Source organism: Streptomyces sparsogenes subsp. cuspidosporus, from assembly GCF_039532705.1.
Classification (GTDB): Bacteria; Actinomycetota; Actinomycetes; order Streptomycetales; family Streptomycetaceae; genus Streptomyces; species Streptomyces sparsogenes.
Window position 1 is genome coordinate 55,920 of sequence record NZ_BAAASD010000035.1, and the last position, 48,408, is coordinate 104,327.

Consider the following 48,408-nt stretch of genomic DNA (forward strand, 5'->3'; position numbering starts at 1 on the left):
GGGGCCGTCAAGGGGCCCGGCCGGGGCTGTCAGACGGGTGCCCGGGGCCGTCAGGCGCGCGCCCGGGGCCGTGGAGGGGCCCGCCGCGGGCTCACCGACGCGCGCTCGGTGTGGTCAAAGGTGACAATGGGTCCCATGAAGCTCGAACAGGCACTGCACGCGGCACGGGCGCTCGTACTCGCGGACCTCGCGGCGGGCGAGGTCGCCCAGGCGGACATCGTCTCGCTCGTGGAGGACTCCATCGCGCACCGGCGATGGTGGGTCGAGCAGTGGCCGGAGGGCGCCGCGTACCTGGCCGGCCTGGTCGCCCAGGACGTCCAGGACGCCCTGCTCGAGCGGTACGGGCGGTGGCCGCTGTGCCCGGTGTGCACCGAGGGCGGCGATCTGCACGCGCTGGACGTGGAGCCGGAGTTGGGCCCGGATCCGCACTGGGTGTGCGGCAAGACGGCGGTCTCGGTGGCGCGGGTGGGGGCGCTCGGGACGGTGTGACGCTCTCAGGGGGCGAGGCTCTCAGGGGGGAGGCTCAAGGGGCGTGACGCTCTCAGGGTGTGACGCTCTCAGGGTGTGAGGTTCTCAGGGTGTGAGGTTCTCAGGGTGTGAGGTTCTCAGGGGGTGACGCTCTCAGGGCGTGAGGCTCTCAGGGTGAGGTTCTCAGGGCGTGACGCTCTCAGGGCCCGAAGCGGCGGCGGTACGCGGACGGGGTGAGGCCGGTCTCGCGCCGCATCAGCGCGCGCAGGTTGGCGGCGGTGCCGAGCCCGCTGTGGCGCGCGACCACCTCGAAGCGCGACTCGCCCCGCTCGATCAGCCGGCAGGCCAGCGCGAGCCGCTCCCCCGTGAGCCAGGCCAGCGGTGTCGTGCCCAGCTGCGTACGGAAGCGCCGGTGCAGCGTCGCCGGGCTGACCGCGGCGCGCGCCGCGAGGTCGGACACGGTGAGCGGGGCGTCGAGCCGCTCCTGGGCCCAGGCCAGGACGGGGGCCAGGGACTCGTCCGGGAGGTCGGGCACCGGGCGTTCGATGAACTGCTGCTGACCGCCGTCCCGGTGCGCCGCGAAGACCAGCCGGCGGCTGACCGAGTTGGCCACTTCTGCGCCGTGGTCACGGCGGACGATGTGCAGCCCGAGATCGAGCGCGGCCGCGCTCCCCGCGGCGGTGAGGATGTCGCCGTCGTCCACGAACAGCACGTCCTCTTCGAGCCGGACGGACGGGAAGCGGGCCCGGAAGGAGCCGGCCCACTGCCAGTGCGCGGTGGCCCGGCGGCCGTCGAGGACCCCGGCCTCGGCGAGCGTGAAGGCGCCGCTGCAGAAGCCCACCAGCCGCGCCCCGCGCCGGTGCGCCCGCCGCACCGCGGCCAGCACGGCGGGGCGGCGGGCCACCTCCACATCGGGCCGGTTGGGGACGATCAGGGTGTCCGCCGTGTCGGCCGCGTCCAGCTCGGCGACCCCGGTGAGCGTGAAGAAGCCGTCCCGCATCAGGGTGCGGGGTTCGGGCGAGCACAGCCGGAAGTCGTAGAGGTCGCGGCCGATCTCGGGCCTGCGCAGGCCGAAGACCTCGGTCGCGCAGCCGAGCTCGAAGGGGTTGGAGTTCTCGTCGACGATCACGACGACCCGGTGCGGGCCCGCTGTCCGATCCGGCTGCGAGGATCCTTGCGTCATATGCGATTCCTAGCACTTACGGGTGGCGTGCTCAACCGGCGAGGATCGCTCTCGTGAGCAACGCACCCGTGAGCAACGCACCCGTGAGCAACGCACTCGTGAGCAACGAACCCGTGAGCAACGAACCCATCGCCCTCAGCCAGGCCCTCGCCTCCTTCGACGCGCTGTGGAGCCCCCGCATCGTCACCCGCGTCAACGACTACGACGTGCGCGTCGCCAAGGTCGAGGGCGAGCACATCTGGCACGTACACGACGACACCGACGAGTTCTTCCTGGTGCTCGACGGCGAACTGCGCATCTCGCTGCGCGAGGCCGCGGGGGAGCGCACCGTCCGGCTCCCCAAGGGGGCGGTGTTCACCGTCCCCCGGGGCACGGAGCACAGGCCGTACGCCCCCGAGGGAGCGGCGATCCTCATGTTCGAGCCCACGGGGACGCTGTCGGTCGGCGACCGGCACGAGGGGATCCCCGGTCACGTCGACGCGACGACAGGGCACGCGCTCGACGTCCAGCCGTCCCCGTAGCCCGCCCGCCGACCCGCCCGCGCCGGCCCCCGCCCGCGCCTGTCCGGCGGGGGTGAGCCCCCGCCCGGCGCGTTTCAGCCCGCCTGCTCCAGCGCGTCGTGCCGTTCCTGCTGCTCGGGGGCGGCCGAGCCGGTGACCACCCGGGAGCCGCCCCGCGCGTGGTGCAGCCGGGAGGCGGCGGCCGTCATCCCGATGGCGGCCGCCGCGAGCGCCGCGCCCGTCCAGGCCACGGCCGGGTAGCCCCAGCCCGCGTCGATGACGAGCCCGCCGAGCCAGGGGCCGAGGGTGTTGCCGATGTTGAAGGCGGACGTGTTGGTGGCGCCGGCGAGCGTCGGGGCGGCGTTCGCGACGTTGAACATCCGGGCGTTGAGCGCGGGCGCGGTGAAGAAGGCCGTCACGCCGAGCAGCAGCGCCAGGGTCACGGCCGCGACCACGTGGTGCGCGGTCAGCGCGAGCGCGGTCAGTACGAGCGTCGAGGCGGTGATGCCGCCGTAGAGGGTGCCGAAGAGATGGGCGTCCGCGATCCGTCCGCCGACCGCCGTCCCCACGAGCGCCCCGACGCCGAACAGCGCCAGCACGGTCGGCACCCAGCCCTCGTCCATCCCGGCCACGTCCGTCAGCAGCGGCGCGAGGTAGGAGAAGAGGCAGAAGACGGCGCCGCCGCTGAGCGCGGTGGTGGCCAGCGCCAGCCACACCTGCCCGTCGCGGTAGATGGCCAGCTCCGTGCGCAGCCGCGGCCGGTCCTGCCCGGACCGCGCCTCCGTACGCGGTACGAACGCGACCACGCCCACCAGGCCGAGCGCCGACAGCCCCGCCACCGCCCAGAAGGCCGCCCGCCACCCGGCGTGCTGCCCCAGCAGGGCCCCGGCGGGCACCCCGACGACGTTCGCGATGCTCAGCCCGCCGATCATCATCGCCATCGCCCGCGCCCGCGCGTTCACCGGCACCAGCGACACGGCCACCGCCGCCCCCACCGCCCAGAACCCCGCACACGCGAGCGCGCTGACCACCCGCGAGGCGAACAGCACCTCGTACGAGGGCGCCACCGCCCCCGCGACCTGCCCCAGGCCGAACACCGCCAGCAGCGCGATCAGCGTCGTCCGCTGCGGCAGCCGCAGCGTGGCGGCGGCGAGCAGCGGCGCGCCGACCACCATTCCGATCGCGAAGGCGGAGATGAGCAGCCCGGCGGTCGGTATGGACACGTCCATGTCGCGGGCGATCGGTTGCAGCAGCCCGGAGAGCATGAACTCCGAGGTGCCGAGGGCGAAAACGGACAGGCCGAGGATGGAGACGGCGAGGGGCATGCGGGTGCGAGCGTGATCAACCGGGGGCATGCACGGAGTCAACGCCTGGCTGGATCTTGCTATTCCGCATCGGCCGCCGTCCTTCACCGGCCACCTGGTGGCCCCCGTCCGGCCAGGGGAGACGTTCCCTAGGTGGCGGTCGGGCGGTAGGTGGTGACGGTCCCACCGTGGCTGAAGGTGAGCGTCTCCACGGGGGAGAAGGGGCGCGGGCCGAACCCTTCGGCGAAGGCCGGCACGCCGCCCCCGGCGACCACCCCGGCCTGCCCGGCGACGCGAGCATGGTCGTCCTGCTCTATCTGGGCCTCAACTGGCTGATCCTCGAACGCCTCACCCTCCCCGACCTCTTCTCCGAGGAGCAGCGCCACGACCTGGTCGCCACGCTGGTCGACCGGCTCCTGGCCGGGGAGGCGGGCGGCCGGTGACATGTGCGGTGCACAGCGGCCGGTGACTTTGCGGTGGAAATGGGACAGCGACACGCCGTGGCGTCGGCGTGTCGCTGTCCCGTACTCACCGCGCCATCAGACCCCGAAGGGCGCCGCGTAACGGACGGTGCCGCTCGGCAGCGGGCGGTCCTCGTCCAGGGCAAGGGCCATCATCGCCTCGTCCGGGACATCGAGGGTCACGCCGATGCCGTGGGCGGAGGCGCGGGTGAAGCCGAAGCGCGGGTAGTACGCCGGGTGTCCGAGGACGGTGACGTAGGACTCGCCCAGCCCCCTGGCCGCACTCAGCGCGGCGCGGATGGCCGCCGAGCCGGCGCCGCTCTTCTGGTGTGCGGGAAGCACGGACACCGGGGCCAGACACAGCGCCGGGGTGTCGCCGATGTGGCAGCGCGTCAGCAGCGCGTGGCCGACGGGCCTGCCGTCCTCGTCGGTGCTGACGACGGACAGGCCCTCGATCCACGAGGCGTCGGCGCGCAGGGCGTCGACGAGATCGGCCTCGTACGGGGTGTCGAAGGCGGCGAGCACGATCTCGCGGATGGCGGGGATGTCGGCCTCGGTCTCGGCGCGGGTGAGCCACTGGTGGTGGTTAGGCATGACGGGATGAGGATCCGTTTCATGGTGAGGTTCGTGTACAGGACTGCCTCGCGAGCTCACGCTCCCGGCGAGGCGGGCGACTGGGTCAGGCCGTCGCCCGGGACGTGAGGACGGTCCGGGCGCTGCGCGGCGCAGTGGCCTTCGGCGCGGCCATCAACTCGCCCTCCCTCTCGTCCCCGGCCTGTAACAACACGGCCTGTGTCAACACGAACCGCTGGAGTGTACCAAATCCCTTGACCGGCCGGTGGTTTCGACGCTGCCGGGCAGCTCATGGCCGCCGTGCCGGCACGGTTTCCGCCGCTCCCCGCCGCTCGACCAGCACCGCCACGGCCCGGGTGGCGGGCGGGCCGACCGACCACATGAGCGCGGCGACGACGGCGGCCCCCAGCGCCGCGCCGGCCAGCACGTCGTGGGGGTAGTGCACGCCCGCGGCCACGCGGGCCACCGCCACCACCGCCCCCAGCGGCAACGCGAGGGCCGCCAGGCGGGGGAGCAGCACGGCCAGGCCGACGGCGAGCCCGACAGCGAGGGTGGCGTGGTTGCTCGGGAACGACCAGTCACCCGCCGGCGGACAGTCGGCCACCGCCTCCACCCCGCCCACCGCACGGCACGGCCGCTCCTCGTCCACCACCAGCTTCAGCGCCTCGCTGGACGCGTACGCGACGACGGTCCCGACGCCGGCCAGGACCGCCCCCGCGAGGTCACGGGCACTGCGCCGTCGCACGGCCGCCCACCCCGCCCACGCCAGCAGCAACCCGAGGACGACCAGGAGCCCGTCGGCGGCGAGGTCCAGCACCGCCCCCGTCCACGACGGCCCGTCGGCCACCACACCGTTCACCGCCCGATACACCGCCGCCGAAGGCCCGCCGGTCACCTCCACCGGCCCGGCCTTCCCCAGCCCGCCCGGGTACAGCAGCACGAGAGCCACCGCCCCCGCGCCCAGTGCCATCAGTGAACGGAGCCACCGGCGATCGTGGCCGGCGTCGTGGGGAGATCTGTAATCCATGCGCCCGACGCTAGGCACGAAGGCACGCGAACACCCGACCCGAAGGACACCTCCGACCCCTGACGATCGTCAGGTCGCGGCTGCTCGCCTTGCGCCAACTCCAGGGCTGCGAGCGGCACGTGTTACGCCCCGAGCAGCCGCAGCTCCGTGGCCATGTTGTGGCGCGCCGCCTCCTCCCAGCGGTCGTGGCCCGCCGGCGTACGGAACAGCCGGGGCAGGTCCAGGAGTTCGCGGAGGGCGCCTGAGCGGCCCTCGCGGAAGGCGTCGTCGGGGACGAAGGCGTACTCCTCGCGGACGGCGGCGGCGTAGGCGGCGTACTCCTCGGGGGTGCCCGCGAGGACCGAGAGGTCGGCGTCGCACAGGACTTCGCCGTTGGTGTCGCCGGGGGCGGGGTCGTGGGTGCGGGTGAGGCGGACCAGACGGGCCACTTCGGCGGTGCGGGGCGCCGGTACGCCCGCTTCGGGGAGGGCGCGTTCGGCGAGGCGGGCGCTGCGCTCCTCGTTGGTGGAGCGGTCGGGGAGGTAGACGGCGTCGTGGAACCAGGCGGCGAGGCGGACGGCGTCCGGATCGGCGGCGTGGTCGATGAGTTCGTCGACCCGGTCGAGGATGGCGATCAGGTGGTCGGTGGTGTGGTAGCGGCGATGGGGTTCGGCCCAGCGGGCGAGGAGGTCATCGGCGTACGGCCACGGGGAGGGGTGGCAGGCGGCCTCGCGGGCGGCGTTGAGGTGGACCGCCCAGCGGGTGCGGAGCGTGGAGTGGGCGGGGTGGCGGGGAGCGGGATCGGCCATGAGCCAATTGTGTGGGGTGTGGGTTTCGGGGCGGGCGGGGTGTGGCAAGCTGTTCGGCATGTCTAGACCACTTCTCGAGGTGATCGCCCTCGACGTGGCCGATGCGGTCGCGGCGCAGGCCGGCGGGGCGGACCGGCTCGAGCTGGTCACCGATATGGCCGCCGACGGGCTCAGCCCTTCCCGTGAGACCTTCGCCGCGATCCGCTCGGCCGTGGACATCCCGCTGCGGGTGATGCTACGCGCGTCCGACGGCTTCGCCGCCGGGGGCGCCGCCGCGCTCGACGCGCTGTGCGCGCGGGCGGAGAAGCTGCGGACCGAGGGGGCGGACGAGTTCGTGTTCGGCTTCCTGGCTTCCGACGGGCTGGCCGACCTGGCCGCCGTCGGGGCGCTTCTGGACGTCATCGGCGCGGGGCCCGGGCTGGACGAGAGCCGGTGGACGTTCCACCGGGCCATCGACCACGCCGCCGACCGCGACTCGCTCCGCCGACAACTCGCGGGGCTTCCGGGTCTTGACACGTTCCTCACCGCCGGGTCGGCCGCCGGGGTGGACGACGGGCTTCCGGTCCTGCTCGCCGAGGCGGCGGGCGGGGGTGCGGACGGGGCGGCAGGCGGGGCGGTCGCGCCCCGGATCATGGTGGGCGGCGGGCTGCGGCTCGACCACCTGCCCGCGCTGCGGGCGGCGGGGATCGACGCCTTCCACATCGGCGGCGCGGCCCGGCCCTCGGGGTGGGGCGGGCCCGTGGACATCGTGTCGGTGGAGGAGTGGCGGGCCGCGCTGGACGAAGTGGTGCCGGTGGGCTGACGCCCGGCGGCAGCTGGAACGACGGTCGCGTCGGCTACCGCGAGGGGACGGTCACCTCTGTGGGCGCGGCGGCGGGTGTCGGGGGCGAGGGCTCGCGCGGGGTGCGGGTTGTGGCGAGGACCGTGGCCGTGGCGAGCAGGGCCAGCAGGGCCGACGTGAGGGGGAACCACCGGTCGCCCAGCAGCGCGACGGAGACGCTGCCCGCGCCGCCGCCCGCCGCCATGCCCAGGTAGAGGGAGCTGCTGTTGATCGAGATCAGCAGCGGCGCGTTGGGCGGGTCGATGGAGGCCAGCCGGTGCGGGAGGGCGACGGCGACGGCCCAGCCGGCGACAGGGACCACCAGGGCGTAGAGCAGCGCGCCCGGCATGGTCCGGCCGAGCCAGGGGAGGGCCACGAAGGCGAGGGCCGGGATCGCGCTTCCGATGAGCATGACCTTCCGTACGCCCCAGTGGTCCACGGCCCGGCCGCCCAGCCAGCTGCCGGCCACCGAGGCGACGCCCATGACCAGCATGACCAGGCTCAGCCGCCCGGCCTCGCCGCCCGTGGCCGGGTGGACGGCCGTGGCGATGTAGATGTAGACGGAGTTGAAGGCGAGGAAGAAGAGGAAGGTGGTCGCCGCGGCCCCCAGGACGCGCCGGTCGCGCAGCGGGGCCAGCCGCTCGCGCAGGCCGGGCGGCGTGGTGGCGGATCCCGTGGTGGGCAGGCCGGTGGGCAGGTCGCGCAGCAGCAGGGCCTGGCCCGCGAGGGCCGCCGCGCCTAGGACGACGACGAGCCACATGGTCAGCCGCCAGTCCGCGCGGCCGATCCAGGTGCCCAGGGGGACGCCGAGCGCGGTGGCGACCGTCATGCCGCCCAGCACGGTGGCCAGCGCCCGGCCGCGCCGCTCCGGCGGGACGAGTGAGGTGGCGACGGCGTTGGCGGTCGGGGTGTAGAGGGCGGCCCCGGCGGCCGCCAGCACGCGGGTGGCGAGCAGCAGGGGGTAGGTGGGGGCGAGCGCGCTGAGCGCGTTGGCGGCGGTGAAGAAGGCGAGCGCGGTGAGCAGCAGGCGGCGGCGCGGCCAGCGGGCGGTGACGGTCGCGAGGACGGGCGCGAGCAGCCCGTACGAGAGCGCGAAGACGGTGACCAGCTGCCCGGCGGTGGGGACCGAGACGCCGAGGTCGCGGGAGATCAGGCCGAGGATTCCGGCCATGACCATGGAGTCGGTGCCCACCGCGAAGGTGCCGAGGGCGAGCAGGAGCAGGCGTAGCCGCACGGGTGTCCTCCCCGAGAAATTGTTTGACGACAGTCCAACCATAGACATCGTTGGATAGGTGTCAAACTGTTTCGCGTCTTTCGGGTGGACGGATGTCAAACTGTTCGGAGAAGGTGAGACGAGCGAGAGGGAGCAGCGCGTGGTGGACGAACGGCTGCCCCAGCCCGATGCCGAGGACATCGAGCTGGTCAAGGTCATGCACGCGCTCGGCGATCCCGTGCGCATGCGGCTCCTGAGCGTCTACGCCGACGGTGGGGAGCACAGCTGCGCGCCCGAGGCCGTGGGTCTCGGGCATCTCCACAAGTCCACCGTCTCGCACCACATGCGCGTGATGCGCGAGGCCGGGATCACCACGACGCGGGTCGCCGGGCGCAACCGCTATGTGCGGCTGCGCCGGGACGAACTCGACGCCAGGTTCCCCGGCCTCCTCGACGCGCTGCTGAAGTCCCTCCCGTAAAGGGGCTGCTGAAGTCCCTGCCGTAAGGCGCTTGAACGGCCTGTCAGGCCAGCTGCTCGGGCAGCGGCGCCGCGTGGACCACCGTGAGCCCCGACACCGCCCGGGTCAGCGCCACATACAGGCGGCGCAGACCGGTGCGCTCGTCCGGCTCGCCGTCCACCACGGCGGCCGGCTCGTCCAGCACCACGTAGTCGTACTCCAGACCCTTCGCGAGCGTCGCCGGTACGAGCGTGAGGCGGGCCTCGGCGCTGGTCTCCTCGCCGGGGGCCAGGTATGCCAGGCCCGCCGCGTCGAGGGCGCCGGCCAGCACGGGGATCCGCGCGTCGGCCGCGATCAGGCCGATCGAGCCCTCGTGGCCCAGCGCCTCGCGGCACGCGGCGATCACGGCGGAGTCCAGCGCGCCGGGGTCCACGGCCCGTACGGAGAAGTCGCCCGCCGCCTCGCGGATCGAGGTGGCCTCCGACAGGCCGGGGGCGATCGCGGGCAGCAGCCGGGAGGCGTACGCGATGACCTCGCGCGGCACCCGGAAGCCCTGCGTCAGCTCCTCCACCGTCGCCCCCGGCTTGCCGAGGTGGGCCAGGGCCTCCTCCCAGCTCGCGGTCGCCCACGGGGTGGTGCCCTGCGCGATGTCGCCGAGGATGGTCGCCGAGCCGGTGGTGCAGCGGCGGCCCACCGCCCGGTACTGCATCGGGGACAGGTCCTGCGCCTCGTCCAGGACCACATGGCCGAGCGAGTGGGTGCGCTCGATCAGGTCGGTGGCCTCGTCGATGAGCACCGCGTCCGCCGGGGACCACGCCGCCGACTTCACGCCGCGCGGCGGCTTGGTCCACAGGATGGTCTTCTGCTCGTCCGCGTCGAGGATCCCCGCCGCCTGCTCGGCCAGGAAGTCGGCGTCGGACAGCAGCCGCAGCACCAGCTTGGCCGGGTCGACGGGCGGCCAGATCGCCTTGACGGCCGCCTTCACGGCCGGGGTGCGGGCCACCGCGTTCTGCACCCGGTCGTCGGGCGCCTCGCCGGCCTGTTCCATCCGTACCAGCACGGTGTGGGCGATCCGCTGCGGCAGCGCCTCGCGGGCGGCGCCGTACCGGATGTCGCGGTCCAGCAACTCGCGGACCATCTGCTCCAGTTCGTATGCCGGCACCCGCCAGCGGCGCGAGCCGCGCACCACCACGCACGGCTCGGTCGGCAGGGTGACGTGCGAGCGGACGGCGCGGCGCAGCACCTCCGCCATCCGCGCGTCGCCCTTGATGCCCGCGGCCTCGGCGCTGTCCGTGCCGCGCACCTCCACATGCGCGACGAGGTCGTCCACCGTGGCCTGGCCCACCTGCAACTCCCCGAGCGCGGGCAGCACTTGCTCGATGTAGTGGAGGAAGGAGCGGTTCGGGCCGATGACCAGGGTGCCGGAGCGGGCGAGCCGCTCCCGGTGCGCGTACAGCAGATACGCCACCCGGTGCAGGCCCACCGCCGTCTTCCCGGTGCCCGGCGCCCCCTGCACGCAGACCGTGCCGCCGATCCCGGCGCGCACGATCTCGTCCTGCTCGGGCTGGATCGTGGCGACGATGTCCCGCATCGGGCCCACGCGCGGCCGCTCGATCTCGGCCTGGAGCAGCTTGCCGGCGCCTTCCTCCTCGGCCGGGTCGGTGAGGTGCTCGTCCTCGTACGCGGTCAGCTCGCCGCCGGTGTAGCCGAAGCGGCGGCGCAGTCCGACGTCCATCGGCGCCTTCTTCGACGCCTGGTAGAAGGCTTGCGACACGGGCGCGCGCCAGTCGATGACCATGGGGTCGCCGTCCGCGTCGTGCACATGCCGCCGCCCGACATAGAAAGTGTCCGTTGAGCCGCCTCCGGCGGCGGGCCGCTCACCCTCCGCGCCCTCCGCCGCCTCCGCGCCCGGCGCGTGCAGATAGTCGAGCCGGCCGAAGAACAGCGGGGTGTGGGCGAGGTCGGCGAGCGCCTTGATGCGCTGGTCGACCTGGTGCTGGAGCGCTTCGGCGTTCACCCAGTTGGCGGTGACGTCCTTGAGGTCGAGCGCCTCGACGTCGGCGCGCATGGCGCGCAGGGCGGCACGGGAAGCGGCGAGATGGGCGCGCTCCCGCTCCAGCGGGTCGGGGTGGTCAGGGGCGTGCGAGGGCACGGCGTAGCCTCCGGCGGGTTACGGCAGAGCGAGTACGGGATGGAGCGAGAAGCCGCCCGGTTTCCGTGCGGGCGGCGGCTCTCCCTGAGCGGGAGGCGGCAAGACGCGCGATTGTAGCCAGCGCTCCGTGTCCCCGCGAATGGATTTCCGCCGCCTCCGCACCCGGCGCCCCCGCCCCCACGGCCCTCGCCCCCGCGGGCCCCGCCGGCCCGCGGCCCCGCCGCCCCGTCACCCTGTTCCCGTCACCCCTTGAGGCTGTCCAGGAAGTCGAACAGCTTGGTCGTCAGCCGGGCCGTCTGCTCCTCCAGGGTGAGGGATTCGGAGATGCGGCTGCCGCCCGGATCCGGGGTCTTCTTGCCCCGCAGATACAGCGAACACTGCAGGTCGGCGCAGATGTAGAGGCCCGCCGAATTGCCCTCGCGCCCCGCCTTCCCCGCCTTGCGGGCCGTCATCAGGGACACGCCGCTGCCGGGGTGCGTGGTCAGACACAGCGAGCACATGCCGCGGTGCAGATGGCCACGCTGCTGCCCCGGGGTGCGGAGGGCCACGCTGACGAGCCTCCCGTCGCGTTCCACCACGACATAGCCGCGGTCCGGTGCCGCCGGGTCGCGCCACCCGAGGAAGTCCAGGTCGTCCCAGGGTCGCTCGTCCAGATCGCGCGGCACGGCGAGGCGCTTGGCCTCCCCCTTGGAGCAATTCACGAACGACCCGCGGATCGCCTGCTCAGTCACAGCCTTCATGCAACGGAAGCTAACAACGCCTAATCCGGCTAGGCAAACGATTAATGGCTTTAGGTTTCGGGGCCCCGGGCCTTCCCGCCTGGTTGGATGCTGCCGGAGGCGCCGCGAGGACCCGGCGCCGAAGGAGAGGGAGGTGGCGCATGCCCCGTGCGGGTCTGACGCCTGAGCGGGTGGCGGAGGCGGCCGCGGATCTGGCGGACTCCATCGGGCTGGAGAACGTCACGATCTCCGCGCTGGCGCGGAGCTTCGGCGTGGCCGACGCGAGCCTGTACTCGCACGTCAAGAACATCCGGGACCTGCGGGTGCGGGTCGCGTTCCTGGCGGCGAGCGACTTCGCCGACCGCATCACGGCCGCCGTGGCCGGGCGGGCCGGGCGCGACGCCCTGGTCGCCTTCGCCAACGCCTACCGGGACTTCGCCCTGGCCCACCCCGGGCGGTACGCGGCCACCCACATCGAGATCGCCCCCGAGGAGGCCGTCCGGTCCACGGGCGGCGCCCGCATCATCGGGGCCACGTACGCCGTCTTCCACGCGTACGGGCTGAAGGAGCCCGACCTGACCGACGCCGTACGGCTGCTGCGCAGCACCTTCCACGGCTATGTCAGCCTGGAGGCCATCGGCGCCTTCCGCGACCCGCGCGAGGTCCAGGCATCCTGGGACCGCGGGGTCGAGGCCCTGGCCACGCTGCTGGAGAACTGGCCCTCCAGCAAGTCCTAGGCGATCACACGTCCTCGCCCGCCGGCAGATCGCTCGCGTCCACGATCCGGTAGGCGTACCCCTGCTCGGCGAGGAACCGCTGCCGGTGGGCGGCGAAGTCCTGGTCGATCGTGTCGCGCGCGACGACCGAGTAGAAGACCGCCGGGTGGCCGTCCGCCTTCGGCCGCAGCACCCGGCCGAGGCGCTGGGCCTCCTCCTGCCGGGACCCGAACGTCCCCGACACCTGGATGGCGACGGTGGCCTCCGGCAGGTCGATCGAGAAGTTGGCGACCTTGGAGACGACGAGGACGGAGATCTCCCCCTGCCGGAAGGCGTCGAACAGCTTCTCGCGCTGCGCGTTCGTCGTCTCGCCCTTGATGACGGGCGCGTCCAGGTGCTCGCCCAGCTCGTCCAGCTGGTCGATGTACTGGCCGATCACCAGGGTCTGCTGGCCCTTGTGCCGCGCCACCAGCGCCTCGGTGACCCGGCGCTTGGAGGCGGTCGTGGCGCAGTAGCGGTACTTCTCGTCGGCCTCGGCGGTCGCGTACGCCAGGCGCTCGGTCTCCGTCAGGTTGACCCGGACCTCCACGCAGTCGGCGGGCGCGATGTAGCCCTGCGCCTCGATCTCCTTCCACGGCGCGTCGAAACGCTTGGGGCCGATGAGGGAGAAGACGTCGGACTCCCGCCCGTCCTCCCGCACCAGCGTCGCGGTCAGCCCCAGCCGGCGGCGCGCTTGGAGGTCGGCCGTGAACTTGAAGACCGGCGCGGGCAGCAGATGCACCTCGTCGTAGACGATCAGGCCCCAGTCGCGGGAGTCGAAGAGCTCCAGATGCGGGTAGATGCCCTTCCGCCTGGTCGTGAGCACCTGGTACGTGGCGATGGTGACCGGGCGGATCTCCTTGCGCGTACCGCTGTACTCCCCGATCTCGTCCTCGGTGAGGGAGGTGCGCTTGACCAGCTCGTGCTTCCACTGGCGGGCCGAGACGGTGTTGGTCACCAGGATCAGGGTGGTCGACTTGGCGGTGGCCATCGCCCCCGCGCCCACCAGCGTCTTCCCGGCGCCGCACGGGAGCACCACGACCCCGGACCCGCCGTGCCAGAACCCCTCCACGGCCTGCTTCTGGTACGGCCGCAGCGCCCAGCCGTCCTCGGCCAGCTCGATCGGGTGCGCCTCGCCGTCCACATACCCGGCCAGGTCCTCGGCGGGCCAGCCCAGCTTCAGCAGCACCTGCTTGATCTGCCCCCGCTCGGAGGGGTGGACGACCACCGTGTCCGGGTCGACGCGCTGCCCGACCAGCGGCTGGATCTTCTTCGAGTGCAGCACCTCCTGGAGCACCGGGCGGTCGGAGGTCTCCAGCACCAGGCCGTGGGTGGGGTGCTTGAGCAGCCGCAGCCGCCCGTAGCGCGCCATCGTCTCGGCGACGTCCACGAGGAGGGCGTGCGGGACGGGGTAGCGGGAGTACTGCACCAGCGCGTCGACGACCTGCTCGGCGTCGTGCCCGGCGGCGCGGGCGTTCCACAGGCCGAGCGGGGTCACCCGGTAGGTGTGGATGTGCTCGGGAGCCCGCTCCAGCTCGGCGAACGGGGCGATGGCGCGGCGGCAGGCGTCGGCCTGCTCGTGGTCGACCTCGAGCAGGAGTGTCTTGTCGCTCTGGACGATCAGCGGTCCGTTCACGCGCCGGGGCCCTTCGTTGTCTGGGGGTTGGGTGGGGGTTGGGTGGGGGGTACGGGGGGGCGGGGTCACTGGGTGCGGGGGCAAGCATCCAGTGTTACGCACCGGGAGGGTGAACGGGAGCGGCGCCGGTGCGTCCGCCCTGCCCGGCCCCTGCCCGGCCCCTGCCCGGCCCCGCGCGGCCCTGCCCGGCCCCGCGCGGCCCCGCCCTCACGCCGAGTCGTCCGCCAGCTCCGCGACCCCTGTGATCCGGTGCAGCGGGTACGTCCGCACCTCGTCGGCCGTGTGGTCGTACGCCGTCACGAAGCCGCCCTCCACCCGCACCGGGGCGATGACGCGCTGGCTGGCCGCGCCGTCCGCGTTGACGTAGCCGATCCAGACGGCCGAGCCGGTGAGGGCTGCGGCCTGCATGGTGGCGAGGGTGTCGGCGGAGGTGGTGCGGGGCAGGCCACCGGCCGCCGTGGCGCCTGTGGGCACCGGCTTGTGCGGGGTCGTGGCGGCGCGGTCACCGGCGCGGATGGCGCGCACCGCCGCGCCCAGCAGCGTGTCGTCGGGCACCGGCGGGCCCTCGGGCACGGGGGTGGGGGCGGAGCGCGGCGGGGTGCGGTGGGCCTCGGCGCGGGTGATCAGCACATCGCCCTCGGCGGACTCGGCGGCCGGCGCGTACCCCATCGCGCGCAGCCCCTCCAGCAGCGCGTCCGGCGCCGCCTGCGCGGCCAGCACGGTCGGCGCGAGGCGGCGCAGCCGCAGCCCCGCCGAGCGGCGGTCGGCGAGGATCTCTGCCAGCAGCGCGTCGTCGTCGCAGCGCACATAGGCGGACGCGGCGCCGACGCGGAGGTGGCCGTGCTTCCGGGCCACGTCGTCGATCAGGTAGGCGAGCGGCTGCGGCACCGGGGTGCGGGAGTGCTCCGCGAGGAAGGCGTGCAGGTCGGACGCCGCCTGCCCGGCGTCCAGCGCGCGGCGTACGGAGGCGGGCGTGAAGCGGTAGACCGTGGCGCCGCCCTTGGACTCCACCTCGGCGAGGACCCCGAGCATCGCCGCGAGCGGCCGCTCCAGCGGGCCGGGCGCGACGGCGGTGAGGTCCGCCTGGAGCAGGACGTGGTCGAGCGGCTGCGGCAGCAGCGGCGCGAGCAGCCGCGCGGCCGCGGCCGCGGCGGTGGCGGCTTCGGCGGGGGAGAGGGGCCGGCCGGATGCCGCGGTCCGGGTCTCCGCGGCGGCCGCTCCCGCAGCCGGGCCTGCGGCCAGCCCTGCGGCCGGTCCGCCGGCGGCGGGGGTGGGGCCGGTGGCGGGGGCGGAGCCGGTGGCGGGGGCGCGGCCAGGACTGGAGCCGGGGCCGGTGGCGCGGGCGGTGGCCTGGTCCGCGTCCTCGGCGGCCGTCCGGCCGGTGGCCCGGCCTGCGGGCTCGGGGGCGGCACGGTCTGCGGGATGGGCGGCGGTTGGGGCGGCTTTCCGGCCGGTGGCCCGGCCTGCGGGCTCGGCAGGCCGAGCGGCCGATGGGCCGGCGGGCTCGCCCTCGGCGCCTCGGGCGGCGGCGCCCCGCTTGCCGGGCCCGCCCGCCTCCCCGGCCGAGGGGCCCGCCGGGGACGGGACCGTGGGCTGGGGCGGGCCCAGGAGGGCCCGGCCGTGGGTGGACAACGCGGCGCGTCCGGTGACACCGAGCAGCTCGGCCTCGGCCAGCGTCCACTGCGCCAGCCGCGACCGCAGATCGTCGGCGCGGGCACCGCGGTGGGGCGGGCGTTCCCAGCGCAGGCGGGCCAGCAGCGATTCGACGGTGGGCGGGGCGCCGGCCGGGAGGGCGGCGAGGAGTTCCAGCACGCGGTGGCGCACCTCGGGGGCGGGGGAGCGGTCCAGCTCCGGGCCGAGGGCGGCGAGCGTGCGGCCCTTGGCGTCGCGGCCGCCGACCAGGCCCGCCGTGCGCGTCGCGGTCAGCCAGGCGGAGGCGAGCCGCGCCCAGCGCTCCTCGTCGGGCAGGCGCAGCCAGTCGTCGTAGGCGGGGGTGGGCGCGTAGCGCTCGTCCGTCTCGCCGTCCGAGGCGAGCAGCCCCGCCGCGTACGCCAGCTCGGCCCAGAACGCGGCCGCCGGCTCCGGCACGTCGAGCGCCGCGGCGGCCCGCTTGAGGTCCCGTACGCTCAGGCCGCCCGCGCGCAGCACGGCCGGGCCGGCGGTCTCCCACTGGCTCAGCAACTCCTCGACGGTGGCCAGGGCGGTGAACGCCTGGCCCGCCGCGGTCGCGTCCACAGCCTGTGGATCGTGTCGCGCCGCTGGTTCGAGGGGCGGCGGCAGCGGCTCGGGCGCGCGGTGCGCGCGGCCGCCGCGCAGGTGCAGGGCCACCTCGCGGGGCAGCACCACGTTGCGCGGCCCGGACGGCAGCAGCAGGCCCCGGTCCAGCAGCCACCCGACGGGCGGACTGGGCGCCGCCACGGACGCCTCCCCGTACGGCGGCCCCCAGGCCAGCTTGGCCAGGACCTGCGTCGCGGCGGCGGGGGCCTGCGCGAGCAGCGCCGCCATGCGGGGGCGGTCCGCGAAGAGCGCGGTGAGCGCGGCGACGGCGGTGACCGGGTCGTGGGTCGGCGGCAGCCCGGCCGCCGCCAGGATCTCCTGCAGCCGCCCGGGCGACATCCCGGCCGTCGCCTCGTGGACGGTGGGGCCGAGGCCGGTCGGGGAGGGGGTGGTGGGCGAGGGCGCCAGCAGCTCGCGGACGGTGCGGACCAGCCGCAGCCGGTCGTCGCCACCCCAGACGAGGGCCTGGTCGCGGAGGGTGGCGACGGCGCGGGGGAGTTCGGCGAGGATCTGGTCGCGGGTCTGCGGGGCGATGTCGTCCTGCGCGCGGGGGGCGGCGGTCGGGGTGTCGGGGTCGCCAGGGGCGCTCGGGTAGCCGGGGGTGCTTGCGTAACCGGGGGTGCTTGCGTAACCGGGGGTGCCTGCGTCATCCGGCCTTTCCGGGCCGCCGGGCCCGCCCGGGCCCTCCGGGCCGCCGGGCCCGCTCGGGCCCTCCGGGCCGCCGGGGGCGCCGGGGATACCTCCGCCGCCCGAGCCGCCCGGGCCCTCCGGCGCGTCGCCTGCCATCAGGGCGGCCAGCGTCTCGTACGGGCACGGGTCCGGCGCTACGGCCAGGGCCTCGGCGGTCTGGAGCGCGAACCGGTCGAGCCGTTCCACGGCGCGGACGACCGAGGCGCGGGTGCCCGCCCGGGTGGCGAGTTGGGTGAGGTCGTTGGGGACCGGGGACAGCAGGTCGGGGCGGGCGCGCAGAAGGGTGGCGAGGGCGCCGTCGGGGCGGGTGCGCAGCTCTTCGGCGAGCGTGCGCGGCGCTCCGCGGCCGCTGTCCCGTGGGCCGGTCTCTGCAGGCACGTGTGCCTCCCGATTCCGCTAGCTGGTCATTCGATCCACAGTACCGGGGGGTGGTGAACTGCCGGAGGTGCGGCGGGCCGCCGGTCCGGCGCGGTACCGTCGGAACGGTCTGATACGCCAGCGGTGCGCATTCTCAGGGGTCTTGGTGGGGATCGAGAGCGAGCAGCTCGTCTACGACTATCTGAGCCGTGTCGGCGATCTGGCACAACAGGGGGGCCTGCCGTCCGGCGACCGGATGCGGCTGGTCGCCGAGTTGCGCGCCGACATCGACCGGCGGCGCGCGTCCGCCGGTACGGACAGCCCGGCCGGTGTGAAGCGGATCCTCGCCAAGCTCGGCACACCCGCCGACGTGGTGGCCGCCGCCGGGGGCCGGCCGCCCGCGGGCGGCGCGCCGGACGGTGGCGCGGCGGGCCCGGGGAGCGCCGGCGGGACGTACGGGAGCGGGGGGCCGCCGCGCGGGGCGTACGGGAGCGGGGAGCCGCGGCGCGGGGCGTACGCGAGCGGGGAGCCGCGGCGCGGGGCGTACGGGACCGGGGAGCCGCCGCGCGGGACGGGCGCGGCCGGGATGGCGCGCGCGGCGCGCGAGAAGCTGTCCGGGCTCGCCGAGCGCAGCGGGCTGACCGGCAAGGTGCCCACCCCGCGCGACGGCGACGCCCCGGCTCCCGGGCTGCGGCCCGGGGTCCCGGGCGAGTCGTCCTCCACCGGGGCGCCCCCCGCCGGGGCGTCCCCCGGGCAGCCGGCGGCCGACCACGGCAAGCCGCCGCGCGTGCCGTCGCCCGCCCGGAGGTCGCCCTCCGCCGCGTCGCCGCCCCACCTCGCGGGCGAGGACGAGCTGGGCCCCCGCGAGTCCAATCCCGACTGGTGGCACGTCGAGCCGGGCCCGTTCGCGCAGCCCGAGCAGCGGGACTCGCCGTTCGGGCAGGTGGAGGGGTTCACCGGCGGGATCGAGATCCCCGAACTGCTCGGCATGCCGACCGAGGCCGACCAGGAGAAGGACGCCAAGGAAGCCGCGGACCCGGACCAGGGCGCCGGGGAGGGGGCGGCCGATGGCGGCGGCAAGGAGGCGCGCCGGCCGGGGCTGCTGCGCCGCGCGTTGCGGCGGCGGCGCGGCGGGGACGCCGAGGCCGCCGCCGAGGGGGCCGAGCGGCCCGGCTCCCTCAGCCCGCTGCTCCTGCTGGCGGCCGCGCTGCTCGTGGCCGGCGCCGTGCTGGGCAACCTCATCGTGATGGCGTTCGGCTGGGTGCTCGCCTACAGCACGCGCAAGCTGTCGCGCGCCGAGGCGAAGTGGGCCGCGCTGGGCATGCCCGGCCTGGTCGCGGCCGTGGCCATGGCCTGGCTGTGGGGCCGGGCCACCGGCAAATGGGGCGAGCCGATCCCCCAGGACGGCATGAAGGACGCGCTGCGGGCGGCCTGGCCGGTCGTGGTGCGCTCGGCGGCCATCGCGTCGGCGCTCTTCCTCGTATGGCGCGCGAGGCGCCGCGGCTGACCCGAGGGCTGCCGCACCCAGGCTTCCGGACCCCGCCCCCGCCCCGGCCAGGCGGCTCCCGGCCCCGGGCCCCCAGCCTCGGCCAGGCGGGTCCCGGCCCCGGGCCCCCAGCCTCGGCCAGGCGGATCCCCGCCCCGGCCAGGCGGCTCCCGGCCCCGGGCCCCCAGCCTCGGCCAGGCGGATCCCCGCCCCGGCCAGGCGGCTCCCGGCCCCGGGCCCCCAGCCTCGGCCAGGCGGGTCCCGGCCCCGGCCAGGCGGGTCCCGGCCCCGGGCCCCCAGCCTCGGCCAGGCGGGTCCCGGCCCCGGCCAGGCGGGTCCCGGCCCCGGGTCCCCGGCTCCGGCCCCGGGCAGGCGGCTCCCGGCCCCTGGCCCCTGGCCCCCGGCCGCGGGCAGGCGGGCCCGGCCCCCGGCTCCGGTGGGCGGTCCGGGGCAGAATGTCGGGCATGCCTTCGTCTTCGTCGCCCGCCTCGCCCGCGGCGCCCGCTTCCCCCGCGCAGCCCCTGACGGTCGGGTTCGACCTCGACATGACCCTCATCGACTCCCGCCCCGGCATCAAGGCCGCCTACGAGGCGCTCTCCGCCGCCACCGGCACCTTCATCGACGCAGAGCTGGCCATCACCCGCCTCGGCCCGCCGCTGGAGCAGGAGCTCGCGCACTGGTTCCCCGACGAGCGGATCGAGGAGGTGGGCGAGGCCTACCGCGCGCTGTACCCGGAGTACGCGATAGCCCCGACCCTCGCCATGCCCGGTGCCCGTGAGGCCGTCGCCGCGGTGCGGGCGGCCGGCGGGCGCGCGGTCGTGGTGACGGCCAAGCACGAGCCGAACGCCAAGCTGCACGTGGCCCACCTGGGCATCGAGGCCGACGCGGTCGTCGGCTGGCTGTGGGCCGAGGCCAAGGCGGAGGCGCTGCGCGAGTACGGCGCATCGGTGTACGTCGGGGACCACACGGGCGACGTGCGCGGCGCGCGCACGGCGGGCGCGCTGTCCGTGGCGGTCGCGACGGGACCCTGTGACGCGGAAGAGCTGCGCTCGGCGGGGGCCGATGTGGTGCTGAACGACCTGACCGCGTTTCCGCAGTGGCTGGCGGGCCATCTGGAGGGATGACCTCGCCCAGGGCTACCAGGGCTACCAGGGCTGCCAGGGCTGCCAGGGCTGCCAGGGCTGCCAGGGCTGCCAGGGCATCAAGGCCCCAGGGCATCAAGGCCCCAGGGCATCAAGGCCCAGGACCCCAGGACCCCAGGGCCCCAGGGCCCCAGGGCCCCAGGGCCCCAGGGCCCCAGGGCCCCAGGGCCCCAGGGCCCCAGGGCCCCAGGGCCCCAGGACCCCGGGCCGTCGGCCTGCCAGCCCGTTCAGGCCGTTCAGGCCGAGCCGGGCGCTGAACTCCCCCGCGCGGCCGCGCGCCGCTGCGCCCTGATCGAGCGCAGCAGGCCCGCCGCGGCCAGCGCGAAGCCGACGCCCATCAGCATGCACACGAAGTACGCGACCGAGGGCAGCGGGTGCAGGCCCAGGAACAGGGGGGCGACGGTGATGAGGGTGGCCACCGCGCCCACGCCGAAGACGATCACGCCCAGGCGCACCAGCCGGTCGCCGGGCAGGTGCGGCTCCGGGCGGTGGCCGGGGGAAGCGCCGTGCGGGGTTTCATTGCTCACCGCACCAGGGTAGGTCCGAGCAGAGCGCGCGTAGGAACCACCACCCGGAACCACCCGGGTACGTCTTGTCACCAGGCTCCGGACCATTAGCCTTGGTGGTGGCGGGTCTTACGACCCGCTGTAGTGCTATCCAGAGCAGTTTTTACGTGCTTTTCCGACGAGTGACGAGGACGAGGACAGACGTGCCTACCGGCAAGGTCAAGTGGTTCAACAGCGAGAAGGGCTTCGGCTTTCTCTCCCGTGACGACGGCGGCGACGTCTTCGTGCACTCCTCCGTACTCCCGGAAGGTGTGGACTCGCTCAAGCCGGGGCAGCGCGTCGAGTTCGGCGTCGTGGCCGGTAACCGTGGTGACCAGGCACTTTCTGTGACGGTACTGGAGACGCCGTCCGTCGCGGCCGCCCAGCGCCGCAAGCCCGACGAGCTCGCCTCGATCGTCCAGGACCTGACCACCCTGTTGGAGAACGTGACGCAGCAGCTCGAGCGCGGGCGCTACCCCGACAAGGCCCAGGGCCACAAGATCGCGGGCATGCTGCGGGCGGTGGCCGACCAGCTCGACGTCTAGGCGCCCCGGCTCGGCGTCCAGGCGCCGGTCAGGCTGTCCGGGCACCTTCCGGACACCACCACCATCCAGACACCGTTTCAGAAGAACTCCAGCGCGTCGTGGCCGAGGGGCGGCACCAGCCCCTCGGCCGCCGCGCGTGTGAGCAGCCCGCGCACCGCCGCGTAGCCGTCCTCGCCCAGATCGGCGGTGAATTCGTTCACGTAGAGCCCGATGTGCTGGTCGGCGACGGCCGGGTCCATCTCCTGGGCGTGCTCCAGGACGTAGTCGCGCGAGGCCGCCGGGTCGTCCCAGGCCGACCGTACGGACGTACGGATGGCCTCGGCCACGGCCCGCAGCCGCTCGGCGCCCAGCGACCGCTTCGCGACGATCGCGCCGAGCGGGATCGGCAGGCCGGTGGTGAGCTCCCAGTGCTCGCCCATGTCGGCCAGGCGGTGCAGGCCGTAGTTCTGGTAGGTGAAGCGGGCTTCGTGGATGACGAGACCGGCGTCCACCCGGCCGTCCCGCACGGCGGGCATGATCTGGTCGAACGGCAGCACGATGACCCGGCCCACCCCGCCCGGCACCTCGCCGGCCGCCCACAGCCGGAAGAGCAGGTACGCCGTCGAGCGGTCGCTCGGCACGGCGACCGTCTTGCCCGCGAGGTCCTTGGCCCGCCCCGGCTCCTTGGTGAGCACCAGCGGGCCGCAGCCGCGCCCGAGCGCCCCGCCGCAGGGCACCAGCGCGTAGTCGCGCAGGATCCACGGCAGGACGGCGTACGACACCTTCAGCAGATCGCGCTCGCCGCGCTCCGCCATGCCGTTGGTGATGTCGATGTCGGCGAACGTGACGTCGATCGCGGGCGCGTCCGGGACGCGGCCGTGGGCCCAGGCGTGGAAGACGAAGGTGTCGTTGGGGCACGGCGAGTACGCGATGCTCAGCGGCTGGTGTGCGTTGGGCTGTGGCGCGCTCGGCCGGCGCGGGGCCGCCTGGGGTGCGGTCGGCTCGTGCTCGGTCGGTGACGGCTGCGGCGTCATGTGCTGGGTCCCTTCCAGATGGCGAGGGCGGGCGGGAGGTCGCGGAAGGCGCCCGCCAGGGCGTCGAGCGCCTCGCCGATCCGCCAGGCGGCGCGGTCGCGCGGGCCGACGGTGTTGGAGATCGCCCGCACCTCCAGGACGGGCACGCCGTGCGCGGCGGCCGCCTCCGCCACCCCGAAGCCCTCCATCGCCTCGGCGGCGGCGCGCGGGTGGCGCCGCAACAGCTCCGTGGCGCGCCCGGCGCTGCCGGTCACGGTCGAGACGGTGAGCACCGCGCCGCGCGCCGCGCCCGCCGCCTCGGCGACGGCCCGCACGAGCGCGGGCGGCGGGAGGTGTTCGACGGTCCCGAAGCCGAGGTCGGTGACGGCGGCGAAGCCGTCGGGCGTCTCGGCGCCCAGGTCGGCGGCGACGATCGCCTCGGCGACGACGACGGTGCCGAGCGGCGCCGGCGTGAAGCCGCCGCCGATTCCGGCCGAGACGACGAGCCCGTACGGCGCGGCATCGAGCCCCGCGGCCCCGGGCCCCGCGGCCCCGGGCCCCGCGGCAGCAAGCCCCGTGGGCCGCCCGGCTGTGCCGAGCTCGGCGGCGGTCAGGGCCGTGGCGGTGGCCGCCGCGGCGGCGGCCGGGCCGACCCCGGCGGCCAGCGCGTCCAGGGTGAGCGTGGGCCGTACGACCCGGTGCAGCGTCCGCCCGCCGGGCACGGAGACCTCGGCCGCCTCCGGGGTGTCGGCCGACTCGGCCGCCGCCGCGCGTACGCCACGTACCACCGCGTCCCGCTCGGCGGGTACGGCGGTGACGACGAGTACGCGCATCAGCGGCTCCCGGCTCTCCCTGCTGCGGTGCGGCCGCGGTGGGCGGCCGTCTCGGTCAGGCGTCGGACGTGAGGAGCCCGACGTCAGGGGTTGGACGTCAGGGGGCCCGACGTCAGGGGGCCCGACGTCAGGGGGCCCGACGTCAGGCGTCGGGTGTCAGGCGTCCCGGGTGAGCTTTATCGGCCAGGCGCCCTTGATGCCGTTCCCCTCACCGGTCTCCACGACCACGAGCGTCACGCTGTCGAGCGTGGTGACCCGGCCGGTCTGCGGGTTCCGCTGCTCGAAGAGCGTGTCGCTGTCGAGGCTGCGGTAGGTCTTGTTGGTCTGGTCGTTGACGACGCCCTGGGCCTCGCTGATCACGACCCAGCCCGAGTCGGCGATCTTCGGGTCCACGCCGACGCGGACCTTCTCACCGGGGCTGACCGACAGCGACTGCTCGGGCTTCTTGCTGAGGCACGCCGCGATCTGCTTCTCGGACTTGGCGACGATCTCGCCCTTCTTGTAGCAGTCCTTGGCGGCCTCGGTCGTCACGGTCTTGGAACCCACCGTGACCGTCGCCAGCGGGGTCGGCTTGTCGCAGGCGGAGAGGGTGGCGACGAGCCCGAGGGACACGGCACAGGCGGCGGTGGCGGCGCGGCGGCCCTTGCCCCTGGAAAACAGCGCAGCGGTCATGCGGGCAGGCTATCGGGCCCTTTTGATCGCCCTGCGCGGGGGTGTGCCGCTCGCGCCGTTCAGGCCACTCGCGCCGTTCAGGCCACTCGTGCCGTTCAGGCCACGCGCGGCCGTGCCGCTCCATGGCGGGCGGCTGCCAGCAGGCCTCGCAGGCTTGCCGCCGTGCCCACGGCGATCATCGCGGCGGCGGCGGACATGCCCAGCGCGCCGTTGAGCGGGAGGAGGATGCCCACGGCCCCGCCGACGACCCACGCCAGTTGCAGCGTGGTCTCCGAGCGGGAGAAGGCGGAGGTACGGACCTGCTCGGGCACATCGCGCTGGATCACCGCGTCCAGCGACTGCTTGCCCAGGGCCAGCGAGATCCCGGCGGTCGCGGCCACGGCGGCGACCATGACGGCGCTGTAGAGGGCGGCCGATGCGGCGATCACCCCCAGGGCCGAGGTCAGCACCACCGCGATGATCCGCTCCGGCCCGCGCGTCCGCAGCATGGCGCCGATCGCCGTGCCCAGCGCGTTGCCGCCGCCCGCCGCGACCGCGACCACGCCGAGCGAGATCTCCGGGCCCAGCCCGCCCAGCGGGTGCTCGCGCAGCAGGAAGGCGAGGAAGAAGGTCAGGAAGCCGGACAGCGCCTTCAGCGAGGAGCCCGCCTCCAGGGCGTGCAGCACGGACGGGCTGACCTTGCGCAGCCCCACGCGGCGCGGCGCCGCGTCTGCGGGCTCTGTGGGCTTTGCGGGCTCTGTGGGCTCTGCGGGATCGGTGGTCCCGGAGGCGGGCCCGGTCCCGGTGGCGGATCCGGCGGATCCGGCCGCCCCGGAGGCCGTCCCCGTCCCCGTCCCCGTCCCCGACCCCGACCCTGTGGCCGTTTCCGCCCGCGACCCGGCGGCGGGCGCGGCGGCTGGATCGGCGGCAGCGGCGGCCTCCTTCGCCGCTTTCTTCTCTGCTTCCCCTGATTCCCCCGATTCCCCCGATTCCCCCGGGGCAGGCCGGTGCGCGTGCTTCGGCAGGTGCAGGTGGCGCTCGCCCGACGTGAGCTGCACCCTGCCCTCGCCCTTCGCCGAGTCCACCTTGTGCGGGAGCGTGAAGGAGAGGAAGCCGCCCCCGACGAACACCGCGAACGCCCCGTACAGCGGCCAGGTCGGGCCGAGCTGGTGCAGCCCGGCCCCGACGGGGGCCGCCAGGCCGGTCGCCAGGAGCCCGGCGAGGGTGACCCGGGAGTTGGCCTTGACGAGGGAGAAGCGGGGTGGCAGCAGCCGGGGCACGACGGCGGACCGTACGACGCCGTAGGCCTTGGAGGCCACCAGCACGCCCAGCGCCGCCGGGTACAGCTCGAGGCCGCCGCCCACGACCGCGCCCGCCATCGTCAGCGCGAGCACCGCGCGGGCGAGCATGGCGCTCGCCATCGCGGCGCGGCGGCCGTGCGGGAGGCGGTCGAGCAGCGGGCCGACGACGGGGGCCAGAAGGGTGAAGGGGGCCATGGTGATGGCCAGGTAGAGGGCGACGCGGCCGCGTGCCTCGTCGGTCGGTACGGAGAAGAAGACGGTGGAGGCCAGGGCGACGGTGATCAGCATGTCGCCCGCGGAGTTCACGGCGTGCAGTTCGATCAGCTTGCCGAGGCCGGATTCACCGGCGCCCTGCGCGTGGGTGGCCCGGCGGATGCCTCTGCCGGTCGCGGTGAAGGGGAGGTGCAGTGCCCGGCCGATGCGACGGCCCGACCGTCGGATCGGGCCGTCGCCGATGAACCGCGTGACGTCCACCCGACCATGGTGCAGGGAAGTCGGCCGGTATGTGAGGCCCCGACCGCCATCCGGAACTACACATTCCCCTTTGGTGGCCCGGGGGCGAGTTCTTCCGGAGCCTCCTTCCGGGCCCGTGAACCGGGTCCCGCCGGGGGGGGGGCCGGCCCCAGGGTGCCCCCAGTTGTCCCCAGGTTGTCCAGGGACAGGGGTGGGGTTGGATGGGCCGGACAGGGTAGCGTGCGTTACGCGCCACCGACGGTCGTTCTTGGCCACGCGCCGAGTCACCATCCCGCAGAATGGGACGTACAAGGTGCGCCCGAGGCCGGATCGGGCGCGGACGTCGACGCGGTCCCCTGGTCCGCTCCGTCCGCGATCCCGTGTCCCGGCCGTACGGCTGGCGCACTCGTCAAACGGCTGCGACGGCGTGGAAGAGAGAATCGATCCTGTGAGTGCTGCGATGCGAAGCCGTACCCCCGACCGTCTGTGCGCCGAGGCGGTCGAACTCGCCCGTGAGGCGGCCGCGGAAGCCGCCCGTCCGGGCACGGTCGGCGAGTACGTGCGCGCCGTCGCCGACGCGGACCGCGTCGTCACCCACCTCTTCGAATGCCAGGAGCCGGGCTACCGGGGCTGGCGCTGGGCGGTGACCGTCACCCGCGCCTCCCGCGCGAAGGTCGTCACCGTCGACGAGACGGTGCTGCTGCCCGGCCCGGACGCGCTGCTGGCCCCCGAGTGGGTGCCCTGGAGCGAGCGGCTGCGCCCCGGCGACCTGGGCCCGGGCGATCTGCTCCCCAGCGAGGCCGAGGACCTGCGTCTTGAGCCCGGCTACTCGGGCGAGGACAGCCCGCCGCCGAACTCCGTCGTCTCGGAGGAGATGCAGCAGCTCGCGGCGGTCGAGGACGCCGATGTGACGGCGGGCCCGCCCGCCGCGCAGGAGACCCCGCCCGCGGCCGGGAGCATCGCGGCGGTCGCCGAGGAACTGGGCATGCGGCGGGCCCGCGTGCTGTCCCGCTACGGGCTGCATGTCGCGGCCGACCGCTGGGACGAGGCGTTCGGCGCCAAGACGCCGATGGCGCAGGCAGCCCCCGCGTCCTGCGTGACCTGCGGCTTCCTGGTGCCGATCGCGGGGTCGCTGCGGCAGGCGTTCGGGGTGTGCGCCAACGAGTTCAGCCCGGCGGACGGGCGGGTGGTGTCCCTGGCGTACGGCTGCGGGGCGCACTCGGAGGCCGCCGTCATGCCGAAGCCGCCGCGCCCGGCGCCGCCGGTGATCGACGAGACGGTCGTCGAGCCGCTGCCGCTGCGGGGGCCGGCGGAGCGGACTGGTGGGTCCGTGGAGCCCGACGCGCCGGCGGAGGAGCTCGGCCACTCCTGAGGCCGCTCCCGAGCCCGCCCCGAGCCCGCCCCGGGCCTGCTCCCGAGGCAGTTCCCCAGCCCGTCCCGGGCCCCTCCTCGCGCCCGTTTCCTGAGGCACCTCCTGAGGCCGTTCCTGAGCGCGCTCCCGAGCCCTGCTCCTGGGGACACCGCTGAGCGGGTTCGCACCGGCGCGTTGTCGGGTGGGGCGGGGGTGCGGGTGCGGGTGCGGGTGCGTTGGTGCGCCTGCCGCCCCCGCCGCCCCTGCGCCCGCTGTTCGCGCGCCTGCCGTTCGTACGAGGTGCGGGAGGCGCGCCCGTCCCCGCCCGCGCGCGACGCAGGATGGTAGATGAGGGCGGCGCGAGCGTGGCAGCGCAGTGACGGTACGTTCGGCGGCAGCAGTGGGGAAGGCGGTCCGCGGGGGAACTCGATGGCGTGGGCCGCGTTCTCCGCGGCAGACCCAGACGGACCAGACGGACCGGATGGACCCAGACGGACCCAGACCAGGACCCCGGAGGCGACACGTGAGCAGCACGGCGATGGTGCGAGGCGCGACGGAGGACGCGGACCCGTTCGGGACCGCGCGGCTGCGGCGCGCCGTGCTGGACGCCTGGGCCGCGTCGCCCGCGAGGTTCCGGGAGGACGCCAACGCCGAGATGGACCTCGTGCTGGGCGGCCACCGGGACCGCCTCGTGGTCGAACTGGCGCAGAACGCCTCGGACGCCGCGGCCCGGGCCGGGGTGCCCGGCCGGCTGCGGCTGACCCTGCACCCGGCGTCGGACGGCGAGCCCGCCGTGCTGGCGGTCGCCAACACCGGGGCGCCGCTGGACGCGGCCGGCGTGGAGTCGCTGTCCACGCTGCGGGCGTCCGCGAAGCGGGACACCGCCGGGTGGGACGAGCCGGGCGCCGTGGTCGGCCGGTTCGGGGTCGGCTTCGCGGCGGTGCTCGCGGTCAGCGACGAACCCGCGGTCGTGGGCCGCTCGGGCGGGGTGCGCTGGTCGCTGGCGGAGGCGCGCGAGCTGGCGTACCGCGCGGCCGGGACGAGCCCCGGCCTCGGGGACGAACTGCGCCGCCGCGACGGGCTCGTGCCGCTGCTGCGCCTGCCGCTGCCGGCGGAGGGCAGCGCGCCGGAGGGCTACGACACGGTCGTCGTGCTGCCGCTGCGCGACGGCGCCGCGCTGGACGTGGTGGAGCGGCTGCTGGACGGCATCGACGACGCGTTGCTGATCACGCTGCCGGGGCTGACGGAGGTCGTGGTCGAGACGCCCGAGGGCGTACGGACGGTGCGGCGCCGCAAAGAGGGTCCCTACACGGTCATCGAGGACAGCGGCGCCGAGAACGGGGCCCGCCGGTGGCGGACCGAGACCGCGGGCGGCCCGCTGGACGCCGCGCTGCTGGCCGACCGCCCGGTGGAGGAGCGGCTGCGGCCGGTGTGGTCGGTGACCTGGGCGGTGCCGGTGGACGCGGAGGGCGCGCCGGTGCGGCCCGGCACGGCCCCGGTGGTGCACGCGCCGACGCCGACGGACGAGCTTATGGGCGTGCCCGCGCTGCTCATCGCCTCCTTCCCGCTGGAGCCGACCCGTCGTCACATCTCGCCCGGTCCGCTGAGGGACTTCCTGGTGGAGCGCGCGGCCGAGGCGTACGCGGCGCTGCTGCGCGACTGGCACCCGGTCGGGGTGGGGACGATCGACCTGGTCCCCGGCCCGCTGGGCAGGAGCGAGCTGGACGGTGAGCTGCGGCGGCGGATCCTGGAGCTGCTGCCGCGCGTGCCGTTCCTGCCGAGCGCCGCGACCCCGGCGGGCGGCGAGGTCCCGGCGGGCGGCGAGGCGGACGCGGGCGCCGAGACGGGCTCGCCGGACGCGCTGGGGCCGGAGTCGCTGGGACCGGACGCCGCGCTGGGGCCGGACGCCGCGCGGGGGCCGGACGCCGCGCGGGGCGGGCCCGGGAATCCGGGCGGCGGCGCGCCGGCCGTGGAGTCGGGCCCGGCGACGTGGGACGACGACATCCTCGGCGACGTCCTCGTGGGCGGCTCCGGCAGCGAGCCGTACGCGCTGCGGCCCCGGGACGCGGAGATGCTGGAGGGCGCGGGCGCCGACACCGTGCGGGTGCTGGCCGAGCTGTTCCCGACCCTGCTGCCCGCCGGTCTGGAGCGGCGCCAGGAGCTGCGGGCGCTGGGCGTGGCGCGGGTGCCGCTCGGCGAGGTGATCGACCGGCTCGCGGGCGTCGAGCGCGCCCCGGCGTGGTGGCGGCGGCTGTACGACTCGCTGGGCGGCACCGACCCGGACCGGCTCAGCGGGCTGCCGGTGCCGCTGGCGGACGGGCGGACGACGATCGGGCCCCGGCAGGTGCTGCTGCCGCTGCCGGGCGAGGAGGCGGACGGCGACGACCGGCACCGCACCCTGGCCCGGCTGGGCCTGAAGGTCGCTCACCCGGACGCCGCCCACCCGCTGTTGGAGAAGCTCGGCGCGACCCCGGCGACCCCGCGCGCCGTGCTGACCACGCCTCAGGTGCGGGCCGCCGTCGCCCACTCGCTGGACGCGGAGGACGAGTACGACCCGTTCGCGGAGGACGCGGGCGCGGCCACCGCCGCGCTCGACCCCGACACGCTCGCCGAGACCGTCCTCGGCCTGGTCCAGCAGGCCCGGCTCGCGCCCGGCGACGAGCCGTGGCTGGGCGCGTTGGCGCTGCCGGACGAGGAGGGGGAGCCCGCCCCCGCCGGGGAGCTGGTCTTCCCGGGGAGCGCCTTCGAGCAGGTGATGCGGGAGGGCGAGCTGCCCGCGTGCGACGCGGAGCTCGCCGAGCGGTGGGGCGAGGAGACGCTGGCGGCGGTCGGCGTGCTGGCCGACTTCACGCTGGTGCGGGCCACCGACGTGGTCCTGGACCCGGACGAGCTGGAGCCGCGCGAAGGGGACTTCGCCGAGCCCGACGACGTGGGGCTGCTGGACGCGGTCGACGTGTGGTGCGAGGACGTCCTTGACCGGCTGCCGGAGACCCCGGTGCCCCCGGTGGCCACCGAGATCGTCGCCGTACGGGACCTGGACCTGGTGGACGACGACGCCTGGCCGAGGGCGCTGGCCATGCTGGCGCGGCCGCCGCTGCGCGACGCGCTCACCGCGCCGGTGCGGGTGCTGCTGCCGGACGGCACGACGGAGTCGGTGCGCTCGTACACCGCCTGGTGGCTGCGCGGCCACCCGGTGCTCGACGGGCGCCGGCCCGCCGGGCTGCGCGCGGCCGGGGGCGATCCGCTGCTGGCCGGCCTGTACGAGCCGGTGGACGCGGCCGGGTTTGAGGACGAGCAGGTGCTGCGCGCGCTGGGGGTGCGGACCTCGGTGGCCGCGCTGCTGGACGAGCCGGGCGGGGCGGCGGAGCTGCTGGCGCGGCTGGCCGACGAGGACCGCCCGGTGACGCCCGCCCAGCTGCACGCCCTCTACGGGCTGCTGGCCGATCTGGACCCCGAGCAGGTGACGCTGCCGGACGAGCTGCGCGCCGTGGTGGACGGCGAGCCGCGCGTGGTGGACGCGGCGGACGCGCTGGTCGCGGACGCGCCGGACCTGATGCCGCTGGCCGAGTCGGACGGGCGGGCGCTGCTGCCGGTGCGCCCGGCGCGGGCGGCGGACGTGGCGGAGCTGTTCCAGGTGCGGCGGCTGAGCGAGGCGTACCCGGCCCCGGTCGTCTCCCAGGGCGAGCCCCACGAGGTTCCGGCGGCGGTGCGCGAGCTGCTCCCGGGCGCCCCGCTGTCGTACGTCGAGCACGAGGAGCTGCTGGTCGAGGGCGGCGCGGAACTCGACGGGCGCGCCGAGTTGGATTGGCGATACGTGGACGGCACGCTGCACGCCTCGACGCTGGAGGGCGTGGCGGCGGGGCTGGCCTGGGCGGCGGGCCAGTGGGCGCGCCGCTTCGAGGTGGCGGCCCTGCTGGAGGACCTGACCCGCACCGAGGAACTGGCCCGCGCCCGCTGGTTCGACTGATCGCGGTTCGACCGACGGCTGGCGGGCCGGTCAACCAGCACTGACCCGCCGGCCGCCGGCTACCCCTTGCGCGCCACGCCCGCGTAGATCCACAGGTCCGTCTTCTCGGCCTCCGCCCGCTCCCGCTCGCTCTCCGGCTTCCAGCGGTGCGGCATCACCACGCCGGGCTCGACGAGTTCGAGACCGTCGAAGAAGGCCGTGACCTGGTCGAGGGTGCGCCCCTGTACGTGGATGCCGCTCGACCGGTAGAGGTCGGTGACCGCGTCGGAGAGGCCGGGGCGGGGGTCGAGCCCGCCGTGGGAGAGCACGAGGTAGCTGCCCGGCGCCAGGGGGGCCAGCAGCCGCTGGACGATGTCGTACGGCTGCTGGTCGTCGCCGATGAAGTGCATGAGCGCGTTGAGGGACAGCGCGATCGGCTCGCTGAGGTCCAGCGTGGCGTGGAGCTCGTCGGCGGCGAGGATGGCCTCGGGGGCCGTGACGTCGGCGTGGATGTAGGCGGTGCGCCCCTCGGGGCTGGAGAGCATCAGCGTCTGGGCGTGGGCCAGGACGATGGGGTCGTTGTCGGCGTACACGACCCGGGAGGCGGGGGCCGCCTGCTGGGCGACCTGGTGCAGATTGGGCTCGGTGGGGATGCCGGTGCCTATGTCGAGGAACTGCCGGATGCCCGCCTCGGTGGCCAGCCAGTGGGTGGCGCGGTGCATGAAGGCCCGGTTGGCGCGGGTCCACGGGATGACGTCGGGCCAGACGGCCTCGACCCGCTCGGCGGCCCGGGCGTCGACGGAATAGTGGGTCTTCCCGCCGAGGAAGTAGTCGTACATGCGAGCCGAGTGCGGCTTGCTGGTGTCGATTTGGTCCGCGCGGAAGCCATGGCCGGTCATGAAAAACACATTACTGGGCGGTTGGCGCTCAGAGGTGAGCAATCGTCATACCCAGAATGAAACGTGGAGTCACCGAAACCATTGTGAACGGATGGTGAAGATCGTACAGTTGTTCCCTCCTGGCTCCGCCGCCACATGTTCAGCGGCCGGGCCTTCTCATTCATCCTGTGGGGGACAGATGCGCAAGAGCGCTACCTTCGCCGTGCTCGCAGCCGCCGTCGCGCTGGGCGGGCTGGCGGCCCCGGCCGCCCAGGCGGACGGCTACGGCGACACGGAAATCAAGAGCGTGGTCGTGAACGGCACCGGGAAGGTCGCCGTCGGCACGTCGGCCGCCAAGACCTTCACGGTGAAGGTGACCGCGTCGGACGACTCGGGCATCAAGGCCGCCGACCTCTACCTGGACGGGCCGTCGTACGGCTTTCTGCAGCCGACCAAGAAGGTCAGCTGTGTCGCCTCGAACGCCACCACCTCGACCTGCACCGGCACCTTCACCGTCGACCCGGACGTCGACTTCTTCGACAACTCCCCGGCCGGCACCTGGTACGTCTCCGCGTGGGTGGACGCCAACGACGGGGACTACTTCACCACCGACAAGGCCGGCTCCTTCGCCATGCAGCGGTACTCCAAGCTGACGGTCAACGCCTCGCCCGAGCCGGTGAAGAAGGGCAGGACCATCACCGTGACCGGCGCGCTGACCCGCGCCAACTGGGAGACCGGCGCCTACGCGGGCTACACCAACCAGTCCGTCAAGCTCCAGTTCCGCAAGAAGAACAGCGACACCTACACCACCCTCAAGACGGTGACCTCCGCCAGCCGCGGGGCGCTGAAGACGACCGTCACCGCCACGGAAGACGGCTATTTCCGCTGGAACTTCGCGGGCACCTCCACCACCCCGGCGGTCAAGGCGGGCGGGGACTTCGTCGACGTCCAGTAGTGATCAGCCGGCGACCGGGATCGCTGAGTGATCAGTCAGTGATCAGGATCCCTCGGTGATCGGCACCCCTCAGTGATCAGGATCCCTCGGTGATCAGGATCCCTCCGTGATCGGGATCCCTCGGTGATCGGGATCCCTCGGTGATCAGCCAGTGATCACTGCTCGCGGGAGCGGCGGATGGCCGCCTCGCGGGCGCGGACGTACCAGATGCCCAGCAGCCCGAGGCCGCCGCCGGCCAGGCAGGTCCACAGCCACCACAGATGGCCGTGGTCGTCGTACCAGCCGTAGAAGGGCAGCTGTACGAGGAAGAGGACGAACCACACGATCGTGCCGCCGGTGATCGTGGCCACGACGTTGCCCTCGAGGGGTGCCGGGGCCTCGTGCCTGGGGGTCCACTTCGTCATGTGCACAGCTTACGGCCCCGGGTGCCCGCCACCCGGGGCCGTTCGCCTGCCCGCCGGGCTGCGGTGGCTACGCTCGGGAACCGTCCGGCTACATTCGGGGATTGGCGTTTTATTCTTCATGTATTCATACTGAAACGGTCCGGGTCTGGCTGGATTGTCTCGTGTGATCATCCAAACGGCCCGTTGGTTGTCTTCACACCTCTGAGGTACTTCATGTCCCCCTCGGCCTCCGCGCCGGCCGACGCCCGGCAGCAGGCACCGGCACCCTCCAAGAACGGCCTGGACAGGTTCTTCCGGATCAGCGAGCGGGGGTCCTCCGTCTCCCGGGAGATCCGCGGCGGTCTGGCGACCTTCTTCGCGATGGCGTACATCATCGTGCTGAACCCGATCATCCTCGGGGCAGGCGAGGACAAGTACCACCATCACCTGGACAACGGCCAGCTCGTCACCGCCACCGCCCTGATGGCGGGCCTGACCACCGTGCTCATGGGGGTCATCGGCAACGTCCCGATCGCGCTCGCCGCCGGCCTCGGCATCAACGCCGTGGTCTCCCTGCAGCTCGCGCCCAACATGAGCTGGCCGGACGCCATGGGCATGGTGGTCCTCGCGGGCCTCGTGCTGATGATCCTGGTCGCCTCCGGGCTGCGGCAGCGGGTGATGGACGCGATCCCGGGCGGGCTGCGCCGCGCCATCGCGATCGGCATCGGGCTGTTCATCGCCCTGATCGGCCTGGTCGACTCGGGCTTCGTCACCCGCAACCCGGACAAGGCCGCGACCACCGTGCCGATGGGCCTGGGCATCGAGGGCAAGCTGCAGGGCTGGCCGGTGCTGATCTTCGTGGCCGGGCTCGCGCTCACCTTCGTCCTGGTCGTCCGCAAGACGCGCGGCGCGATCCTGCTCGGCATGGTGACCATGACGGTCGTCGCGGTGGTGATCAACGCGGTGGCCGACATCCCGGACGCGAACTGGGGGCTGACCGTCCCCAACCTTCCGGACAAGGTGGTCGACACCCCCGACTTCGGCCTGATCGGTCATGTCAGCCTCTTCGGCGGCTTCCATGAGGTCGGCATCCTCACCGGCTGTCTGTTCGTCTTCACCGTGCTGCTGTCCGGCTTCTTCGACGCCATGGGCACGATCATCGGCGTCGGCGAGGAGGCCGGGCTCACCGACGAGAAGGGCCAGCTCCCGGGCATGGGCCGGATCCTGATGGTGGACGGCGTCGCGGTCGCCGGCGGCGGCTTCGGCTCGGCCTCGGCCAACACCTGCTTCGTGGAGTCCACGGCGGGCGTCGGCGAGGGCGCCCGCACCGGCCTCGCCAACGTGGTGACCGGCGGGCTCTTCCTGCTCGCGCTGGTCTTCACCCCGCTGGCCAAGATCGTCCCGTCCCAGGCGGCGACCCCCGCGCTGGTCGTCGTGGGCTTCCTGATCATGGCGGCGAACGTCAAGGAGATCGACTGGAGCGACTTCACGATCGCGGTCCCGGCCTTCCTGGCCATGATCTCGATGCCGTTCACCTACAGCATCACCAACGGGATCGGCCTCGGCGTGCTGTCGTACCTGCTGCTGCGCATCGCGACCCGGCGGATGCGGGAGGTGCCCTGGCTGCTCAGCGCGGTCGGGCTGTGCTTCCTCGTCTACTTCCTGCTGCACCCGATCCAGCAGGCGCTCGGCTCCGGCTGAGCCTCCTCGAGACCCTCGCGCACGGGCGCCCGGGCCGTATGGTCCGGGCGCCCTTGTCGCTTGCCCTGCGTCACGCTCCGCAGCGGTTCCCCCTCATATGGGTGAAAATGAAATCGGGCCGTAACGCGGATCTTCATTAGACGAGGTAATGAGTTATGCTAAAGACCATGCCGGATCTGTCCCATGGCGGCGACGCGGACACCGCCGCTGTGAACGCGCTGAGGTCCGCCGTGATGCGTCTGTCACGACGGCTCAAGCACCAGCGTGTCGACGAGTCGCTCAGCCCCACCGAGATGTCCGTGCTGGGCACCCTGGCCCAGTGCGGCTCCGCCACCCCGGGCGAGCTGGCCCGCAAGGAGCACGTCCAGCCGCCCTCGATGACCCGCATCGTGGCGCTGCTGGAGGCCAAGGGACTGGTCAGGCTGGAGCCGCATCCGGAGGACAGGCGGCAGAAGGTCGTCTCGCAGACCGAGCGGGCAGAGGCCATGCTCGAGGAGAGCCGCCGCCGGCGGAACGCATGGCTGGCCGAGCTGGCCGGCGGACTGACCGAGGAGGAGTGGGCCGCGCTCCGCGCCGCCGCGCCCGTCCTGGAGAAGCTCGCGCACATGTGAGGAAACGAGCCGCCTAGGAGGCGAACGCACTTTGAGTACGGGACCCGGAACACATTCCGCACCCGCACCTGACGCCGACCCCGTGACCACCCCCGCTGGTGACGCCGCAGCCGGGCGCCCCAGGGGCGGGACCTTCAGCTCCCTGAGGGTCCGCAACTACCGGCTGTTCGCCACGGGTGCCGTGATATCGAACACCGGCACCTGGATGTCACGCATCGCCCAGGACTGGCTCGTCCTCAGCCTCACCGGCTCCTCCACCGCGGTCGGCATCACCACCGCGCTGCAGTTCCTCCCCATGCTGCTCTTCGGCCTGTACGGGGGCGTCATCGCCGACCGCTACCCCAAGCGCGGGCTGCTGATGCTCACCCAGGGCGCGCTCGGGCTGTGCGGGCTCGCGCTCGCCGCGCTCACCCTCAGCGGCCAGGTGCAGGTCTGGCACGTCTATGTGATCGCCTTCCTGCTCGGCATGGTCACCGTCGTCGACAACCCCACGCGGCAGGCGTTCGTCGTCGAGATGGTCGGCCCCCGGGACCTGCGCAACGCGGTCAGCCTGAACTCCGCGAACTTCCAGTCCGCCCGCCTCGTCGGCCCCGCCGTCGCCGGTGTGCTGATCACGGCCGTCGGCAGCGGCTGGGCGTTCCTGCTCAACGGGCTCTCCTTCGGCGCCCCGCTCATCGGCCTGCTCATGATGCGCCCCGGCGAGCTGCACAAGGTCGAGCGCGCGCCGCGCGGCAAGGGACAGCTCCGCGAAGGGCTGCGCTATGTCGCCGGGCGCCCCGACCTCATCTGGCCCATCGTGCTCGTCGGCTTCATCGGCACCTTCGGCTTCAACTTCCCCATCTGGCTCAGCGCCTTCGCCGACGGCGTCTTCCACGCCGGTCCGGGCACCTACGGCCTGCTCAACACGCTGATCGCGGTCGGCTCGGTGACCGGCGCGCTGCTCGCCGCCCGGCGGACCGCGACGCGGCAGCGGCTGCTGATCGGCGCGGCGCTGATGTTCGGCCTGCTGGAGATCGCGGCGGCGCTGGCCCCGGAGTTCTGGCTCTTCGCCGCCCTCATGGTGCCGATCGGGATCTTCTCCCTGACCTTCAACGTGACGGCGAACTCCAATGTGCAGCTGGCGACCGACCCCGCGATGCGCGGGCGCGTGATGAGCCTGTTCATGATGGTCTTCGTCGGCGGCACCCCGCTCGGCGGCCCGCTGGTGGGCTGGCTGACCGACACCTACGGCGCCCGCGTCGGCTTCGCGGCCGGCGGACTGGTCTCCGCGGCCGCCGCGGTGGCGGTCGGCCTGATCCTCGTACGGGCCGGGGGCCTGCGGGTGAAGGTGGATCTGCGGCCGGGGCGCCGGCACCTCGCCTTCGTCCCGCGCGCCCCGGAGGACGCGCAGGACAAGCCGCTGCCCGCGGCGGTCTGAGCAGCCCGCCCGGCCCTGAAGCCCCCCGGCTCTGGGCAGCCCCCGGCCCTGGGCAGCCCCCCCCGGCCCTGAGCGGCCCCACCGGCGGGGCGGGCGGCCGCGCGGGACCGGGTGGCCGCGCGGGGCCGGGTGGCCGGTCGCGCGGGACCGGGCGGCGCTGGGCCAGACTGGGCGGGTGAGACTCTTCGCCGCCGTACTGCCGCCCGACCCGGCCGTCGCCGAGCTGGCCGCCCGTGTGGGGGCGCTGCGCAGGCTCCCGGGCGCGGACGGGCTGCGCTGGACCGAGCGCGCGGGCTGGCACTTCACCCTCGCCTTCTTCGGCCAGGTCGACGAGAGCCTGCTGCCCGCGCTGCACGAGCGGCTGGCCCGGGCAGCCCACCGCCACCCGCCCCACGAGGTCCGGCTCGCGGGCGGCGGCCGCTTCGCCGACAAGGTGGTGTGGGCCGGCGTCGAGGGCGACCGGGCCACCCTGGGCCACCTGGCCGACTCCGCCGAGGCCGGGGCCCGGCGGGCCGGGGTGGCCATGGAGCGGCACCGCCGTCCCTACCACCCGCATCTCACCCTCGCGCGCTGCCGCGGCGGCGCGGACCTGAGGCCGTATGTGGACGGGCTCGCGGACTTCGAGGGCAGCGCGTGGACGGTGGCCGAGCTGAGCCTGGTGCGCAGCCACCCGCCGGCCCCGGGGGTCCCGGGCGCGCAGCCGCGCTACGAGGTGGTGGCCGCCTGGCCGCTGGGACACTGAGCGACCCCGTTACGCTCAAGGCGTGGATCCCAAGACCAGGAATCTGATCATGAGCGGTGCGCTCGTGCTGGTGCTCGTCGTCGTCGCCCTGGCGGCCGCGTTCGGCTGAGGCCGAGGCCCCGGGCCGGACCGCCGCCGCCAGGGCCGGTGAGCCGTACGGCTCACCGGCTGACTGCCCCATCGGCTCATCGGCTCACCGGCTGACTGCCCCATCGGCTCATCGGCTCGGCTCACCGGCTGCCGCTACCGGCTCACCGGCTCACTGGTTCACCAGGCGAACGCCTCGGGCGACGGACCCGTGCCCGGGAAGATCTCCTCCAGTGCGGTCAGCAGCTCCTCGCCCAAGGTCAGCTCGGCGGCGCGGAGCGCGGAGGAAAGCTGCTCGGCGGTGCGCGGGCCGACGATCGGGCCGGTCACCCCCGGGCGGGTGAGCAGCCAGGCCAGGGCCACCTCGCCGGGCTCGAGGCCGTGCTGGTCGAGCAGGTCCTCGTACCGCTGGACCTGGGCCCGCACCGCGCTGTCCTTCAGCGCGTCGGCGGTGCGCCCGGACGTGCTGCGCGCCCCGCCGCCCTCGCGCTCCTTGCGCAGCGCCCCGCCCAGCAGCCCGCCGTGCAACGGCGACCAGGGGATCACGCCGAGGCCGTACTCCTGCGCGGCCGGGATCACCTCCATCTCGGCGCGCCGCTCGAACAGGTTGTACAGGCACTGCTCGCTGACCAGCCCCAGCGAGCCACGGCGGCGCGCGGCCTCGTTGGCCTGGGCGATGTGCCAGCCGGCGTGGTTGGAGGAGCCCACATAGAGGATCTTGCCCTGCTGCACCAGGACGTCGATGGCCTGCCAGATCTCGTCCCACGGCGTCGAGCGGTCGATGTGGTGGAACTGGTACAGGTCGATGTGGTCGGTGCGGAGCCGCTTGAGGCTGGCGTCGACCGCGCGGCGGATGTTGAGCGCGGACAGCTTGTCCTCATTGGGCCAGGGCTGCCCCTCGGCGCCCATGTTGCCGTAGACCTTGGTCGCCAGGACCGTCTTCTCGCGCCGACCGCCGCCCTGCGCGAACCAGCTCCCGATGATCTCCTCGGTGCGGCCCTTGTTCTCGCCCCAGCCGTAGACATTGGCGGTGTCGAAGAAGTTGACGCCCGCGTCGAGCGCGGCGTCCATGATCGCGTGGCTGTCGGCCTCGTCGGTCTGGGGGCCGAAGTTCATGGTGCCGAGGACCACCCGGCTGACCTTGAGTCCCGTACGTCCGAGCTGCGTGTACTCCATGAAGGTCTAGCCAAGCCCTTGGAGTGCGCTCGAATCAAGGGCTGGCTAGGGGCGACTACTGCTGGCGGGGGTTGATCGCGGTCAGGTCGATGTCGATGGTGAAGGGAACACCCACCTTCAGCTGGTCACGATAGATGCCGGTCGGGACGTATGCCTTGGTAGCGGGCTCCAACTCGAAGACATAGACCACCGATAGGCCCCCGTCCGACTCCACCCGCCAGAAGTGCGGGATCCCCGCCGCAGCGTACTTGCGAGGCTTGGTGTCCCGGTCGCGGGCCTCGGAGTCGGCCGACACGACCTCGATCGCGAGGACGACGTCCTTGGGCTGGAAGGCGGTCTGCTCGGGTCCCATGAGCCCCTCGCTCTTCACGACCAGAACGTCTGGCTCCGGCCGGTCGCGCGGCCCGAGGGTGATGGTCATCTGCCGGGCGACTTCCCACTCGGGCGGCGCGGCTTGGAGGAGGTGGTTCTCCAACAGGCGCATGGCACGAGCATGGAAAGCGGTCTGCGGGTGTACGAAGACGAGGCTCCCGTCGATCAGCTCCGTGTGCGGAGGCAGGTTCGGGAGCCGGTCCAGGTGATCCGCGGTGTAGCCACCCGCAGGCGGACACGGCCACTGCTGCGCGGGCTCATCTGGGACGTCGGACTCGGGCGCGACGCTCGTCACCAGTGGTTCCATGGGGCAGATTCTGGCCGACCTCATCAGCGTACTCAGTCGGTTCGCCGTGCATGCCCACCTTCCGGGGGAAGCGAGCGGAAGTGTTGACGAGGGGCGTTGAACTCCCAGGTCAGGGCCAGGTAACTTCCCCGTCCGCGACCGACACCGGCGCGAAAGTGTGCTCCTCGTAGAAGCGCACATGGCACTGGAAGGCGAGCGGGTCCACCGCCCGCTCGTGGAGCCACACCAGCAGCTCGCCCAGCCGGTCGCACTCGTCGGGGTGGAACTCCTGGCGGGAGGTGAGGGCCCAGCCGCCGCGCCGGCCCGGCTCGAGGGCCGACAGGAGCACGCCGCCGGCGCGGGCGGCGGGGCCCTTGGCGGCGAGGACGGGGTACGGCTCGTACGCCGTCAGCCAGTTGCCCCGCTCGTCCTGCTCGGGCTCGCCGTCGTCGCCGATCAGCGGCTCGGCGTAGTCGGTGACGAGGGACAGGGCGGCGGGCCGGGGAGCGAGCCCCAGGTGCCAGCGGAGTTCGGATATCTCGGCGTCCGAGAGGGTGTCGGGGAGATTCACCGAGAGGATCAGGTCATAGACGTCGGCCACGCTGGGATCATAGTACCCGGGTGCTTCTTGGAATTACCCGGCAAGGCGGCCCGGGAAATCCGAATGCCCGCATTTCCGGCCGGGGTGCGGCCGAAAAGCGGGCTCTCGGATGCGTTCGCTGAATTGTTGCCGGTCGTAATTCTTATCGGCTGTTGCGGGACTTCATGAAGCCGAGGACTCCGAAGATCTTCGCGATCGTCGGGGCGGTCATCGCCCTCGTCGGCTCCCTGGTGAACTGGGTGGTCTCCGGCTCCGACGGCACGGACGGCGGCATCAAGGGCATGGACGGCGACGGCGTGATCACGCTGATCGTCTCCATCGTCGCCGCGCTGGCCGTGGTGGGCGCCATGGTCGCCAAGAAGGCCCCGCTCTACCTGGGCGGCGCGGTCCTGTCGCTGGTCAGCGTGGTCTTCGCCGTGATCAACATGGCCGACCCGGCGCGCCTGGTCGCCCAGAAGCTGGAGAGCGACGAAGGGGCGTCCGCGGCCGAGGCCGAGAAGGCCGCCGAGGCGGTCGTGAAGATGGCCGACGTCTCCGCGGGCCCCGGCCTCTACATGGTCCTGATCGGCGCCGCGCTGACCGTCATGCGAACTTCTTGGACTGTCCGGAGTCCGCCGGGGCGCCCCCGGGGTGCACGGGCGGCGCGGTTTGTGCGTAAGAAGAACCACCGTATTCGCTCATGGGGCAAGACCGTAGGCGGGTCGTATTCTTCGATGCAACGCCACGATCCGCTTTGCCGTCAATGACCGATAAATTTCGGGAAATTAATCTCCGGATCAGTTGAAATAATCGAGAGATTGTGAATTCATGTGCAGGGCTGGTGCAGGCCGTCCGCCCATTCGTTATCTGCCCGTTCTCGACGAAGTCAATCAGACGGGTGTAGCCGCCCCGGGCCCGCCCCTGGCCGGCCGCCGACCCCCGCGGGCCGCGCCCGGACGGCGGCCCGGATGGCAGTCTTGGCCCCATGCGTTCGCTTCCGTCCGTCCTCGGCGCCGCCGCGCTGGTGGCTCTGCCCGCCGCCGCCCCGGCCGCCGCCGACGACCACACGTCGCCGTCCTCGTTCACGATCGAGGACTCCCGGATCACCGAGTCCAGCGGTCTGGCGGCCAGCCGTGCCCACCCGGGCGTCTACTGGACGCACAACGACAGCGACGACGGCCCGTACGTCTACGCCGTCGACAGCAAGACCGGGCGGACGGTCGCGACCGTCACGATGCGCGGCGTCGGCAGCCCGCGCGATGTGGAGGCCATCTCGGTCGGGCCGGACGGCCATGTCTACGTCGGCGACATCGGCGACAACCTCGGCGGGACCTGGTCGCATGTATGGATCTACCGCTTCCCCGAGCCGAAGAAGCTGCGGAACACCACGGTCACCGCGACGCAGTTCACCGTGAAATACGAGGACGGCCCGCGCAACGCCGAGGCGATGATGATCGAGCCGAAGACCGGCCGGGCCTATATCGCGAGCAAGAGCCAGGAAGACGGCGGGCTCTACGTCGGGCCGAAGGCGCTGTCCGCCTCCGGGGCCAACATTTTCCGGCGGGTCGCCGACATCGACATGGAGGTGACGGACGGGGCCTTCGCCCCGGACGCCAGCAGACTCGTGCTCCGCGGCTACTTCAACGTCGCGGAGTACCGCTGGCGCGGGGGCAAGCCGGAGCGGCTCAAGGAGGAGCCGGATCTGCCGCTGCAGCGGCAGGGTGAGTCGGTCACCTTCACCACTGACGGCGGCACGCTGATGTACGGCACGGAGGGCCCCGGCAGCAAGGTGACCGCGGTGAAGCTGGGCGGGGAACTGCTGCCGGACGCGACGGCGAAGGAGCAGGAGAAGAATGGCGGCGGGGACCCGTCGGGCCGGGACGGGGCGTCCAAGGAGGAGAAGGACCGCAATCTCTTCAAGGGCGCGCTGACCTTCGCCGTCGCGGCGGCCCTGTTCTTCGGTCTGCGCTCGGTCCTGCGCCGCCGCCGCTGAGGTCGCTCGCTGAGAGAGGTCGCTCGCTGAATGAGGTTCCTCGCCGGCCTTCGTGCCACGGCCTGAGGTTCACCGCTCGGCGGCGGTCTCGCGGGCGCGGTTCGCGATGAACGCCCCGATGCCGTCCAGCAGGTTCTTCAGGCCGAACTCGAAGGCATCCTCGCCCCGCCCGGAGAAGGCGTCCTCGCCGAGCGCCGCCTGCATCGGGAATCTGCCGCTGGCGAGCGCCTTCTCCAGCGCGGGCGTGTGCGCCTTCCAGAACTCCTCGTCGCTCACGCCCGTGCGCTTCTCGGCCATCGTCGAGTTCACATGGGTGCGGGCGATGCCGGTGGCGAACCCCTCGACGGTCACGATGACATGGATCCGCTCGCGGTCGGTGAGGCCGAGGCCGTCCAGGCCGCGCAGCGCGAACTCCAGCCCCGCCATGGCGTTCGGCCCGAGGATGGGGCGCGCCTGGTCGACCTGGAGCAGCCAGGGGTGCCGCTCGTACAGCTGCCAGGAGCCGCGGGCCACCATCTCCAGCGTCTCGCGCCAGCCCAGGTCCGGGGCATGGGCGTCCGGGTCGAACGCCTGCACCTGATCGAGCATCAGGTCCAGCAGCTCGGCCTTGCCGGGGACGTAGCGGTACAGCGACATGGTGCCGGCGCCCAGCTCGGCCGACAGCCGCCGCATGGAGACCGCGGCGAGCCCCTCCGCGTCGGCGACGGCGATGGCGGCCGTCACGATCCGCTCCAGGGTCAGCCCGGGTTTCGGCCCGCGGCTGGGTCGCTCGCCGGTGCCCCACAGGAGTTCGAGGCTGCGGGAGATGTCTCCGCCGCCGCTGTGTTCGGTCGTGGTCATCGCGCCGCTCATCCTACGCCGCCGCCGGAAAACCGAGTACAGCGTACGCACGAATTGAGTACGCTGTACTCGAATATGGGTACGGTGTACTCGGATGGGGTCTACTCAGTGGCCGTCGCGGCCACCGACCGACATGGGGGTTTCACGTGGATACGGCACACGCGGCGCGATGGGCGGTCCGCACCGAGGGGCTGCGGAAGCGATACGGACGAAAACCCGCGCTCGACGGCTTCGACCTGGCCGTCGGGCACGGCACCGTTCAAGGGCTGCTCGGCCCCAACGGCGCGGGCAAGACGACGGCCGTACGGATCCTGGCCACGCTGGCCCGGCCGAGCGGCGGCCGGGCGACCGTCGCCGGGTTCGACGTGACCCGGCAGCCCCGCGAGGTGCGCCGCCGGATCGGGCTGGCCGGCCAGTACGCGGCGGTGGCCGAGATGCTGACCGGGCGGCAGAACCTGGTGATGTTCGGCCGCCTCTTCCACCTGGACAAGGCGCGGGCCGCGCGGCGGGCCGACGAGCTGCTGAGCGCGTTCGGGTTGAGCGAGGCCGCCGGCACGGTGGCCAAGGAGTACAGCGGCGGGATGCGGCGCCGGCTCGACCTGGCCGCGAGCATGATCCTCGCCCCGACGGTGCTGTTCCTCGACGAGCCGACGACCGGGCTCGACCCCCGCGCCCGCAACGAGGTGTGGGAGGCGGTCCGCTCGCTGGTCGCGGGCGGTACGACCGTGCTGCTGACCACCCAGTACCTCGACGAGGCCGACCAGCTCGCGGACCGCGTCGCCGTGATCGACCGGGGGCGGAAGATCGCCGACGACGCGCCGGCCGAACTCAAGCGGGCGATCGGCGGGGACCGGATCGAGGTGGTGGTACGGGAGACCGCCGATCTGCCGGCCGCGGTCGAGGCCGTGGCGCGCGTGATGGACGAAGGCGCGGGGCAGGGCGCGGCGCGGGGCGGCGGCCAGGGCGCGGAGCCCGCCGGGCCGGAGGTCGACCGGGAGGACCGGCGGGTGACGGCCCCGGTGCGCGACCGGGTCGCGGCGCTGACCGAGGTCGCGCGGACCCTCCAGGAACGGGGCGTGGCCGTCGAGGACATCGGGCTGCGCCGCCCGACCCTGGACGAGGTGTTCCTGCGGCTGACCGGACACCGTACGGACGAGCCGGGCGGGCAGGACGATCCGGGCGGGCCGGGCGGCGGGCCGGGGGAGCCGGGCGGGCGGAGTGGGCCGAGTGGGTCGGGCGGGTCGGGCGGGCAGGACGATCCGGGCGGGCCGGGCGGCGGGCCGGGGGAACCAAATGCGGAGGAGCAGTCCGGTGCGGCCGGGCGGACGGAGGCGGCGGCGTGAGCATGATGAGCCCCTCGGCGGCGGGACGGGCCGTCGCCGACGAGCCGGAGCGGCGGGCGTACTGGGCGGTCGTGGACTGCCTGACGATCGTGCGCACCGAGCTGACCGTCCTCCTCCGCTACCCCGCCGCCATCGCCTGGCAGCTCGGCACCCCGGTGATGTTCGTGCTGCTGTTCGTCTACGTCTTCGGCAGCGCCATGGAGGTGGGCGGCGGTGCCGACTACCAGGACTACGCGCTGCCCGGCATGTTCGCGATGACCATGGCCAACGGGTTCATGAACACCGCCGTCGCGGTCGCCGCCGCCAAGGAGCGGGGCGTGATGGACCGCTACCGCTCCATGCCCATGGCGCCCTCCGCGGTGGTCAGCGGGCGCGGCGTCGCCGATGTCATCGGCGCCTCCGTGGACCTCGCGGTGCTCGCGGCGATCGCCCTCGCCGTCGGCTGGCGGCCGGACGGCGGCCCGCTCGCGACCCTCGGCGCCTTCGCGCTGCTGATCTGGCTGCGGTCCGCGCTGATCTGGGTCGGGGTGTATCTGGGCCTGCTGGTGCCCACGCAGGAGGCGGCGGGCAGCCTGTTCGCGGTCGCCTTCCCGCTCGGGATGATCTCCAGCGTCTTCACCCCGCCGGCGATGATGCCGGACTGGCTGGGCGCCATCGCGCTGTGGAACCCCGTCTCCTCCACCGCGAACGCGATCCGCGACCTGTTCGGCAATCCGGTCCCGGGTGGGGGCGGCTGGGTGGAGCGGCACGCCACGCTGATGGCGGTGGCGTGGCCGCTGGCCCTCACGGCGGTGTTCCTCCCCCTGGCCGTACGGCGCTTCCAGCGGCTGAGCCGCTGAGGCGCCGCCCGCCACCCCACGCCAAGGGGCGCGTCACCGCACGCGAAAGGGGCCCGCGGCCGCCGAAACCGGCCGCGGGCCCCTTCCGGGCGTCTGGGAGTCCTGAGGTCAGAGCTGCTCGATGACGTAGTCCACGCAGGCGGTCAGCGCCTCCACGTCGGACGGCTCGACGGCCGGGAACATGGCGATCCGCAGCTGGTTGCGGCCCAGCTTGCGGTACGGCTCGGTGTCCACGATGCCGTTGGCCCGCAGCGCCTTGGCGACGGCCGCGGCGTCGATGTCCTCGTTGAAGTCGATCGTCCCGACGACCTGCGACCGCTTGGCCGGGTCGGTGACGAACGGCGTGGCGAACTTGGACTCCTCCGCCCAGCCGTACAGCGCGCCCGAGGAGGCCGCGGTGCGCCGCACGGCCCAGTCCAGGCCGCCCTGCCCGTTGATCCACTCCAGCTGGTCGTTCAGCAGGAACAGCGTGGCGAGTGCCGGCGTGTTGTACGTCTGGTTCTTCAGGGAGTTGTCGATCGCGGTCGGCAGCGAGAAGAACTCCGGCACGTGGCGGCCCGAGGCGTGCACGCGGGCGGCGCGCTCCAGCGCGGCGGGCGAGAAGACCGCGATCCACAGTCCGCCGTCGGCGGCGAAGGACTTCTGCGGGGCGAAGTAGTAGACGTCCGACTGGGCGATGTCCACCGGCAGGCCCCCGGCGCCCGACGTGGCGTCCACCAGCACCAGCGCGCCCTCGTCGGCGCCCGCCACGCGCTCGATCGGCATGGCGACACCGGTGGAGGTCTCGTTGTGGGTGAGCGCGTAGACGTCCACGCCCGCCTCCGCCCGCGGCAGCGGGTGGGTGCCCGGGTCGGCGGAGATCACGGTCGGCTCGTCCAGCCACGGCGCGAGCTTGGCGGCCTTGGCGAACTTCGAGGAGAACTCGCCGAAGGACAGGTGCTGGGACTTGTTCTCGATCAGGCCGTGGGTCGCGATGTCCCAGAAGGCGGTCGAGCCGCCGTTGCCCAGGATCACCTCGTAGCCCTCGGGGAGCTGGAACAGCTCGCGCACGCCCTCGCGCACCTTGCCGACCAGGTTCTTGACCGGGGCCTGGCGGTGGGAGGTGCCCAGCAGTGAGGTCCCGGTGGCGGCCAGCGCACTGAGCGCCTCGGTGCGCACCTTGGAGGGGCCCGAGCCGAAGCGACCGTCGGCGGGCTTGATGTCAGCGGGAATCCGGATCTCAGCCACGGACGAAAGCCTAATCCGTCGGTATGCCCAGCCTGCCCCGGTGTCCACCGGATGAGACACCGTGTCTCTTCTCCGGCACGGCCTCGTCGTTACTTGTCCGGTACGGCCCAGCACTTGTCCGGTTCGGCCCACCGTTACGTGTCCGGTACGGCCCACCGTTGAAACGGAGCTTGTCATTCTCATCCGGGCCCCCGCCATGGACCATGGGGGACATGGTTGATCACGAGGCAGACGAACTGGAGCGGGCACTGCGCCGCGCCGTCCGCGGCGAGGTCTCCTTCGACACGACGAGCCGGGCCCTGATGACGATGGACGCGTCGAACTACCGGCGGGTGCCCACCGGGGTCGTCGCGCCGTACGACGCCGACGACGTCGCCGCCGCGCTGGCCGTCTGCCGCGAGAGAGCGGTGTCCGTGGTGGCGCGCGGGGCCGGCACCTCGATCGCCGGGCAGGCCACCGGGCTCGGCGTCGTCCTCGACTTCACCCGCCACATGCGGTCCATCGTCTCCCTCGACCCGGACGCGCGCACCGCCGTCGTCCAGCCCGGCGTCATCCTCGACGAACTGCGCACGGCGGCCGGCGCCCACGGGCTGACCTTCGGCCCCGACCCGTCCACCCACAGCCGCTGCACCCTCGGCGGCATGATCGGCAACAACTCCTGCGGCTCCCACTCCGTCGCCTGGGGCACCACCGCCGACAACGTACGGGAGCTGGACGTGGTGACGTACGGCGGCGAACGGCTGCGCGCCGGGCGCGGCCTGGACGGGCTCCCCCCGCGGCTGCGCGACGGACTGCGCGCCCTGGTCGACGGCGACCTCGCCCTGCTGCGCACCGGCTTCCCCGAACTGCCCCGCCGCATCTCCGGCTACGCGCTGGACGCGCTGCTGCCCGAGAAGGGCGCCGACGTGGCCCGCGCGCTCACCGGCAGCGAGGGCACGCTCGGCGTGCTGACCGAGGCGACCGTACGCCTCGTGGAGGCGCCCGCCGCCCGCGCCCTCGCGGTCCTCGGCTACCCGGACGAGAGCGCCGCCGCCGAGGCCGCCCACACCCTGCTGCCCCACGGCCCGCTCACCGTCGAGGGCATGGCCGCCGACCTGGTCACCGGGGCGGAGGGCCTGCCGAAGGGTGGCGCCTGGCTGTTCGTCGAGGTCGGCGGCGCGACCCGGGAGGAGGCCCTGGCCCGCGCCCGGACCCTGGCCCGCGCGGCCGCCGACGCCACCACCGACCACACCGTCGTCGCCGACCCGGCCGGGCAGCGCGCCCTGTGGCGGATCCGCGAGGACGCCTCCGGCACCGCCACCCGGCTGCGTCTTCCGGGGAGGGCGGACGGCAGCGAGGCCTGGCCCGGCTGGGAGGACTGCGCGGTGCCGCCCGCCCGCCTCGGCGCGTATCTGCGCGACTTCCGCGCGCTGATGGCCCAGCACGGGCTGCGCGGCACGCCGTACGGGCACTTCGGCGACGGCTGCATCCACGTACGGATCGACTTCGACCTGCTGAGCGAGGCCGGGGTACGCGTCTTCCGTGACTTCTCCACCGACCTCGCCGACCTCGTCGTCGCCCACGGCGGCTCGCTGTCGGGCGAACACGGTGACGGCCTGGCGCGGGCGGAGCTGCTGCCCCGGATGTACGGCGACGAGATGGTCCGGCTCTTCTCCCGCTTCAAGGACCTGTGGGACCCGGCCGGCGGCCTCAACCCCGGCGCCCTCGTCCGCCCCCAGCGGATGGAGGAAAACCTGCGCTTCGCACCGCTGCCCCGGCGCCCGGTGGACGTGGAGTTCGGCTACCCGCACGACAACGGCGACTTCTCGGCCGCCGTGCGCAGGTGTGTGGGCGTCGCCAAGTGCCGTAACGAGTCCGTCTCCGGCGCGGCCGTGATGTGCCCCTCCTACCGCGCGACCGGCGACGAACAGCACTCCACGCGCGGCCGCGCCCGCCTGCTGCACGAGATGCTCGCGGGCGAGGTGGTCCGCGACGGCTGGCGCTCGGAGGAGGTGCGCGGGGCGCTCGACCTGTGCCTGTCGTGCAAGGGGTGCCGCAGCGACTGCCCGGTCGGGGTGGACATGGCCACGTACAAGGCGGAGTTCCTGCACCACCACTACGAGGGCCGGGTGCGGCCCGCCGCGCACTACTCAATGGGCCGGCTGCCGGTGTGGCTGCGGGCCGCCGCCGCGCTCCGGGCGGCGCCGGTGGCCAACGCGGCGGCGGGCGTGGCACCGCTGGCCGCCCTCGCGAAGCGGGTGGGCGGCATCGCGCCCGAGCGCGACATCCCCGAACTGGCCCGGGAGCCCTTCACCCGCTGGTGGCGCGATCGGGCGCGCGGCGCGGCGAGGGCCGCCGCGTGGGGCGGCGCCCC

43 protein-coding genes are annotated in these 48,408 nt (G+C 73.9%); 21 read left to right on the plus strand and 22 right to left on the minus strand.

The window, feature by feature from the left end; genetic code table 11:
• Positions 1-135: 135 nt before the first annotated feature.
• Positions 136-489, plus strand: a complete 354-nt coding sequence (locus tag ABFY07_RS31240; RefSeq protein WP_079150909.1) for a hypothetical protein — start codon at positions 136-138, stop codon at positions 487-489.
• A gap of 178 nt (positions 490-667) precedes the next feature.
• Here the strand turns inward: ABFY07_RS31240 and ABFY07_RS31245 are convergent, their stop codons facing one another.
• Positions 668-1,651, minus strand: a complete 984-nt coding sequence (locus tag ABFY07_RS31245) for a GlxA family transcriptional regulator (RefSeq protein ID WP_346177704.1) — start codon at positions 1,649-1,651, stop codon at positions 668-670.
• 113 nt (positions 1,652-1,764) lie between these two features.
• Between ABFY07_RS31245 and ABFY07_RS31250 the strand changes: the two genes are divergently transcribed.
• Positions 1,765-2,172 (plus strand): cupin domain-containing protein, encoded by a 408-nt coding sequence (locus ABFY07_RS31250; protein ID WP_346177705.1) that lies wholly within the window; start codon positions 1,765-1,767, stop codon positions 2,170-2,172.
• A 74-nt stretch (positions 2,173-2,246) separates the two neighbouring features.
• Here ABFY07_RS31250 and ABFY07_RS31255 read toward each other — a convergent pair whose 3' ends face one another.
• Positions 2,247-3,476: a Cmx/CmrA family chloramphenicol efflux MFS transporter gene (locus tag ABFY07_RS31255; RefSeq protein ID WP_346177706.1), complete on the minus strand. Its 1,230-nt coding sequence runs from the start codon at positions 3,474-3,476 to the stop codon at positions 2,247-2,249.
• A gap of 167 nt (positions 3,477-3,643) precedes the next feature.
• Between ABFY07_RS31255 and ABFY07_RS43260 the strand changes: the two genes are divergently transcribed.
• Positions 3,644-3,898, plus strand: a complete 255-nt coding sequence (locus tag ABFY07_RS43260; RefSeq protein WP_428837040.1) for a hypothetical protein — start codon at positions 3,644-3,646, stop codon at positions 3,896-3,898.
• Positions 3,899-3,994: 96 nt separating this feature from the next.
• On the opposite strand, the gene ABFY07_RS31265 is transcribed toward ABFY07_RS43260, so the two are convergent.
• The 3 genes from ABFY07_RS31265 to ABFY07_RS31275 all read right to left on the minus strand — a co-directional run bounded on the left by ABFY07_RS31265 (position 3,995) and on the right by ABFY07_RS31275 (position 6,304).
• Positions 3,995-4,510 carry a GNAT family N-acetyltransferase gene (locus tag ABFY07_RS31265; protein WP_346177707.1) on the minus strand — a complete coding sequence of 172 codons (516 nt, stop codon included), beginning with the start codon at positions 4,508-4,510 and terminating at the stop codon, positions 3,995-3,997.
• A 268-nt stretch (positions 4,511-4,778) separates the two neighbouring features.
• Positions 4,779-5,516, minus strand: a complete 738-nt coding sequence (locus tag ABFY07_RS31270; protein WP_346177708.1) for a phosphatase PAP2 family protein — start codon at positions 5,514-5,516, stop codon at positions 4,779-4,781.
• Positions 5,517-5,638: 122 nt separating this feature from the next.
• Positions 5,639-6,304 carry an HD domain-containing protein gene (locus ABFY07_RS31275; protein ID WP_346177709.1) on the minus strand — a complete coding sequence of 222 codons (666 nt, stop codon included), beginning with the start codon at positions 6,302-6,304 and terminating at the stop codon, positions 5,639-5,641.
• A 58-nt stretch (positions 6,305-6,362) separates the two neighbouring features.
• Here ABFY07_RS31275 and ABFY07_RS31280 point away from each other — a divergent pair, with 58 nt between their 5' ends.
• Positions 6,363-7,106 (plus strand): copper homeostasis protein CutC, encoded by a 744-nt coding sequence (locus ABFY07_RS31280; RefSeq protein ID WP_346177710.1) that lies wholly within the window; start codon positions 6,363-6,365, stop codon positions 7,104-7,106.
• A 34-nt stretch (positions 7,107-7,140) separates the two neighbouring features.
• Here the strand turns inward: ABFY07_RS31280 and ABFY07_RS31285 are convergent, their stop codons facing one another.
• Entirely contained in the window at positions 7,141-8,358 is a 1,218-nt protein-coding gene (locus tag ABFY07_RS31285; RefSeq protein WP_346177711.1) for an MFS transporter, read from the minus strand.
• Between the two features lie 139 nt (positions 8,359-8,497).
• Between ABFY07_RS31285 and ABFY07_RS31290 the strand changes: the two genes are divergently transcribed.
• A complete protein-coding gene (locus ABFY07_RS31290; protein WP_346177712.1) occupies positions 8,498-8,815 on the plus strand; it encodes an ArsR/SmtB family transcription factor in 318 nt (105 codons plus the stop codon).
• Positions 8,816-8,858: 43 nt separating this feature from the next.
• Here the strand turns inward: ABFY07_RS31290 and ABFY07_RS31295 are convergent, their stop codons facing one another.
• Both ABFY07_RS31295 and ABFY07_RS31300 read right to left on the minus strand, forming a co-directional pair.
• Entirely contained in the window at positions 8,859-10,946 is a 2,088-nt protein-coding gene (locus tag ABFY07_RS31295; protein WP_346177713.1) for a HelD family protein, read from the minus strand.
• 242 nt (positions 10,947-11,188) lie between these two features.
• Entirely contained in the window at positions 11,189-11,686 is a 498-nt protein-coding gene (locus ABFY07_RS31300; protein ID WP_346177714.1) for an FBP domain-containing protein, read from the minus strand.
• 140 nt (positions 11,687-11,826) lie between these two features.
• Here ABFY07_RS31300 and ABFY07_RS31305 point away from each other — a divergent pair, with 140 nt between their 5' ends.
• On the plus strand, positions 11,827-12,402 hold the full coding sequence (locus ABFY07_RS31305) for a TetR/AcrR family transcriptional regulator (RefSeq protein WP_346177715.1): 576 nt from the start codon (positions 11,827-11,829) through the stop codon (positions 12,400-12,402).
• Between the two features lie 4 nt (positions 12,403-12,406).
• On the opposite strand, the gene ABFY07_RS31310 is transcribed toward ABFY07_RS31305, so the two are convergent.
• A complete protein-coding gene (locus ABFY07_RS31310; RefSeq protein ID WP_346177716.1) occupies positions 12,407-14,056 on the minus strand; it encodes a DNA repair helicase XPB in 1,650 nt (549 codons plus the stop codon).
• A gap of 207 nt (positions 14,057-14,263) precedes the next feature.
• Positions 14,264-17,338: a helicase-associated domain-containing protein gene (locus ABFY07_RS31315; RefSeq protein ID WP_428837044.1), complete on the minus strand. Its 3,075-nt coding sequence runs from the start codon at positions 17,336-17,338 to the stop codon at positions 14,264-14,266.
• Between the two features lie 208 nt (positions 17,339-17,546).
• On the opposite strand from ABFY07_RS31315, the gene ABFY07_RS31320 reads away from it, so the two are divergent.
• Positions 17,547-18,887, plus strand: coding sequence for a hypothetical protein (locus tag ABFY07_RS31320; RefSeq protein WP_346177718.1), 1,341 nt, complete (start codon positions 17,547-17,549; stop codon positions 18,885-18,887).
• 443 nt (positions 18,888-19,330) lie between these two features.
• Complete coding sequence (locus tag ABFY07_RS31325) at positions 19,331-19,990, plus strand: HAD family hydrolase (protein WP_346177719.1); 660 nt, start codon at positions 19,331-19,333, stop codon at positions 19,988-19,990.
• A gap of 254 nt (positions 19,991-20,244) precedes the next feature.
• On the opposite strand, the gene ABFY07_RS31330 is transcribed toward ABFY07_RS31325, so the two are convergent.
• Positions 20,245-20,535, minus strand: coding sequence for a hypothetical protein (locus ABFY07_RS31330; RefSeq protein ID WP_346177720.1), 291 nt, complete (start codon positions 20,533-20,535; stop codon positions 20,245-20,247).
• Between the two features lie 182 nt (positions 20,536-20,717).
• Between ABFY07_RS31330 and ABFY07_RS31335 the strand changes: the two genes are divergently transcribed.
• Positions 20,718-21,098 (plus strand): cold-shock protein, encoded by a 381-nt coding sequence (locus ABFY07_RS31335; protein WP_065960968.1) that lies wholly within the window; start codon positions 20,718-20,720, stop codon positions 21,096-21,098.
• Between the two features lie 77 nt (positions 21,099-21,175).
• Here ABFY07_RS31335 and ABFY07_RS31340 read toward each other — a convergent pair whose 3' ends face one another.
• The 4 genes from ABFY07_RS31340 to ABFY07_RS31355 all read right to left on the minus strand — a co-directional run bounded on the left by ABFY07_RS31340 (position 21,176) and on the right by ABFY07_RS31355 (position 25,316).
• On the minus strand, positions 21,176-22,111 hold the full coding sequence (locus tag ABFY07_RS31340; protein ID WP_428837041.1) for a 1,4-dihydroxy-6-naphtoate synthase: 936 nt from the start codon (positions 22,109-22,111) through the stop codon (positions 21,176-21,178).
• The gene (locus tag ABFY07_RS31345; protein WP_346177721.1) at positions 22,108-22,923 is read right to left on the minus strand and encodes a futalosine hydrolase; all 816 of its coding nucleotides are present in this window, start codon (positions 22,921-22,923) and stop codon (positions 22,108-22,110) included. Before ABFY07_RS31345 ends, ABFY07_RS31340 begins: the two co-directional genes overlap by 4 nt.
• Before the next feature lie 156 nt (positions 22,924-23,079).
• Positions 23,080-23,595: a hypothetical protein gene (locus ABFY07_RS31350; protein ID WP_346177722.1), complete on the minus strand. Its 516-nt coding sequence runs from the start codon at positions 23,593-23,595 to the stop codon at positions 23,080-23,082.
• Between the two features lie 95 nt (positions 23,596-23,690).
• Positions 23,691-25,316 (minus strand): MFS transporter, encoded by a 1,626-nt coding sequence (locus ABFY07_RS31355; protein WP_346177745.1) that lies wholly within the window; start codon positions 25,314-25,316, stop codon positions 23,691-23,693.
• Positions 25,317-25,788: 472 nt separating this feature from the next.
• Between ABFY07_RS31355 and ABFY07_RS31360 the strand changes: the two genes are divergently transcribed.
• Entirely contained in the window at positions 25,789-26,700 is a 912-nt protein-coding gene (locus ABFY07_RS31360) for a DUF3027 domain-containing protein (protein ID WP_346177723.1), read from the plus strand.
• Between the two features lie 517 nt (positions 26,701-27,217).
• The gene (locus tag ABFY07_RS31365) at positions 27,218-30,646 is read left to right on the plus strand and encodes a sacsin N-terminal ATP-binding-like domain-containing protein (protein ID WP_346177746.1); all 3,429 of its coding nucleotides are present in this window, start codon (positions 27,218-27,220) and stop codon (positions 30,644-30,646) included.
• 59 nt (positions 30,647-30,705) lie between these two features.
• Here ABFY07_RS31365 and ABFY07_RS31370 read toward each other — a convergent pair whose 3' ends face one another.
• A complete protein-coding gene (locus ABFY07_RS31370; protein ID WP_346177724.1) occupies positions 30,706-31,524 on the minus strand; it encodes an SAM-dependent methyltransferase in 819 nt (272 codons plus the stop codon).
• Positions 31,525-31,702: 178 nt separating this feature from the next.
• On the opposite strand from ABFY07_RS31370, the gene ABFY07_RS31375 reads away from it, so the two are divergent.
• On the plus strand, positions 31,703-32,458 hold the full coding sequence (locus tag ABFY07_RS31375; RefSeq protein WP_346177725.1) for a calcium-binding protein: 756 nt from the start codon (positions 31,703-31,705) through the stop codon (positions 32,456-32,458).
• Positions 32,459-32,613: 155 nt separating this feature from the next.
• Here the strand turns inward: ABFY07_RS31375 and ABFY07_RS31380 are convergent, their stop codons facing one another.
• The gene (locus ABFY07_RS31380) at positions 32,614-32,862 is read right to left on the minus strand and encodes a DUF2530 domain-containing protein (protein ID WP_346177726.1); all 249 of its coding nucleotides are present in this window, start codon (positions 32,860-32,862) and stop codon (positions 32,614-32,616) included.
• A gap of 213 nt (positions 32,863-33,075) precedes the next feature.
• Between ABFY07_RS31380 and ABFY07_RS31385 the strand changes: the two genes are divergently transcribed.
• The 4 genes from ABFY07_RS31385 (at position 33,076) to thpR (ending at position 37,312) form a co-directional block, all read left to right on the plus strand.
• Positions 33,076-34,542 carry an NCS2 family permease gene (locus ABFY07_RS31385; protein WP_346177727.1) on the plus strand — a complete coding sequence of 489 codons (1,467 nt, stop codon included), beginning with the start codon at positions 33,076-33,078 and terminating at the stop codon, positions 34,540-34,542.
• Positions 34,543-34,709: 167 nt separating this feature from the next.
• Positions 34,710-35,153 (plus strand): MarR family winged helix-turn-helix transcriptional regulator, encoded by a 444-nt coding sequence (locus ABFY07_RS31390; RefSeq protein ID WP_346177728.1) that lies wholly within the window; start codon positions 34,710-34,712, stop codon positions 35,151-35,153.
• A gap of 31 nt (positions 35,154-35,184) precedes the next feature.
• Entirely contained in the window at positions 35,185-36,570 is a 1,386-nt protein-coding gene (locus ABFY07_RS31395) for an MFS transporter (RefSeq protein ID WP_428837042.1), read from the plus strand.
• 175 nt (positions 36,571-36,745) lie between these two features.
• On the plus strand, positions 36,746-37,312 hold the full coding sequence (gene thpR, locus ABFY07_RS31400) for an RNA 2',3'-cyclic phosphodiesterase (RefSeq protein WP_346177730.1): 567 nt from the start codon (positions 36,746-36,748) through the stop codon (positions 37,310-37,312).
• Positions 37,313-37,579: 267 nt separating this feature from the next.
• Here thpR and ABFY07_RS31405 read toward each other — a convergent pair whose 3' ends face one another.
• From ABFY07_RS31405 to ABFY07_RS31415, 3 genes are all read right to left on the minus strand, one after another.
• Positions 37,580-38,575: an aldo/keto reductase gene (locus ABFY07_RS31405; RefSeq protein ID WP_065960952.1), complete on the minus strand. Its 996-nt coding sequence runs from the start codon at positions 38,573-38,575 to the stop codon at positions 37,580-37,582.
• Positions 38,576-38,630: 55 nt separating this feature from the next.
• Positions 38,631-39,254, minus strand: coding sequence for a Uma2 family endonuclease (locus ABFY07_RS31410; RefSeq protein ID WP_346177731.1), 624 nt, complete (start codon positions 39,252-39,254; stop codon positions 38,631-38,633).
• Positions 39,255-39,363: 109 nt separating this feature from the next.
• Entirely contained in the window at positions 39,364-39,834 is a 471-nt protein-coding gene (locus tag ABFY07_RS31415; protein WP_346177732.1) for a hypothetical protein, read from the minus strand.
• 152 nt (positions 39,835-39,986) lie between these two features.
• Here ABFY07_RS31415 and ABFY07_RS31420 point away from each other — a divergent pair, with 152 nt between their 5' ends.
• Positions 39,987-40,580, plus strand: a complete 594-nt coding sequence (locus ABFY07_RS31420) for a hypothetical protein (RefSeq protein ID WP_346177733.1) — start codon at positions 39,987-39,989, stop codon at positions 40,578-40,580.
• A gap of 218 nt (positions 40,581-40,798) precedes the next feature.
• A complete protein-coding gene (locus ABFY07_RS31425; protein WP_346177734.1) occupies positions 40,799-41,806 on the plus strand; it encodes an SdiA-regulated/phytase-like domain-containing protein in 1,008 nt (335 codons plus the stop codon).
• A 69-nt stretch (positions 41,807-41,875) separates the two neighbouring features.
• On the opposite strand, the gene ABFY07_RS31430 is transcribed toward ABFY07_RS31425, so the two are convergent.
• Positions 41,876-42,646: a TetR/AcrR family transcriptional regulator gene (locus ABFY07_RS31430; protein WP_346177735.1), complete on the minus strand. Its 771-nt coding sequence runs from the start codon at positions 42,644-42,646 to the stop codon at positions 41,876-41,878.
• Between the two features lie 146 nt (positions 42,647-42,792).
• Between ABFY07_RS31430 and ABFY07_RS31435 the strand changes: the two genes are divergently transcribed.
• Positions 42,793-43,989, plus strand: a complete 1,197-nt coding sequence (locus tag ABFY07_RS31435) for an ATP-binding cassette domain-containing protein (protein ID WP_346177736.1) — start codon at positions 42,793-42,795, stop codon at positions 43,987-43,989.
• Positions 43,990-43,991: 2 nt separating this feature from the next.
• The gene (locus ABFY07_RS31440; protein ID WP_346177747.1) at positions 43,992-44,828 is read left to right on the plus strand and encodes an ABC transporter permease; all 837 of its coding nucleotides are present in this window, start codon (positions 43,992-43,994) and stop codon (positions 44,826-44,828) included.
• Between the two features lie 108 nt (positions 44,829-44,936).
• Here ABFY07_RS31440 and serC read toward each other — a convergent pair whose 3' ends face one another.
• Positions 44,937-46,055 carry a phosphoserine transaminase gene (gene serC / locus ABFY07_RS31445; protein WP_065960902.1) on the minus strand — a complete coding sequence of 373 codons (1,119 nt, stop codon included), beginning with the start codon at positions 46,053-46,055 and terminating at the stop codon, positions 44,937-44,939.
• A 212-nt stretch (positions 46,056-46,267) separates the two neighbouring features.
• Here serC and ABFY07_RS31450 point away from each other — a divergent pair.
• On the plus strand, positions 46,268-48,408 hold a 2,141-nt coding region (locus ABFY07_RS31450; RefSeq protein ID WP_346177737.1), incomplete at its 3' end, for an FAD-binding and (Fe-S)-binding domain-containing protein.

Bases quoted from the DNA above. Each gene is read 5' to 3' on its own strand.
- ABFY07_RS31255 (WP_346177706.1), bottom strand. From the start codon at position 3,476: ATGCCCCTCGCCGTCTCCATCCTCGGCCTGTCCGTTTTCGCCCTCGGC.
- ABFY07_RS31430 (WP_346177735.1), bottom strand. From the start codon at position 42,646: ATGACCACGACCGAACACAGCGGCGGCGGAGACATCTCCCGCAGCCTC.
- ABFY07_RS31410 (WP_346177731.1), bottom strand. From the start codon at position 39,254: ATGGAACCACTGGTGACGAGCGTCGCGCCCGAGTCCGACGTCCCAGAT.
- ABFY07_RS31365 (WP_346177746.1), top strand. From the start codon at position 27,218: ATGGTGCGAGGCGCGACGGAGGACGCGGACCCGTTCGGGACCGCGCGG.
- ABFY07_RS31245 (WP_346177704.1), bottom strand. From the start codon at position 1,651: ATGACGCAAGGATCCTCGCAGCCGGATCGGACAGCGGGCCCGCACCGG.
- ABFY07_RS31280 (WP_346177710.1), top strand. From the start codon at position 6,363: ATGTCTAGACCACTTCTCGAGGTGATCGCCCTCGACGTGGCCGATGCG.
- ABFY07_RS31375 (WP_346177725.1), top strand. From the start codon at position 31,703: ATGCGCAAGAGCGCTACCTTCGCCGTGCTCGCAGCCGCCGTCGCGCTG.
- ABFY07_RS31270 (WP_346177708.1), bottom strand. From the start codon at position 5,516: ATGGATTACAGATCTCCCCACGACGCCGGCCACGATCGCCGGTGGCTC.
- ABFY07_RS31300 (WP_346177714.1), bottom strand. From the start codon at position 11,686: ATGAAGGCTGTGACTGAGCAGGCGATCCGCGGGTCGTTCGTGAATTGC.
- ABFY07_RS31305 (WP_346177715.1), top strand. From the start codon at position 11,827: ATGCCCCGTGCGGGTCTGACGCCTGAGCGGGTGGCGGAGGCGGCCGCG.
- ABFY07_RS31275 (WP_346177709.1), bottom strand. From the start codon at position 6,304: ATGGCCGATCCCGCTCCCCGCCACCCCGCCCACTCCACGCTCCGCACC.
- ABFY07_RS31350 (WP_346177722.1), bottom strand. From the start codon at position 23,595: ATGACCGCTGCGCTGTTTTCCAGGGGCAAGGGCCGCCGCGCCGCCACC.
- ABFY07_RS31360 (WP_346177723.1), top strand. From the start codon at position 25,789: ATGCGAAGCCGTACCCCCGACCGTCTGTGCGCCGAGGCGGTCGAACTC.
- ABFY07_RS31265 (WP_346177707.1), bottom strand. From the start codon at position 4,510: ATGCCTAACCACCACCAGTGGCTCACCCGCGCCGAGACCGAGGCCGAC.
- ABFY07_RS31425 (WP_346177734.1), top strand. From the start codon at position 40,799: ATGCGTTCGCTTCCGTCCGTCCTCGGCGCCGCCGCGCTGGTGGCTCTG.
- ABFY07_RS31440 (WP_346177747.1), top strand. From the start codon at position 43,992: ATGATGAGCCCCTCGGCGGCGGGACGGGCCGTCGCCGACGAGCCGGAG.
- ABFY07_RS31340 (WP_428837041.1), bottom strand. From the start codon at position 22,111: ATGACGCCGCAGCCGTCACCGACCGAGCACGAGCCGACCGCACCCCAG.
- ABFY07_RS31325 (WP_346177719.1), top strand. From the start codon at position 19,331: ATGCCTTCGTCTTCGTCGCCCGCCTCGCCCGCGGCGCCCGCTTCCCCC.
- ABFY07_RS31240 (WP_079150909.1), top strand. From the start codon at position 136: ATGAAGCTCGAACAGGCACTGCACGCGGCACGGGCGCTCGTACTCGCG.
- ABFY07_RS31390 (WP_346177728.1), top strand. From the start codon at position 34,710: ATGCCGGATCTGTCCCATGGCGGCGACGCGGACACCGCCGCTGTGAAC.
- ABFY07_RS31370 (WP_346177724.1), bottom strand. From the start codon at position 31,524: ATGACCGGCCATGGCTTCCGCGCGGACCAAATCGACACCAGCAAGCCG.
- ABFY07_RS31380 (WP_346177726.1), bottom strand. From the start codon at position 32,862: ATGACGAAGTGGACCCCCAGGCACGAGGCCCCGGCACCCCTCGAGGGC.
- ABFY07_RS31405 (WP_065960952.1), bottom strand. From the start codon at position 38,575: ATGGAGTACACGCAGCTCGGACGTACGGGACTCAAGGTCAGCCGGGTG.
- ABFY07_RS31385 (WP_346177727.1), top strand. From the start codon at position 33,076: ATGTCCCCCTCGGCCTCCGCGCCGGCCGACGCCCGGCAGCAGGCACCG.
- ABFY07_RS31345 (WP_346177721.1), bottom strand. From the start codon at position 22,923: ATGCGCGTACTCGTCGTCACCGCCGTACCCGCCGAGCGGGACGCGGTG.